Consider the following 44,938-nt stretch of genomic DNA (forward strand, 5'->3'; position numbering starts at 1 on the left):
AGCGCCTTCGAGAGAACGATAATGACCATGATGTGCGACTTCCCCGACGGCAACATAAGGCCGAAGGGAAGCGAACAGGAACCGGAAAGAGATCGTCCGCAGTGTCTTGAAAACAACGGTGCGGCAAGGGGATTCACCCACGGTGTTCGTCTGGGGCAACTGTACTCAGCAATTGCCACACGGACGCCGGGGCGGCGGGACACCGATGCCCGCGGCAGGCGGCTGCCGCGGGCATCTGGAGGGGACCACCGGTGGTCCTGGATCACGCGGGAGTGCCGCCCGCGTAGTCGCTGTTGAAGGTGGTCTCGATGGTGGTGGCCACGGGCTCGGCCACCCCGGTGCCGGTGAGGATGAGGCCCAGTTCCCGGTTGTTGTTCAGCGAGTTGCTGCTGATGTTCATCGAACCCGCCTCCACCTCCTGGGTGGACAGGCCGTAGTCGGCGACCATCGCCTTGGCGTGGATGTAGAACCCGTTGGGGTCGGAGTAGCCGACGACCTTGCCGCCCGCCGCCTTGATCGCGGACACCTGGCTGGAGTAACTGGACGGGCTCTCCAGCACCACCCGCACTGCCACGCCCGCCCTCGCCCGCGCCACGACGGCGTTGACCACCGTGCTGTCGCTGAGCTCCAGCTCCTCCAGGTCGAGCTTGGCGGTGGCGCCGTTGATCAGGGACAGCAGGCGGGTGCGGGAATCGGTCGGGGACCAGAGCAGGTGGTCGCCGTCGGTCGGGGTGATCGAGGTGCCGGCGTAGTCGGCACCGAAGACCTTCTCGATCGAGGCGACGTCGCGGCTGTCGTCGTCGAAGACGCCGTAGTCACGACTGGTCGTGTAGTACTGGGAGGTGAGGTTGCCGGTCATGATCAGCGACTTGACGTCGTCCACCGTGATGGTCTTCTGGTGGGTGTAGACGAAGGCGGTCGGCGACCATACGACTCCCACACCCGCAGCCTTGAGGGCGTCGTACGCCGACCTGTTGGCCGTCTGGTGCTGGCGGTCCAGGATGACCCGCACGGTGACGCCCTTGTGCTTCAGGGCTATGAGGTCGTTGACGGCGGTGGTGTCCTCCAGCTCGTACATGGTCATGTCGAGCGAGGTGGTGGCCGAGTTGATGAAGTCGTAGAGGGCGGGCTGGCTGCCGCTCTGCGAGAAGGCGAACGCGGAGTAGTCGGCCGCGTTCGCCGGGACAGCGGTGGTGAGTACGGCGGCGCCGGCCGCAAGGGCGACACCTGCGCGGCCGAGGACCTTCCACAGCATGCGTGACTCCTAGTCGAGTTGACACCCGGGGAGAGGTTGCTGAGCGCGTGCATGACACCACGCGCGTAGAAGGCTGAGAAGGACGGTGCGGTGAACTTGCCGTGACCGGCAGGAAGTTCGGCGGGCCAGGACGACGAGGCGCTGGTCGCGGGCGGAGTGGACCTCCGCGCGGAATGGCAAAAGCTTCGTATGCGGCCCGCCCCGCGGCTCGCCCCCGGTCGGGCGGGCCCGGTTCGGAGGGGGTGCTCCGAAACAGGTGCGGAGGCACCCGCTCGCCGACGACCCGCCGTACCGGCGCGGCGGCATTTCCGCCTCACGGTCATGACCGCCGGCGCACCGTTTCATGAGGAAGTCCCTGCAGGGAGCAGAACCGGAAGGCATGATTCCGTGACATCAGTCACATGGACTCGAAGGACCAACCATGCCGGATAGTAGGTTTCCCCTTGGGGACATATGGGATTTGTCCGGCTTGGCGTAGGTGCATATCGAGGCGGCCTGGACGGTATTCCCCCCGCTCGGCATTTTGGTCCGTTTCTTCGGCTTCAAGGGCCATCTGACGGGGCGACAGAATTCGGCATGGGCGGCAGCCGCCGCACCAGCACGCCCGCACTCTCTTCGCAAGGGCCGCTCGAATCTACGAAGCAAGGTAGTACGCGGGCCCTTTGCACTCTCTGTGAAGTCTTCCCAAGAATGACGACCCGCAGGACGTCTCCGCAGGTCAGGAGCGGAGTCTGCGCCGAGTCAGCCGCCAAGGGCGCTCGGCGCGACTACCGAGTGAGGTCACGCATGGGAAAGCATCGTAAGAAGGCGCATTACCGGCGGACAGTCGTGGTGGCTGTCGCCATGGGCGCCGTGGGCGTTCCGTCCGTCGCCATGGCCTGTTCCGAATGGCCGACCGACGGAACACATCAGGTCACCGCTGTCCAGAAGATCACCGCCCCCAGTCCGTGGAACGACGCCGCCTGGAATCGCCGCTGGAACGGCGACTGGGACCGCCACTGGAACCGCCACAAGGCCGTCCGGCCCGCTTCCCCGGTCCCGACCGTTTCCGCGAGCACTCTGCAGCCCGCCGCGCCGAAGCCCAGCACCGCCGCGCCGTCGCACACTGCGAAGCCCGCACCCCCCAAGCCCGCGGTCACCGCTCCGCAGCCCAGGGTCACGCCTGCCAAGCCCAGGACCACGGTGTCCTCCGGCGCCCCGAAGGCCACCGCCTCCGCGACCCCCGCGGCACCGAGCACCCCGAAGGCCACCGCCACCGCGTCCGGGACCACCGCCCGCATCGTGCAGCTCGTCAACGCCGAGCGCGCCAGGGTCGGCTGCCCGGCCCTGACCCTGAACGCGGCGCTGACCAAATCCGCGCAGGCACACAGCGAGGACATGGCGGCCCACCAGAACATGTCGCACACCGGATCCGACGGCTCCTCCCCCGGCGACCGGATCACGCGCGCCGGCTACAGCTGGAGCACGTACGGCGAGAACGTCGCCTACGGCTACGCCACTCCCGAGCAGGTGATGGCGGCCTGGATGGCCAGCCCCGGCCACCGGGCCAACATCCTCAACTGCTCGTTCAAGGAGATCGGCGTGGGTCTGGCCCAGCCCAACAGTTTCTGGACCCAGGACTTCGGCGCCCGCTAGCGGGTCGCCACCTGCCTGCGCGGCGGGAGACCAGGTCAAGAGGAGGTCAAGAGGCTTTCGGAGTGGAATGTCCCGGGCCGGTGCGTGCGCCGGCCCGGGCCGGCGCGCTCCCACTCCCCCCGGGTGCCCGGCCCGCTCGTCCGTCCGGGGGTCAGGACAGAGGGAGCACCCATGTGGGGTCCGTTACGAAGACGGCTCGCGGTCTTGGGCCTGGGAACCGTGATGCTGGCGGCGCTCACCGGTCTGAGCGCCGCCGGTCCCGCGCAGGCGGCGGGTACACCGCCCTGTACTGCGCTCCCGTGTGATGGCGCCGACCCGTCGGCGGTGACCTCGTGGGCCTCCGCGCCGCGGGTGGTGAACCAGACCACCCTCCCCTCCGGCGCACAGGTCAAGCTGATGGCGGGCAAGCCCTCCTGGGACTCCGGCACCGAGTACGCCTGGGTGGAGGGCAAGTTCGGCAGCAGCCCCGGCAAGTTCTGGATGTCGTACCACTACAACGTGTTCGAGAGCGCCTTCGCCTACCGCGTCGCCGAGCACCCCCGGGCGTACCGGTCCACCGCCGGAACCACCGGCATGTTCGTGAAGGCGCCGCACAACGCGGGCGAGTTCGCTGCCGGTTGCCTCTCGGACGGGATCAAGACCGCCTGCGTGGGCGGGACTTCGGAGAAGGTGACCCGGGTCGACGACGTCTCGCCGTGCGATCCGGTGTGCAAGGTCGTCGACCCGGCCGCGCAGGACCTGTCGAAGTGGGCGTACGTCTCGCGTCCGGACTACCGCAAGGTGACCCTGCCGTCGGGCGCGTGGGTGCAGCAGGTGACGGCCCAGCCGCGGTGGGACCGGTCGCCGCAGTTCAACTGGGCCGAGGCCGGGAACCTTTCCGCGGGTGGCAAGGTCTGGCTGGAGCAGTGGCAGGGCGCCGGTCGCTGGGGTGACGTGTACACCCGCATCACCGACCCGAGGGCGACCCGGACCACCGACGGTTCCACCCTCGGCTTCGCGGTGAGCAACGTCCGTGCCTGTGTCACGGACGGCACGAACACCCGGTGCACGCAGGAGGGCGACACGACCGAGCCCACGCAGGCCCCGTGCGCCACCCTCCCGTGCAAGGGCGTCGACCCGGCGACGGTGACCGAGTGGATGCCGAACGGTGGGCCCCTGGTGATCGAGGACGCGAACATCTACCAGGGCGGCCGGTTGCAGATCTACCAGGGCCGTCCGGCCTGGGACCCGACGCACGTCTACTACTGGGGCAAGGCCGAACTCCCGCCGCGCGCGGGCGTCAGCGCCCAGCTGATGACCCACGAGGCCGAGGGCCCGGACAGCCGCCCGCAGCGCCCGGTACCCATCCCCGGCACCGCACTGACGGCGTCCGGCACCACGCCCATGGTCGGGTTCGACCCGCTCGCGCCGGGCGACACGCGGATCGCCGGTTTGGTGAACGACGCCAAGACGTGGGCGTTCGCGACCCAGCAGGGCGACAACACGTACCAGACGGACATCGAGGGCACCCCGGCTCCCTGCGCCGCCCAGCCCTGCACGGGCCTCACCCCGGCCTCGGTGACCGCCTGGCGGGTGGGCCCCGCCGTCTGGAAGACCGCGAAGCTGGCTTCCGGCGCCCAGGTCTCGCTGTACGGCGGCCTGCCGAAGTGGTCGGTGAGCGATTTCTACGCCTGGGCCGAGACGACCGGCGGCGCGACGGTCTGGCTGGAGGACAAGGCACCGGGCGGTGAGTACCGCAAGGTCGCCGACGGGCGGGTCCTGGCCGCGACCACGGGCGAGTCCGTCCGGGCGTGCATCACGGACGGCACCCAGACGGTGTGCACCACGCCGTAGACCGCGTCCCGGCGGCCGAAACCCACCCTTCGGCCGCCGGCTCGGGTGGCGTCCCCTGTCCTGCGACACCCCCAGTACCCCGGGCACTCTGCCTAGTACCCCAGGCACTCTGCGCCGGTCCCCGTGTAGCGCTCGCCCGCGCGACCTGATGCCGCTCCCACGCGGTAAGGCCCTCGGCGAAGGGCCGGCAGGGCCGTCCCGAGGACCGCGCCGTCGCCGCTGAAGCTCGGAGCCGGGCTCGGGGCGGCGGGCGCAGCCCTGTCCGCCCCCGTCCGGTGTTTCCGGAAACGTGCCCTCCCGCAGCAACGGGATCTCCACGGTGAAGACGGCACCGCCCTCCGGACAGTTGGCAACTCCGGTCTACGCCAAGGACGTCGGCTCCTACCGGGACTGATCATCAATCACGAGGTCGGGCACTTCCTCGGGCACGGCCACGAGGGGCCCCGGTGCGGGCAGCCCGACGCCGGTGATGATGCAGCAGATCCATCAAGGGGATGCACGGCTGCACGCCGAACGTCCGGCCGTTCACCGTGAACGGACAGGCCATCACCGGACCGCCCGTCCGCCGACACCCGGTCGGCCTCCCTCACGGCCCGTCAAAGACGTATGCCCGCAAAGGCGTGAGGCCGACAAAGGGCAACGAGTCCGGCACGGAGTTGGACAGACGTCTCAAACACTCACAACTGACCGCGCGGATGGTGATGACCGCGCACGAGCAATACCTTCTGCCGGGCGAACAGGCACCGACCACCGGTCCGTCATTGGAACCTGTACGGCCGCACAACGGGACCCCACCAACTGGCGAACGGGATCCGTCGCTGTGTCTCAGCGCTGCGGAGGTTCCCCTAAGTCAGTGATAACATCCCGGCGTCTGCGACCTTGGTCCACTCGGCTCAGGCGCTGCATTGAAGTCGACCCCTTCTCCACGCAACGGCGGCCGAGTCGTCCCGAGCGGTTGCGTCACGGATTTCGGAAAGTACATCCGTCAACTGCTGCAGGCTACACGCCAGGAAAGGTTTCCATGATTCGAGACGCACTTGTGTGGTGCCTGGTTGCCGCGGCGGCGATCGCCATTGTCGCGACCCTGGTGCTCGGTCGTCGCAACAAGGCCATAGCGGCGAAGAAGCGCCAGGTCGAGGCCACCCTCACGCAGAAGTTGAGCGAGGCCGACAGTCAACTCCTCGTCTTACGAGCAGAGTTGCAGCAGCACAGGGCCGAGCACGCAAAGACCATCCAGGAGGCCGAAGAAGCGGCGGAGGACAGCACCAAGGCCGTTCTCAAGGGATCCGCACGCTTTCTGCAGAGCCTCGCCGCGGAACAGTTGGCACTCCTCGAGGAGATTCAGCGGAAGTACGGTGGTCACTCCGTTCTGGGTGATCTGCTGGAAGTCAGTCACGCCAACGCGCAAATGGCGCGCAAGGCGCAGGGAATTGCCGTCATGTGCGGCGCGCCGCTGGGCCGCCGAAACAAACCCGCAAGCGTCTACGATGTGGTGCGCAGCGCTCAGGGACAGATTCGCAACTTCCGTCGCGTCGAAATCATGCAGCAGACCGGTTTTGCGTTGAAGGCTTCCGCGGTTTCTCCCGTCGCTCTCGCCGTCGCCGAACTCCTGGACAACGCCGCCAGTTTCTCTCAGCAGGGTTCGCCCATCGAGGTGACCTTCCAGCGGGTGCAGAAGAACCTGTGCATCGTCATCGACGACGCAGGCGTCGGCATGAACGACGAGGAACGGCTCAGGGCGTCCGCTCTGCTCTCGGGCGACTACCGCCCTCGGCTGTCACACCTGGGGAACCAGCCCAAGTTCGGTTTCCCCGTCATCGGCCTGCTCGCCCAGCAGTACGGATTCCGGGTGGACGTCACCGGTGTCTCCCGCTACGGCGGCGTTCGAGCGGTCGTCCTGCTGCCCGACGACCTCTGGACCGAGGAGGAGGCGGCACCGGCCGACGCCTCCCCGGTCAGCAGCATCCGCGGCACCACGGGTCGGCCGGAGTCCGTCTCGCGCACCGCGCACGGCCTGCCGAGGCGAGGAGCACGCCAGGTCCCCATCGCCAGCGTCCCCGACCGGAACACCACGGCACCGCCCGCCGCGGCGTCGGAGGAAAACGGCCGCGCCGCCGGCCGGAGTCTGGGAGCCTTCCAGCGCGGCACGCTCTCCGGCCGGAACCTCGCCTCCGCGCCGTCCGAAGGGTCCGATGACGCATGACCACAGACCTGTCGTGGATGCTTGAGGACATCGTGGTCAACGTGCCGAAGGCACGGCACGCCGTCCTGCTGTCCGCGGACGGCCTTCCCCGCGGAGCGACCGACGGCATGGCCACGAAGGACGTGCGGACCATCTCCGCCGCGATGGCGGGCATGCAGTCACTCAGCCGGGCGACCTCGCACTTCGCCGGGCCGGGGGAAGACAGGCAGTGGAATCAGACGATCATCGAGTTCTCCCACGGCTGGATCTTCCTGATCGGAGCCGGGCAGGGAGCGTACCTGGCGGCTGCCGCGGCTCCCGACGTCGACATGCAGCAGATCTCCTTCCGCATGCACCGGCTCGTCGCCAGGCTCGGCAACAACCTCACCTCGCCCCCCAGGGTGAACACGGAGTCCCCGCAAGGGCGGCCTGACGGGCCCCAGGGCCAGGACGAGGTGCGGGGCGGCACCGGGATCCCGATCGTCGACCTCGACGGCGTGGTCGGCGAGGTGCGTGGCGCCCGGCACGCCGTGCTGCTGGGCTCCGACGGTCTGCCCCGGGGTGCCACCGCCGGAATGAGCCAGGACCTCGCGGACACGATCTCTGCGGCGATGACGGGGATTCACGCGTACAGCCGCGCCACCTCCCAGTTCGCCGGCGTGCGGCAGGACGCGGAGTGGAGGCAGACGGTCATCGAGTTCCAGCACGGGTGGATCTTTCTGATCTCGGCGGGCCACGGTGCCTTCCTGGCCGCGGCCGCCGAACACGACGCCGACATCGAGGAGTTCACCACCCGGCTGCATCAGGTGGTACCCCGGCTGAGCGCATATGTGGCATCACGTGGGCAGGTGAGCAACGCGTGAACGACGAGCCGGAGGAGGGTCTTGAGCTGACCTCCGCATTAGTCCCTCTCTTCGTGATCACGAACGGGCACGCCCTGCCCCCGGACAATGCCTACGAGCGCACCACCCTTGTGTCCGCGCAAGAGGGTGCCTCCACTTCGGCCCGCATGCTTTCCCCCGAGGCACGCCAGGTTCTGGAACTGGTGATGGACGGCTTTCTGTCCGTCGCCGAAGTGGCCGCCCACACGCACCTCCCGCTGGGGGTCGTCCGGATTCTCCTGGCGCAGATGGAGGACAGCGGTCTGGTCATCGCGAGGAAGCCCGTTCCCCGCGCCGAGCGTGTCGATCGAGAACTCCTCAACGCCGTACTCGATGGCCTCAAAGCCCGATTCGGAGCGTGATTCGTGTACCTGGATTCAGGTGTCCTCACCGCGGTGAAGATCCTTGTGGTGGGGCACTTCGGGGTCGGGAAGACCACCTGCATCGGCAGCATCTCCGAGATCGAGCCCCTGCGGACCGAAGAGGAGATCACCGAAGCCAGTGAGGGATTCGACGACCTGTCGGGAACTCCCAACAAGACCACCACGACGGTCGCCATGGACTTCGGCCGCCTGACCATCAGCGACGAGGTGGTGCTGTACCTCTTCGGCACGCCCGGTCAGGAGCGCTTCAAGGAGATGTGGGAGGAGCTGTCCCGGGGCGCGCTGGGCGCCCTGGTCCTCGTCGACCCCGAGCGGCTGTCGGAGTCCTTCGCGATCCTGGACCTGGTCGAGCGGTTCGGCCTGACGTACGCCATCGGCGTCAACCACTTCGACGACACGACCAACTACCCGCTCGCGGAGATCCGCGAGGCGCTGAACCTGTCCGCGCAGACACCCGTCGTCGCCTGCGACGTACGTGACCAGCAGTCGGCGGCGCAGGCTCTCATCACGCTCGTGCACCACCTGTTGTCCCTTCTCGACTAGGAGCCACCCCCACATGCAGCAGCGTCCCGGCGTACAAGGGCCACCGCCCGGCTGCCCCGCGCACGGCAACTTCCCCCTCTACGGCCCCCAGTTCGGCTCCGATCCCGACGCCCACTACGAACAGCTGCGCGCCCTGGGCCCGAGTGCACCGGTCGACATCGCCCCCGAGGTGCAGGTCGAACTGGTCACCAGCTATGACGCCGCCCTGTACATCCTGCAGAATCCGGCCTCGTTCGTCAGGGACTCGCGGCGCTGGAACGCGCTGAACGAAGGACGCGTCCCCGAGGACAGCCCGGCCCTGCCCATGATGGGATACCGGCCCAACGCGCTGTTCAGCGACGGCGCGGCACACGCCCGACTGCGCCAGGCGGTCACGGACTCCCTGGCCACCGTCAACGAACTTCAGCTGGTGCGGCAGACCCAGCAGTCCGCCGACTACCTGATCAGCCGGTTCAGCTCCGAACGGCTCGGTCAGGCCGAGTTGATGGCGGACTACGCCCAGCCGCTGCCGCTCCTGGTCTTCAACGACCTGTTCGGCTGCCCGGCCGAGATCGGCGACCGTGTCATCGTCGGAATCAGCGGCATCTTCGACGGCACCCCCGGCGCCGACCAGGTGCTGGGCGAAGCGCTCGCCGAGTTGATCGACCTGAAACGGCGTCGGCCGGGAGCGGACCTGACGACCCGTCTGATGGAGCACTCCGCGCAACTGAACGACGAGGAGGTGCTGCACCAGCTCGTCACTCTGCTCTCCGGCGGCACCGCACCACTGTCGGCGACCATCGGCACCGGCAGCGCCCTCATACTGAGCGAGGACTGGCAGACCGGCCTGCCGGTCGAGGACGCCGTCACCCAGGTCCTGTGGAACTACGCGCCGATCGCCAACTACGCCGCCCACTACCCCGCCCACGATGTGGAGTTGGCAGGCCGGGTGGTCAGGGCGAACGACCCGGTCCTGATCTCCTTCGCCGCGGCCAACACCGATCCCAGGCTGGCCGAACACCGCGAGCAGCTCAGCGCCAAGGCCCATCTGGCCTTCGGGGCCGGTCCGCACGCCTGTCCCGCCAAGGACCCGGCGTTCCTCATCGCGGTGACCGCCGTCGAGTCGCTCCTCAACCGGCTGCCGGACATCGAAGTCCGCGTGCCGTTCAAGGACCTGAGCTGGATTCCGGCTCCGTGGAGCCGTTCCCTGGTGGCGCTCCCGGTCCGGTTCACTCCCCGGGCTGTGGCACCGGCGCCCACAAAGACACAGACGCCCCAGGCAACCGCGTCCTCGCCCCGCCCGGCCGTCACGCCCGCGCCGAGGCCCGCCGCACCGGCCGCCCCGTCCAGGCCCAAGGCGGGCCTGTTCAGCCGATTCCTGGCATGGACCAGAGGAGAGTGACGTAGGCAACTCTCGGCTCAATGAGTCATCTTGTATGCATCAGTCACCGTAGGGGTATGCATGGCGGCTGACGCAGAGATCAAGAAGGAGCCAGCCGCCGTGGAGATTGCGATAACTCCGCCCCCCGACAGACGTTTCGCCGTCTCGCTCTTCTCGCGTCTGCGGACGGCAAAGGGCCAGGCCAACCCCTTTCCGATCTACGCCGAGCTTCGGTCGGGGGGCGGGGTCGTCGCAGCTCCCTGGGGAGGTCACATCGTCACGGACTTCGATCTGTGCGACCGGGTGCTGCGCAGTCGGGACTGGCTGGAACCCGACGCGCGCTGGCGGGAGCAGCAGGGAGACGGCACGCGCTGGACAGCGCCCTCCGCCCGCGAGATGAGCAGGACGTTACCCGGACTCAACCCCCCGGAACACACCTGGGTGCGCCGAACGGCGGGTATGTTCGACCGCGCCGAGTTGCAGCAACTGCGTGGGACGATCACCCGTATCACGAGCAGCCTCCTCGATTCCCTCGCCGAGCAACTGCGCGAGGGCGAGGCGGACTTCAACGCCTTGGTGAGCGAGGAGCTGCCCATCGCCACCATCGGGCACTGGCTCGGGCTGCCCACCGCCGACTTCCCCCGTCTGCGCGAGCTGACCCACGACCAGGTCTTCACGCAGGAACTGCTGCCCTCCGCCAGCCAACTGGCGAAGTCCGACGCGGCCACGGCGGAACTGCGCGTCTACTTCACGGACTTGGTGCGTCACCGACGCGCCCGTCCGGGCGAGGATCCGGTGTCGCGCTGGATCACGGCGTGGGACGCCATGGAAAGCGATCGTGACAAGGCGGATGAAGCCGTCTACTTCCTGGCGTTGTTCGTCCTGCTGGCGGCCTTGGAGACCACGTCCACACTGCTGTCGACCATGACGCTGCTGCTCCTGGAACACCCCAGGCAATGGCGCCGGCTCACCGTCCACCACGATCTGGTGCCGTCCGCCGTCGAGGAGTCGCTGCGCTACGACCCGCCCACGCACGTGATCAGCCGTGTCTCCTCCAGAGACTGCCTGCTGGGCGGTGTCGAGATCCACAAGGACGAAATGGTCCATCTCATGGTGGGGGCGGCCCACCGCGATCCGGCCAAGCACGAGGATCCCGAGTTGTTCAACGTGCACCGCAAGCCGGCGCACCTCGCCTTCAGCGGAGGCGTTCACTACTGCCTCGGCGCGCCCCTGGCCCGCCTGGAGGCTCAGACCCTTCTGCACCACCTGGTCAGGCGCTTCCCCCGCCTGACCCTCGTGCGCCGCCCGTCGTGGGCGCCGCGTGTCGCCTTCAGACGACTGCTGACCTTGGACGTCGCTCACACATGACCGAAATGATCAACACCCTCGGCACCTTCCCCCACAAGACGGTGTGCGTCGACCAGGACGGGCCGGTCCTGCGGGTCCGGCTGAACCCGCAGGCACAGGACAGCACGCTGACCGCCACGGTCCTGGACGATCTCATCTCCCTTCTCGACAGCCTCCATGAGCGGGCCGACATCCGGGTTCTGGTCCTGTCGGCGCTCGGCGACGACTTCTGCCTCGGCGCCGATCGCGACGAGTACCGGGCGGCCCTGTCGGACGACCCGTCCGGCGCCGCCCTGCGCCGCATCGCGGACCGGGCGTACCGCGTGTGCGACGCCCTGGAGAAGACGCATGCGGTCACCATTGCCAGGCTCCACGGCAAGGTCATCGGGGCCGGCCTCGCGCTGGCCTCGTTCTGCGACCTGCGTGCGGGGGCGGACACCTGCCGGTTCCGCATGCCGGAGGTGGGCCTCGGTCTGGCTCCCGCGTGGGGTGGTGCCATGGGCCGTCTGGTCGCCGAGGCCGGAGCCGCCAGAATCCGCGAGCTGATGCTCACCTGCGACACCTTCGACGCGTCCACCGCCCACCGGCTCGGCCTGCTGCACAAGGTCGCGCCCGTCGACGAACTGGACAGCACCGTCGACGCCTGGGTCAAGCCACTCGTCCGGCGCTCGCCCGAAGCCCTCACGCTGACCAAACGCATGCTGGCCGGCTATGCGCGGGCCGGCCGCACCGCGGACATCGCGCTGCTCGATGCCCATCTCCTCACCGCGCAGCTCAACCAGCCCGGGCCCCGCCGGGTTGCCCAGCAAGCATGGCCATCGGTGCCGCCCGGTCAGTGATCCCGGCCGCCGCGCCCGGCGGAGTGATTCCTGCGTGGCACTCGTGGGCGCGGGTCAGCGCGCCGCCCGGGGGCCACGGATTCCTGTGGCTACCGTCCAAGGACGCCGGCAGACGCCGGTACGGGGACCGGCCCCGCCCGGGCAGCGACAAGGGAGTGAGTATCCATGGCCGTGTGTGAGGTCTGCGGCAACGACTACGAGATGTCCTTCGAAGTACATGCCGCGGGAGCGGTCCACACCTTCGACAGCATCGAGTGCGCCGCCCAGTTGATGGCGCCGAGGTGCGACAACTGCGAATGCCGCATCCTCGGCCACGGCCTCCAGGCGGACGGGCAGTTCTTCTGCTGTGCGCACTGCGCCCGGCAGCGGGGCAAGGGAGAGCTCGTGGACCACGCCTGACCCGAAGCAGACCACTTCCGCCACCGCGAACTGCCCCCGCCCGGCACCGGCCTCACCGGCGTCCGGGCGGGCCCAGCGGTGGGCCAAGCCTCCGGCCGTCGAGCAGGCCTCAGCCGTCGAACCCTCAGGCCGTCGAGGCATCACCCGGCGGAGGAATCAACCATCCGCTGAAGAAGATCCCGCAGGTCACGTCGCTGGTCCACGTCCAGGCCGGCCAGCGGGTCGGTCGCGAAACGGAGGCGCCCGCGCAGGTCCTGTGCGGCCGCCCGGCCGGCCTCAGTGGCGGCGATGCGCTTGATCCGCCGGTCGGTCGGGTCCGGAACACGCTCGACCAGGCCACGGCTCTGCAGCCGGTCCACCATCCCGGTCAGATTGGAAGGATCCGCGCCCAGGCGCTCGGCGATCCTCCGCATCGGAAGCGCCTCGTCCAGCGCGAGCAACACCTTGACCTGCTGCGGTGTGAGGCCGTGGTGCGCAGAGGCGGTCTCGTACTCGCGGCTGTAGAGCGCGGTGATCTTCGCGAAGAGAGCGACCACATCGGCGGTGAGCTGGTCCGGGGTGTTCATGCGCGCAGTCTAAACCAACTGCCTGCGCACCACCATGGTTGACAATTATGGTGGTCCTCCATAACTATTTTGACGAACACCCGGCCGAGCACCGCCCGGGTCCCCACCGTGCCCACTCCCCCTCGGAAAGGCAGTCATGTCCTCCAAAGTCGCCCTGATCACCGGCACCTCCTCCGGTATCGGCCTGGAAACCGCCGTCGCAGCCGCCCGCGCCGGGTGGACCACCGTCGCCACCCTGCGCGACCCGGACCGGGCCGGTGCACTGCGCGCCGCCGCCGACCGGGCCGGGGTCCCGCTGGACGTGCGCCGACTCGACGTCACCGACCCGGCGTCCGTGACCGCCGCGATCGAGGGCGTGGTCGCCGACCACGGCCGGCTCGACGCACTGATCAACAACGCAGGCGCGGGCCATGTCGGCACGATCGAGAACGAGACGGTGGAGGACGTACGCCGGGTGATGGAGGTCAACTTCTTCGGCGTCGTACAGACCACCAAGGCGGCCATGCCACACCTGCGGGCCGCGGGCGGACGGCTGATCACCGTCACCTCGGTCGGCGGCGTCATCGGCCAGCCCTTCAACGAGGCCTACTGCGCGGCCAAGTTCGCGGTCGAGGGCTTCATGGAGAGCCTCGCCCCGGTCGCCGCCAGGCTGGGAGTGACTGTGTCCGTGGTCGAGCCCGGCGCCGTGGCCACGGATTTCGTCGACAACATCGGCCTCGACGTGACGAAGGTGATCGCGGCCGCGGGCGACTACGCCGAGCCGCTCCAGGGCTATGTCGAGCGGACCCTTGGTCAGTTCGCCAACTCCGCACAGACCCCTGAGCAGGCCGCGGCCACCGTCGTCGAGGCACTCACCACGGAGCGGCCGCCGTTCCGGCTGCAGACCTCCGAGTGGGCGCGCGACTTCACCGGCACCAAGCTCGCCGACCACGACGGCTCGGCCGTCCTCGCACTCACGGGCGGGTACCTCGGCTGACCTGCGCCCCGGCAACGCGCGGGATCAGCCGCACCGGAACCTTCGATCGAGGTGACACGGATCACGGGGGTATGCGAGTTAACGTTAACTAACCTGTCCTTGCGAGCCCTGCCGCCCACCCGGCGGGGCACCAGGCTCGCCACACCGGCAACGGGGGCGAGCGAAGGGACGAAAGGGCTGGTCACCGGCATGGATGTGACGTACCAAGGCACGGTCTACCCGTGGCACTGCGACCACATGGGGCACATGAACGTCATGTGGTACGTCGGAAAGTTCGACGAGGCCACCTGGCACCTCTTCTCACGCATCGGCCTCACCCCCGGCTACCTGAGGAGCCACGACCGCGGCATGGTCGCCGTGGATCAGCGCATCTCGTACCGGCAGGAGGTGCTGGCCGGGGACGTGGTGGTGATCCGTTCCGCGCTGCTCGAGGCGCGGAGCAAAGTGATCCGCTTCTGCCACCGGATGGAGAACGCCGAGACAGGGGACACGGTGGCGGTCACCGTGTTGACCGGCGTCCACCTCGACAGGAAGACGCGACGCTCCTGCCCCCTGCCCGAGGAACAACTCGCCCGCGCCACGGCCATGGTCACCGACTACGATCCCGGTCTCTGACCGACCGCAGAGTCCGGCAGGTAGCTCGCGAGGCCGCGCAGGATGATCTCCAGACCGATGTCGAACCTCTCGTCGGAGGAGTCCGTCACCATCAGTCCCGCCAGGGCCCGCAGGTGGGGAAAGTCCTCTGCGGGCAGGGACGCGAAGTAGTTCTGCATTTCGTCGGCCATCTCGTGCCAGTCGGGGCGGGCCAGGGAGGAACCGTCACCGCCGTGCCGGGCGGCCCGGTCCTGCCACATGCCCTCCTCCAGGACGAACCCGTCGATGTAGGTGGAGATGAGGTCACCGGCCTCCGCCGCGATGCGGTCGGGCAGCCCGGCGGTACGGAAGACGGCGAGCAACGCCTCGACGTGCGGCAGCAGTTCGGCCGTGAAGGGGACATGGGCCATGGAGATCCTGGCCATGTCCCGGTGGGACAACAGGCGTTGCCTTCCGGTACGGGCGTAGTCCCGCACCTGCTCCCGCCACCGCCCCGGGTCGGGTTCGGGCATCTCGAAGCCGTCGAAGAGCCGGGTGTACATCAACTCCAGGAGGTCGTCCTTGGAACTGACGTGGGCGTAAAGGGCGGAGACCGCGACCCCCAGTTCGGCCGCCACTTGGCGCATCGAAAGCCCGTCGAGCCCCTGGCGGTCCAGGACGGTGAAGGCGGCCTCGACAACCCGTTCACGTGACAGTGGCGCTCGGGCCGGGGCGACATGCGTGCGAGCGGAGCGCTCGCGCTCCCAGGGGGACGGCGGAGGGGTTGCGGAGGTGCCGGCGGCCGCGTCGGTCATGAGGGCAGTCTAGGCGCCGGGAGAACAGTGTTCTCCTCCAGTGGGCGGCATCCGCACGCTTCGGAACACGATATATCTTGTCCGCTCCCCCGAGATTGCGCTATATCGTAATGAACGCCGTTCTCCTGGTGAGCACTGTTCTGCTACGGTGAACAGTGTTCTCCGGCGCGTCCGGCCGGTCGTCTCCCCGGAGCCGTACCGAGCCGGGCAGTCACATCCATCCGTCCCACCGCGCCCGCGGGCCTCACCGCGGCGCGGCGCTCTTGCGAGGAGTCCGATGTCCACCACCGGTGTCGCGCCCGCCGAGGCGCCCACTGACTCGCCAGCGCCCTACCGGTGGCGCTGGGCTGCGCTCTTCGTGATCCTCGCGGCCGAGGTGATGGATCTCCTCGACGCCGTCGTCACGAACATCGCCGGCCCCTCCATGCGGGCCGACCTCGGTGGTGGCGCCTCCACTCTGCAGTGGCTCGCCGCCGCGTACACCCTCTCGATGGCCGTCGGGCTCGTCGCCGGAGGGCGGCTCGGGGACATTCACGGGCGCCGCCGGATGTTCCTGGTGGGCGCCGCCGGCTTCACCCTGGGTTCGCTGCTGTGCGCGGTGTCCGTCTCGCCCGGGATACTGATCGCCGCACGCGTCGTGCAGGGGCTGTTCGGCGCGGTGATGCTGCCGCAGGGCCTCGGCATGATCAAGGAGATGTTCCCGCCGAAGGAGTCGCAGAAGGCCTTCGGCATGTTCGGCCCGGTCATGGGACTGTCGGCGGTGTGCGGTCCGATCCTGGCGGGCTGGCTCGTGGACGCCGACTACTTCGGCACCGGCTGGCGGATGATCTTCCTGATCAACCTGCCGCTGGGTGCCGCGGCCTTCCTCGGTGCCCTGCGCTACCTGCCGAGGGGGCGTTCCGGCGACAAGCCGCGCCTGGACGTCCCCGGCATGCTCCTGGTCTCGCTGGCCGCGCTGCTCATCATCTTCCCGCTGGTTCAGGGCCGTGAGTACGACTGGCCCGTGTGGACGTTCCTGATGATGGCCGCCTCGGTGGTCGTCCTCGTCGCCTTCGGCACGTACGAGTCGCGCCGCAGCAAGGCCGGCCGGGACCCGCTGGTCGTCCCCAGCCTGTTCCGCAAGCGTGGGTTCAGCGGCGGCATGACCCTCGGGCTGGTCTTCTTCTCGACCATGCAGGGGTTCATGCTGGTCTTCAACCTCTACACCCAGATCGGCCTCGGCTATTCGCCGCTCAAGGCGGGCCTGGTGATGGTGCCCTGGTCGGGCGGGATGATCGTCGGTTTCGGTGTCGCTCAGGGTGTCGCCCGGTTCGGACGGGCCGTACTGCAGGCGGGCGCACTGGTCATGGCCGTCGGCGTGTTCGGCGTGTGGCTGACCCTGGAGATGGTGGGCAGTGGCGTCGGCCCCTGGCAGCTCCTGCCCGCCCTGCTCGTCACCGGCATCGGGATGGGCCTGCTCATGGCGCCGTTCTTCGACATCGTGCTCGCCAGTGTCGAGCAGCACGAGACGGGCTCGGCGTCCGGCACGATGACCGCGATGCAGCAGCTCGGCGGCGCCTTCGGTGTGGCCATCCTCGGCACCTTGTTCTTCGGTCTGCTGAGCGGCGCGATCGCCACCGCCGTCGACCACCACTCGGACGGCCTGCGGGGGCAGCTGGCCGCCGCGCACGTCGCGCCCGCCGCTCAGGAGCGCCTCGTGGCGGACCTGCGTACGTGCGCCTCGGACCGCGCCGTCGCCAAGGATCCTGCCGCGACCCCGGCGTCCTGCGCGCGCCTGGAGAAGGACTCTCGCTCCGCCGTGACCTCACCTCAGGCCGGTGCCCGGATACCCGCTGCGCTGAAGGCCACCGCGTCGTCGGCCTTCCAGAGCGGTTTCGGCTCCGTCATGAAGACGGTGCTGTGGATCGTCGACGGCATGCTCGCCCTGACATTCCTGCTCGCGTTCCTCCTGCCGCGCCACGCGCGCCCCGAGGGATCCGCCGGGCACTGAGCCCCGGACACGCCGGCATCGGCGGACGGGACGGCCGGGCAGCGCTGAGAAGCGGCTGCCCGGCCGTCCCGTTGGTCCGCGCCGCGGAACAACGACGTCTTCGCCGTGTCCGTCAACGCCTTGGACTTCCGCGCCGGCTTCCGGCCGGCCCGGCGGCGCTGCGGGAGCCGCGGGTGGCGACTCCCGCACCGACCCCGAAACGTAACCCACAGTCGGCTTACAGACATTCCAACCAGTCGGTATCGTGCGCGGCCGTAAGTTCTCCCCCGTTCACCCGCACCAATCCGAGCCGTAGCGGAAGGCCAGGCAATGACATACGCCGACGAGAACCGGTACCCGCCGTCAGCAGCGGGGTGGCCGGTGCCCCACACCGCCCCCCAGTCGTACGGACACGACGCCCCTCGGTACGAGTCGTACGGCCGAGCCGCGTGGGACGAGTCGTACGGCCAAGCCGCCTGGGACGAGTCGTACGGCCAAGCCGCCTGGGACGAGTCGTACGGCCAAGTCCCTTGGAACGGGGGCGATTCGTACGCGTGGGAGACTGACCGGCGCAGTACCGACCTCGCCGCCCTCCGCTCGGCCTACCGCCTGCTCCGCCGGATCTCCACGCTCGCCGCGCTCGGCTCCTTCGTGGTGTATGTCGTGCTGTCCTGCTATGCACCGGGCCTCATGGGGACCAAGGTCGCCGGAGAGCTGAGCCTCGGAATGGCCCTGGGCGTCCTCCAGCTCGTGGTCACCTTCGCGGCGGTCTTCTGGTACGGACGCAGTGCACAACGATCGGTGGATCCGTTGGCCCGCACCGTCAGGGAGCGGGCGGTTACCACCGGCCGGAACGCGGGAGTGGCGAGATGAACGGCTTCAGCTCCGGGACCCAGGCAACGGTCCTGATCCTGTTCACCACGCTGGTCACCGTCACGCTGCTGATGTGCGTGATGGCGGGGCCGGACCGCGACGACCTGACGAACTTCTACACCGGCTACCTCTCGCTCACCCCGCTCAAGAACGGCCTGGCGATCGCGGGCGACTACATCTCCGCAGCCACGGTGCTGAGCACCACCGGCATCATCGCGCTCGCCGGATACGACGGCTACGTCCTCGCGGTCAGCACCGCCCTGTCTCTGGTGCTGTTGATGTTCCTGCTGGCCGAGCCCCTGCGCAACGCCGGCGAATTCACCATGGGCGACGTCCTGGCCCGCAACATGCCCGGACGGGCCGTGCGTATCGCAGCCTGCGTGGTGACGCTTTCGGCGACCCTGCCCTTCCTGGTCGTCCAGCTCTCCGGGGCCGGGTCGCTGCTCACCTTCATCCTGAACATCCCGCACGTGACGGGTGCCAGGACGGCGTGCATCGTCATCGTCGGCAGCCTGATGATCATTTATGCGGCGATCGGCGGTATGAGAGGCACCGCCCTCATTCAGATGATCAAGATCGTGCTCCTGATCGGCACCAGCGTCGTGGTCGCCGCCCTCGTGCTGAACCGCTTCGACTGGAGCCCCGGCGACATCCTCAGGGCTGCCCAGAACGGCAGCGGCGCGGGCCCCGCTTACCTCCAGCAGGGCCTGCAACTGGGCACCTCGGCCAGTGCGCGGCTGGACTTCGTCGGTCTCCAGATCACCGTGGTCCTGGGCGTGGCCTGCTTGCCCCACATCACGATGCGTCTGTACTCCGCGCAGGACGCGCCGGCCGTGCGTCGCTCCATGTCGTGGGCGGTCGGCACGGTCACCACGTTCTGCCTGCTCGTGATCATCATGGGTACGGGCGCGGCGGCGCTGGTGGGTTCGCGGTACATCACCGCGGCCGACCCCCACGGCAGAACATCGGTGCTCATGCTGTCGCAGGTGCTCGGCGGAGCGCCCACCTCGGTCGGCGCGACGATTCTCTACTCGGCCGTGGCGGGCACGGTGTTCATCACCCTGCTGTCGTCGGTCGCGGGCATGACCCTGGCCGCGGCCTCGTCGCTCGCCCACGACCTCTTCGCCCATGCTGCGCGGCGGGGGCAGGCCGAGCCGCGTACGGAGATGACGGTGGCGGCGTGGACGAGCGTGGCCGTGGGAACCGTTGCGATCGGGCTCTCCACCCTGGTCGAGAACTGGGACGTCGGCGTGCTCACCACTCTGGCCATCTGCATAGGGGCATCGGCGGTGGCACCCGCGCTCACCTACTCCCTGTTCTGGCGAGGCTTCACGCGCACCGGCCTGCTCGCTTCCCTCTACGGCGGCGCGGCCTGTGCGCTGCTGCTCATGGTCTTCTCCAAGGCCGTTTCGGGCACGCCGTCCGCCGTCTTCCCGGATGCGGACTTCCACCTGTTCCCCATGCAGTCCACCGGACTGGTCTCCGTCCCGTTCGGTTACCTGGCGGGCTGGCTGGGCAGCCGCCTGGACCACCGGCGCCGTGCCGCCGACAGCCGCGAGAACCGGCGGCTGTACGAGGAGAGCGAGGCCCGGCTGCTCGCCGCAGCCGAATGACCACGGCGGCGGTCGGCTGCACAAGCGGTCTCGGTGCCGCCGCTGTAGTCCGCCAGGGATGACGGCAGCCGCGGCGGCGCTCATGCCGGGCTTCGTGGACACGCCCCCAAGTCGCGTGCCGCCAGGGCCCAGCTGAGTTCCACCGCGGTGTCCGGTGCGTCAAGGCTGGTGCCGGTCAGCTCCTCGAAACGGCGCAGCCGGTAGCGGACGGTGTTCACATGGACGTGTGCGCTGCGGGCGACTTCGCGGATGCGCCGTCCCCCCTCCAGGTATCCCCGCACCGACTCCTCGATGAGCGCACCGAACTCCCCCTCCGCCTCCAGTGGGCGCAGATACCGGTCGAGCAGCAACTCGGCGATTTCCGGTTCGGCGACGACCGCCACCCGCCAGGACAGGTCGCTGAGGTCGTACACGCCGCGCAGACCGTATGCGCGGGCGGCTTCCAGCAGCCTGCCGGCCGCACGGAAGGAGCGGTGCACCGCGGCCAGGTCTGTCGACGGGCCGAGCCCTGCCGTCATCTCCAGCTCACCGATCTCCGGTCTTGCCTCGACGACTCCGGCGACAGCCTCGTCCAGCACGGTGAGCACGGTGAGCACCGCGCCTCGCCCGCTCCTGCGCATGTGGGACTCCAGGGAGCGTTCCAACGCGTCCGGACCGACGTTTCCATTCGGGACGGCTCTGAAGGCGCGGTACGGCCGCGACGGGTCCAGACCGTAGATCGCCGCACCGCTGTGGATCTCCGCCGCGCTCAGCGTCCCGTAGAGCAGTCCACGCAGGAAGTCGGCGCGGCGGCGAGCACCGAACAGGGCGGAGTCGACCTCCGCCTGCCGGTGGACGGCGGCGATCTGCAGACTCGCGACGTCCGCGAGTTCCCACAGGCACTTGGTGCGGTCGACGATGAAGCCGGGGTCCAGCCCGCGTTCGGTCGCCTCGGCGATGAACAGATCCCGTATCGCGCTCAGCGCCCGGCGGAAGGCGCGGAGCCCGTCGCTGAGGGGCACCCCTCGGGCGACCCGGTCCCGGGCCACATCGGCTTCGCCGAAGTCCTCCGGCGCGGGCACCGTCCCCTCTCGCACCACCGCGAGAGCCCGCTGGAAGTGCCGGTGCCAGATCTCGTCCAGGAGTTCCCGCGGGACCGCACGGTAGGAGGGGATGTGGTCCGCCAGCTCCGTGTGCAACCGCCCGCCCACATGCCGCTGCTGAGCGGCCATCGCGGCGATGACCCGTTCGAGGGGCGCCGCGGTCGGCTGTCCGGGCATCGATGTCACCTCCGACCCTTGGGCACCGGCCGTTGTGCACCTGAACAATACGCCGCCCTCCGGCCTTGGCCGGGCAGCCGTCGACAACCCCCCGCCCCCGAAAGCACAGTGGCACGGCGGCACGAGGAGCGCATCGGCGCACACCTGGCAAGGCGCCGATCGACCCTGCTCCAACCCGCCCTCGAGCTACCGACCCACCCCGACGAACAGTGCGGAGACCGCCATGACCGACGAGCACCATCACCGACCCCACCACGCCGCCCCCGACCCCGGCCCTCGCCTCGCGCCACTGTCCGAGGACCACTGGGACCCGTCCACCCGGGAACTCCTGGCCCCGATCCCGCGGGACGCCGACGGCCACCTCCCCAACGTCTTCACCACCTTGGTGCGGCACCCCGGCCTGTTCCGGCACTTCCTGCCGTTCGGCAGCCATCTGCTGCGCGACGGCCGTCTGCCGGACCGGACCCGGGAACTGCTCATCCTGCGCACCGCGTACAACACCCGCGCCGGTTACGAATGGGGGCGGCACGTACCGCTGGCCAGGGCCGCCGGGGTCACCGACGAGGAGATCCGGCGGGTCGGCTCGGGCCCGGACACCCACGGGTGGACGCCGGCCGACGCCCGTCTGCTGCGTGCCGCCGACGAACTGCACCGGGACGCACGCCTGTCCGCCGCCACCTGGTCCGCGCTCGCCGCCGACCACGACGAGGCACAGCTGATCGAAATCACCATGCTCGTCGGTCAGTACCACATGGTCGCGTTCTTCCTGAACTCCGCCGGTACCCGGCTCGAGCCCGGCTACGACACGGAAATCCTGCCCGCGCCCACCGGTGCCGGCACGGACGCTGCGGAAGGGACACGAGGCAATGCCTGAGCCCCGGCACACCACGACCCGCCCCGTCGGCCTCCTGACCGGCCGGAACGTACTGGTCATCGGCGCGGGCACCCGCCCCAGCGACGATCCGAAGGCCCCGGTGGGCAACGGGCGGGCGGTGGCCGTGCTCGCCGCCCGCGAGGGAGCCTCCGTGGCCTGCGCCGACGTCTCCCCCTCGGCCGCGGCGGCCACCGCCGCCCTGGTCGGTGAGGAGGGCGCCCGTGGCCTGTCCGTGGTCGGCGACGCCACGGATCCCGGCCAGTCCTCGGCCATGGTCGCAGAGTCCCTCCGCGAACTCGGCGCGCTCGACGCGATGGTGGTCAACGTCGGCATCGGCCTCGGCGCGGGCCTGGCGGACACCTCACCCCAGCAGTGGGAACGCGTGCTCTCGCTCAACCTGAGCGCCCCCTTCTTCGCGGCCAAGTACGCACTGCCCGCGATCGCCGACGGAGGATCGATCGTCTTCGTCGGTTCCGTTGCAGGGCTGCGCGCCGCCACCAACTCGCCCGCGTACGACAGCTCCAAGGCAGGCCTGTTCGGCCTCACCCGCCATGTCGCCAAGGAAGGTGCGTCGCGCGGGATCCGCGCCAATCTGGTGGTCCCCGGCCTGATCGACACCCCGATGGGACGCGAGGCCTCGGCCCGACGGGCGTCGCGTTCCGCCTCGTTCACCCGCATACCGCTCGGACGCCAGGGCACCGCCTGGGAGGTGGCGGAAGCCGTCACCTTCCTGCTCTCCGACCGCGCCTCCTACATCACCGGGCAGAGCCTGGTGGTGGACGGAGGGTTGAACGCCGTCTGAGCGCGCGGGCGCCTGTCCGCTCCGCGAGGTGAGGGCGGTCCCCTGGGTCAGGGATCGACCGGGACCGCCCCCGCCGGCTCACCTCGTCAGCGGGCCGAACTCCTTGCGGGTGTCCACCGGCTTGCCGAACAGCTGCCACCGCACGCCCTTGAAGCGCACCAGTTGCATCGTCTCGAGCGGGAAGGCATCGCCGGGACCCGTGGACATGGTGACCCCGGGCAGCAACAGGCCCACCTTCACGTCCTTCAGGTTGCGCACCGCGTCCCGCAGCCCTTCCCTGGTCGGGCACTTCATCGCGTCCAGGGCCTTGTGCAGGCTCGAGGCGACGGCCCAGCCATAGGCGTTGAACTGGTTGGCCGGGTCGGCGTCCGGGGCGTACTTGCGCATGGCGTTCATGTAGGTCTTCATCTCGGGGTCATTCGCCCACTGCGGGTCGGCGGGGTCCTTGAAGTAGGTCGCCGAGACCACGCCCTGCACGTTCTTGAACCCGACGGGCTTGAGCACGGCGGCGGACGAGGCCACGTTGTTCACGATGTGCAGCGGGTTCCACTTGGTGTTGTTGGCGTCGGCTGCGAGGGCCTGGCTGGCGAACTTGGGGGTGGTGACGTCCAGCAGCACGTCTGCCTTGGAGCGGGACAGGCTCGCCATCTGTGCCGAGACGGAAGGGTCGGTGACCTCGTAGCTCTCTTCGGCGACCACCTTGACACCGCTGCCGGCGACGGCCTTCTTGAACCCGCCGAGCAGGTCCTTGCCGAAGTCGTCGTTCTGGTAGAGGACCGCGACCCTGGCCGTGCGCCGCTCGTCCTTGAGGTACTTGGCGTACACCCGGGCCTCGGCCACATAGTTGGGCTGCCACCCGATGGTCCAGGGATGCTGGTCGTCCGTGCCCCAGACGGAGGCACCCGTGGCGACGAAGGGCTGCGGCACCTTCTGCTGGTTGAGGTAGTCCCACACGGCTGCCGTGGACGGGGTGCCCAGGGTCTGGAACACGGCGAAGACCTTGTCCTGCTCGACGAGTCTGCGGGCCTCCTCGACCGCCTTGGGCGGCTGGTATCCGTCGTCGCGGACGACGAACTGCACCTGGCGGCCGTCTATGCCGCCCTTGTCGTTGACGTACTTGAAGTAGGTGGCCACGCCCTTGCTGATCGTGCCGTACGCGGAGGCAGGTCCCGACAGCGGGTAGATCCCGCCCAGCTTGATGGTCTTGTCGGTGATGCCGGTGGTCTGCTGGCCCTTGCACGCGCCACTGGCGGCGGTGTCCTGGTCGTCCTGCCCTCGCCGGCTGCTGCAGGCGGTCGCGGTGAGCAGGACGGCGGTAGCGGCCGCTGCCGCCCGCAGAGCGGTCGTCTTGCGCATGTGATTCATTCCTTTTCCGTGCGGGGCGATGCGCCCACGGGTTCGGCGTCGACAACTGCGGGGTCCGCGGGGGTGAGGGTCGCGGAGGATTCGGGTTCGGCCCCGGACTTCGGCTCCGTATCGCGCCCGGATTCGGCCTCTGGCGGATGGTCGAGGGCTGCAGTGGTGCGGGGCAGGCGGCGGGCGACAGCACCCAGGACACGGCCCGGCAGACCGGCCAGCCCTGTCGGGGCCACGAACATCACCGTGATGATCAGCAGGCCGAACACCACTCCCGGTGCGGCCTCACTGACGTCCTGGGACACGCTCGGCACGTACATCACGAACGCCGCGCCCAGCAGTGGTCCGTACAGCGAGCCGAGTCCCCCGACCACCAGGCCGGCCAGCAGGGTGATGGACAGCACGAAGGTGAAGGAGTCGGGCGAGACGAAGCCGATCACCCAGGTGTACAGGCACCCGGCGACACCCGCGAACATGGCGCTCCACGCGAAGGCGAGGGTCTTGTGCAGCGACAGCCGCACGCCCATGACCTCGGCGGCGCTCTCGTTGTCCCGCACGGCGAGCAGTGCCCGGCCGGCCCGGGACCGCAGCAGGTTGCGGGCGAGCAGGAGCGCCACCGCGGTGACGGCGAGGACGACGAAGTACATCCACTGGTCCTCGGCCAGCCCGCTCCACGCGGGTGGCTGCAGCTTGTCCACGGTCAGGCCCATGGAGCCGCCGGTCACCGGTTCGAGCCGCTTGAGCAGGGGCGGCAGGAACACCGCGAACGACAGGGTGACCAGGGCCAGGTACAGGCCGCGCAGCCGCAGGGCGGGCACTCCGAACCCGAGGCCCAGCAGGAAGCATCCGGCGGCCGCGACCGGCAGCGTGGCCAGGTGGCCGGTGTCGTAACGGTCGAGCATGACCGCCGCCGTGTAGGCCCCCGCCGCGAAGAACGCGCCGTGCCCCAGCGAGATCTGCCCGCCGAAGCCGACCAGCAGGTTCAGCCCGGCCAGCGCCACGGCGTACAGGAGCACCATGGTCAGCTGGAAGACCTGGAAGGGGGCGAAGTAGAAGGGTGCGCCGACGGCGACCGCCGCAGCGAGCAGCACGGTGAGTGCGGCCCGCAGCCGCCGGGCCCGGTCGGTGCCGAGTGCCGCTGTGACGGTGTTCACGCGCGCTCCACCGCCGCCCGTCCGAACAGGCCCTGGGGCCGCACCAGCAGCACCACCAGAATGATCACCAGGGGGACGCCCACCTTCAGATCGGCACCGATCACGCCCACGTACGCACCGGTCAGCGTCTCGGCGACACCCACGACCAGACCGCCGACAACCGCGCCCACCGGGCTGTCGAAGCCGCCGAGGGTGGCCGCGGCGAAGGCGTAGATCAGCACCCCGCCCATCATGTTGGGCTCAAGGAACAGCACCGGGGCGACGAGCACGCCCGAGACCGCGCCGACGGTCGCCGCCAGCCCCCAGCCGAGCATCCGGACCCCGCCCACCCGGATGCCCGACAGCCGGGCGGAGGAGGGGTTGCAGGCGACCGCCCGCATCACCAGGCCGAGGGAGGTGTGCTGGAACAGCAGATACAGCAGGCCCATCACGACGGCCACCACGCCGAGGATCCCGAGCGTCGACCAGTCCACACTCACCCCGGCCAGGTCCAGCCCGCCGTCGGGGAACGGCTGCGGGAAGTCCTTCACGGTGAACGACCAGATCAGGCCGGCCATCGCGTTGACGAAGATGAACAGGCCGACCGTGACGATGACCACCGTCAGCTCGGGCGCGCCCTGAACGGGGCGGATGACGATCCGCTCGACCAGCATGCCACCGGCGAAGGACACCGCGAGGGTGACCGGCAGCGCCAGCCAGAACGGCATCCCGGACGCCACCAGCTGCCAGGCGACGTATGTCGAGAGCATCGCCAGCTCGCCCTGCGCGAAGTTGACGATCCCCGTGAACCGGTGGATCAGCACGAGGGCCAGCGCGAGACTGGCGTACACCGCGCCGGAGCCGAGTCCTTCCACCACTTGCTGGAGAAGATCGGTCACGGCGCTCACCCGGCCTTCCGGGAGAGGACGGGGACACCGAGGTACACCTCGGCGACCTGCCCGTCCTCGCGGATCTGTTGAGCCGGTCCGGACAGCACCAGGCGGCCGGCCTCCAGTACGTGCGCCCGGTGCGCGATGTCCAACGCGAGCTGGGCGTTCTGCTCGACGACGACCACGGTGGTGTGTTCCTCCTCGTTGACGGCACGGACGATCTCGAACAGCTCGCGGGTGACCAGCGGTGCGAGCCCGAGGGAAGGCTCGTCCAGGAGCAGCAGCGACGGCCGCAGCATCAGCGCCCTGCCGATGGCGAGCATCTGCTGCTCGCCACCGCTGAGGCTGCCGGCGGCCTGACGCGAGCGCTGGCGCAGTTTGGGGAAGTGGCCGTAGACGCGTTCCAGGTCGGCCGCCACCGCCACACGCTCGGTGCGGCCCCGCCACCGGGGGCGGGTGCGCAGGTGGGCGCCGATGCGCAGGTTCTCCTCGACGGTCAGCTCGTTGAAGGTGCCCCGGCCCTCGGGCACATGCGCCACGCCGAGCCTGGCGGCCTGCTCGGGCGAGCGGCCCAGCAGCTGCGTACCGTCGAAGGTGACCGAGCCGCGGCCGCGGACCATGCCGCACAGCGCCCGCAGCGTCGTGGTCTTGCCCGCGCCGTTGGGTCCGAGGATCGCGCACACCTCGCCGCGGGCGACGGAGAAGTCGAGGCCCTGCAGCACGCGGGCCTGGCCGTATCCGGCGTGCAGGCCGGTGACCTTCAGGAAGTCCGGCTCCGCACTCGGCCGGGCCTCGGTACGGTCGGTGGTGGGCTCGCTCATGCGGCCACCCCCAGGTACGCCTCGACGACCGCCGGGTCTCGCTGGATCTCCTCCGGTGACCCCTCGGCGATCTTGCGGCCGAAGTCGAGGCAGACCACCTTGTCGCACAGGCCCATCACGAACCCCATGTGGTGTTCGACCACCACGAGCGTGAGGTCGAACTCCTGGCGCACCGACCCGACCAGATCCGCGAATTGGCCGACCTCGCCGTGGCTGAGCCCGTTGACGGGTTCGTCGAGCAACAGCAGCCGGGGCCGTACCGCAAGCGCCCGGGCGAGTTCGACGCGTTTGAGCGTGCCGAACGGCAGCCCGGAGGCGGGGTGGTCGGCCACGTCCGCCAGGCCGAGCCGCCGTAGCAAGTCGTCCGCCCGGTCACGTAGTTCCCTCTCCTCCCGCCGGACGTGGGGCAGCCGGAGCGCCGCGGCGAGATGTCCGGTGCGCCCCCGGCTGTGGGCGCCGACCATGACGTTCTCCCGGACCGTGAGCCGCGGGAACAGGCCCAGGTTCTGGAAGGTGCGGGCGATGCCGCGCCCGGCAACGGCGTGCGGAGCGAGGGCCAGCAGGTCCTCGCCTTCGAACCGCACGTCTCCCCCATGGGGAGTGCAGCGCCTGGTGAGGCAGTTGAACAAGGTGGTCTTGCCGGCTCCGTTCGGCCCGATGAGCCCCACGGCGGTGCCCGGCTCGACGGTGAACGCGACACCGTCCAGTGCCGTGATCCCGCCGAAGCGCACGGTGATACCGTCGACCGCGAGCATGAGTGACGCCCCTTCCGACGTGCTGGGGGGTGGGCGAGCGTCACAGTAAGTGGGGGCGTTGCAGGCGCACATTGGGTGTGAGCACCCAACTTCTCGGTCGCCGGACTGTGCGCCGCGCACAGGTGCCGGGAGCTGTCTCACGCCGAGCCTGTTGACGGAGCACGACGCGGGCGGCGACGATCGGCGCCATGCCTCGCGGTCCTGCCCTGGGCACTCCCCAGCTCTCCGAACCGCTCCGCCGGGAGCGGCGGCGGATCCTGCACGCCGTCCACGACCGGGTCGAGGAAGTGGCGGAGACCGCCGTCGACGTGATGCGCGCGGAGATCCCGTCGTACGCACTGCAGGACGAACGGTTCTTCGACGAGGTACGGGAGCAGGTGCTCGAGCACTACCGGATGCAGCTGGCGGCGCTGGCCGGCGACCGCGACATCGCTCCCGAGGACCTGGTCTTCAGCCGCGCGGCGGCCATGCGCCGTGCACGTGCGGGGTTCGCCCTGGAGGACTGGATCAGTGCGTTCCGGGTCGGCCGGCAGGTGATGTGGGACGCGCTGCTGGACTGCGCGGGCACGTCCGCCGAAGCCCAGCAGGCCGCACTGTCCCTCGTCACCCCGTTGATGCGGTACGTCGACTACGCCAGCACCCACGCAGCGCAGGCATACGTCGAGTACCAGCAGCACGTGGTGGCGGACGCGGACCGGGAGCGCCGGGATCTCCTGGACCAGCTCCTGGCGGGCGTGGCACCGACGCGCGGTCCGCTGTTCGCCGCGACGCAGGCGTATGGCATCGGACCGCGCTCGCCGATGATGGCGGTCGTTGCGGTGTGCGTCGGCGACACGCGCACGGGGGACCACACCTCGGCCGAGAACGGATATGCCACCAGCGCGTCGATCAGCGTCGCCGGGCCCTGGGCCGGCCGGACCCTGGTCGTCGTGCGCCACGGCGAGGTGGTGGCCGTGCCCGTGCTCCGGGCCGGCATGAACGCGGAGGACGTCTGCGCCCACTTCGAGGCCGTGCAGCGGCGACTCGCGCGGGGCGGAACCATGCTCTCCATGGGGATCAGTACGGTCGCGCACGGCGCATGTGAACTGCCGCGCGCCTACCAGGAGGCGCGGGCCGCCCTCGACCTGGTGCCGAGCGGGGGCGGGGTGGCGGCGCTGCCGCGGCTGTCCCCCTTCGACTACCTTGCGCTGCGCGCCGACGACCTCGCCCGCCAACTGGTCGATCCCCGGGTGCGTGTGCTGCTGGAGGAGGACCGCAGACGCGGCGACACACTGGCCGCCACCATACGGGCCTTCGCGGAGGCGGACCTCAATCTGCGTCTGGCCGCCGAGCGGCTGCGGGTGCACCACAACACGGCGCACTACCGGTTGCGCCGGATCGAGGAACGCACCGGCCGCAATCCGCGCCGGATCGCCGACCTCCTGGAACTACTGGTCGCCCTCGCCATCCGCGACGGGGCCGGGGAAGGTGGGGATTGCCAGTGAGCGGCATCGTGGAGTCTGCCGGGACCGGGGCGGCACGTCAGCTGCCGGGCGGGCAGGGGGACATGGATCTGCCGGAGGGGCACGGGGGGCAGAACCGAACGGTCCGGCGTGCGCTGCTGGACGCCGCGCTGGAGGTGTTCACCGAGCGCGGATACACCGACGCCGGTCTCACCGAGATCGCGGCGCGCGCCGGCATCCCGCTGGGCAGCCTCTTCCAGCACTACGGCGGAAAGCGAGGGCTTTACCTCGCCCTCTGGGAGGAGTTCCGGGAGGAGCAGGAGCGCCGGACCGCGGCCACGCTGGCCTCCGAGCGCAGCCGTGGTGTGGAGGACCCCGTCGCCCTCTTCGTGGCGGGAGCCAGGGCGTACCTGGAGGGTGCCTGGGACAACCGCAGGCTCGGCAGGCTCCTCGTGGAGGACGACGGTCCCGCGGGCTTCGACGCGCTGCGCCGCCAGTGGGACCGCGCATGGGTACGGCGCAACGCCCGGCTGCTGGAGGTGGACGAGCGGCGACGCGCCGGGCGGGTGCGGGTGAGCGTGCTGACCACCGTCATCGGAGGGGCGGCGCGCGAGCTGGGCGACTGCGGGGACGAGACGGAGGCCCGGGAGATCGTGGACGAGGTGTGCGGCATCCTGATCCATCTGTCGGCACCACCCGGCTGAGACGCCCGGCGCATGGCTGCGGCGACGGCGGCCCGGGTGTACGAGTCGCAGGAAAGGGGGTGCGCGGCCGCCGCTGCTGGGATGCGCGCATGCCCGCGGTCTTGACAGTTCGATCCCCTGCCTGAAGGCTACCGACCAGTCGGTATGAAGGGGTGGGTCGTGACCGAGCTGAGCATCACCACCGATGCGGGCGTGTTCGACGCGATCGTGGCGGGTCCGCCCGAGGGTCGCCCGGTGCTCATGCTGCACGGCTTCCCGCAGACGGGGCTGGTGTGGCAACGGCAGATCGCGGCTCTGGCCGCTCGCGGCTACCGGGTGGTGGCACCCGACCAGCGTGGGTACTCCCCCGGCGCCCGCCCTGAGCGACCCGAGGACTATCGCATCGGCCTTCTCGTCGAGGACGTGGTCGCGATCACCGAGGAACTGGGCTGGGCGGCGTTCGACCTGGTCGGCCATGACTGGGGAGGCGCGGTGGCCTGGTGGACCGCGCACGCCCACCCCGGCCGCGTACGCACCCTGACGGTTGTCTCGACCCCGCATCCCGGCGCTCTGGCCACCGCACTGCGCACCGACGAGGATCAGCGCAAACGCTCGCACTACATGATCGACTGGCGCGAGACACCCGCGACCGAGGAGCGCATGCTCGCCCACGACGCCCAGGAGCTTCGCGTCGTCTACGCGGGGAAGGTCCCGCAAGACAGTGCCGAGGCCTACGTACGGCACCTGTCCCAGCCGGGCGCTCTCACCGCGGCGCTGAACTGGTACCGGGCCGGCCGCCCCGACGGCGCGATCGGCGCCGTCGACGTGCCGACGCTGTACGTCTGGAGCACGGAGGACAGCGCGTTCGGCCCGGCGGCCGCACAGGAGACCGGGCGGTGGGTCAACGGACCGTACCGGTTCGAAACCCTCCAGGGGGTCAGCCACTGGGTTCCCGAAGAGGCGCCCGGCATGCTGAGCCGCCTGCTGCTCGAACACCTGCGAGCGCACGGCGAGTACCACACAGCAGCGAATACCCCGTTCGTCGACTCTCCGGAGAAGTGACTTCATGAAGGCAGCCCGCGCGGCCTGGCGCCGACTCGAACCCGTACACGCCATGATCTACTTCGCCCCCGAGGGAACGCGCCGGTACGCGGACCTCGGACTGAGCCGACGCGCCGGGTACTTCGCCTCCCGCAGTGCCGCGTTCGGCCGGGCATCCGCCGAGCTGGTCATCTCGACCTTCTACAACTTCAACCCCGCTTTCGTACGGCAGGCGGTCGTCGGGGCCTGGGATGCCACGACGCCGCAGCAGGTGCTGGACGCGCGGTACGCCGCGGCGGGCGAGGCCCTGCGGCGGGCGGGAATCCACGAGCTGCCCGCTTTGGACGAGGTCCTGGCGCTGGCTCGCAGGGCCGCAGAGGCGGCCTGCGAACACCCGCAAGGTCGCCCGCTGTTCGCCGCGCATGCCGCACTGCCTTGGCCGGAGGAGCCGGTCTTGCAGCTGTGGCACGCCCAGACGCTGCTCCGGGAGTTCCGTGGAGACGGCCATGTCGCGTGCCTGCTGAGCGAAGGCGTCGGGGGCCTGGAGGCCCTGGTTCTGGACGCCGCCAGGGGTGAGGTTCCTGTCGACTTCCTCAAGGCGAGCCGCGCATGGCCCGAGGAGGAGTGGGCCGGCACGAAGGAGCGTCTGCGCAAGCGAGGTCTGCTCGAGGGCGACTGCCTCAGCTCGGAGGGCGTACTCCTGCGCCGGCACATCGAGGACCGCACCGACCGCCTGGCCCTTGCGGCCTACGCCGCCCTGGGCGACGCCGACTGCGAGCGGCTGGCCGAACTGGCCGACCCCTTCGGCCGCGCCGTCGTCGAAGCCGGCCTTCTCAAGCTCGGCTGACCGGGGGGATGCCGGCCTCGTGTGCGGAGCGCAGCGCGGCCGGCACCTCACGTCCGATACGCACCGCTTCGCCCGGGTTCATGGGTCCGCGTGCGAGACGGTCGGCCAGCGAGCCGCCGGTGACGAGTTCCATGACGATCCAGGGACAGCTTCCCCGACCGCCGTCGACCACATGATGGATGGTCACCACATTGGGATGATCGACACGGGCCAGCGCACGGGCTTCCCGCAGGACTCGCTCCCGCAGCATCCCGGCGGCCTCGGAGTCGTACTCGGCGAGATCAGGATCGGGCGGCCGGACCTCCTTGACGGCCACGCTCCGGTGCAGCACGAGGTCTCTCGCGCGCCAGACCAGCCCCATGCCGCCACCGCCGAGCCGTTCCTCCAGCTCGAACCGCCCGTCGACAACCCGTCTTCCGCTGTTGTCGCTGCCCGCTCCGCTCATCCGCGCGAACTCAGTTGCCACCGCCGGCTGCAGTGGGATGGCCCCTGCCAGGCGAGGCGCTGGAACCCCTCGCCGATCGCTGCGGCGCGCGAGCGACACGTGCGGCCGACCATGGACCGCGTTGGACCTTCAACGGATGTACAAGCCTTCCAGCAGAGCGGTCAGATACCGGCGGGCGGTTTCGACGCGGGCTGCGGGGGCGCCATGAACATTCGCGGCATAGGCGATTCCACACATCAACGGCACCAGGTCCTCGGGCGTCAAGTCGGGCCGCACAACCTCGGCGTCGCGGGCGCGCCTGAGCAACTCTCTGCCGACCGACGAGAGGGTCCTCTTCAGTTCGGTCGTGCGTGGCAGGGCATCCGTGGGCGCGGCGGTGACCGTGGACAGGGCGGCGTCGGTGACCTGCGCCTCGATGGTGCGGGTCAGGAAGTCGGCGAGGGCGCGCCCGGGGTCGTCGTCGGCCAGCGCCTGCTCGCCGTGAGCGGCGAGTGCCTCCAGGCTGGGGGTGGCGACGGCCTCCAGGAGCGCCTCAGCGGTGGGAAAGTGGCGATAGACGGTGCCAACGCCCATCCGGGCACGGCGGGCGATGTCGTTGAGCTGCAGTGGCGTGCCCTCGTCCACGAGATCGCGCGCCACGGCGACGATCCGTTCCCAGTTCCGGGCGGCGTCCTTGCGCAGGGGGGCGGGCGGCATGCGAGCAGTGTAACTGGATCATTCATCCGGATCGATGTGGAGCCCGTTCCGGATGAGCCACCCGTTTTCCTTCTCGGGCAAGCACGCGCTGGGGGTGCGCAGTTGGCGCGAAGATCTCGTCACGGGGTCGTGAGTGGCGCGAGGCGCTCACTGAGGTGGCGCACGGCTTCGGCGATGCGGGGATCCGTTGCCGAACGGAAGGGAGCGACCGGATGCGCCTGGGGTCCGATGACGAGGCCGGTCCGGCCGGCCAGTGAGCCGTCGGTCGCGGCGAAGATCGAGGACTTGGCCGCCAGGGACGCCGGGCCCGAGGTCGAGCGTTCGAACTTGCGCCGGACCAGCGGCCAGAGCAGCCGCAGCCCCGGCGAGACGATCTTCGGATCGCGCATGGCGCCGTTGGTCATGTCGGTGGCGGCGCCGCCGGGGTCTGCCGCGAAGACCGAGACGCCCGTGCCGTCGAGCCGCCCGGCCAGCTCCAGCGTGTAGGCCAGGTTGGCGAGCTTGGCGCGGCCGTACCAGTGGAATGCGTAGTAGCCCCCCGGCGGCTCGACGGCGTCGAAGACGCGCTTTGCGACACCGATCGCACCCGAGGTGACGTTCACGATCCGGCTCGGCACACCGGCCTGCAGCGCCGGCAGCAGCAGTTCGGTCAGCAGGTAGGGCGAGAGGTGGTTGACGGCGAACGTCGCCTCTATCCCGTCGACCGAGTCCTGGCGGTCCGGGAACATCGCTCCGACGTTGTTGACCAGCACGGCCGGCGGACCGTCTGCGGCGATCCGGTCGGCGAGGGCGCGGACCGCGTCGAGCGAGGCGAGATCGGCGGCCAGGAACCGGGCGGGGTGCAGCGGTGCCGCGGCGTTGATCCGTTCGACCGCACGGGCGCCGCGCTCGGCGTTGCGCCCGACCACGGTGACCGCAAGGCCCGCCTCGGCCAGTCCCGAGGCGGTCTCCAACCCGATTCCCGCTGTCCCTGCCGTGACGACTGCTGTCTGCTTCATGGCACAACCCGTTCTACATATCTGGATAGATTATCCGGTTGTCGCCACCATAACAGATGCGGATGACCTATCCGGTTCCTGTGGGGCAATGCGACACGACAGCGGCCGCGGCACCGAGGTTGATCTTCGCGACGAGGTCTCGCCGGGGGCCGGATTGCCCGGGCCGACCCACAGACCGGCCGAGGAACTCCGACAAGTCCTGGCAGTACGTATGTGACAAGTCCTGGCAGTACGTACGGACGGACGGGTCGGCATGCGCCGCGCGACCACGGGTACCCGCCCGGAATCACGCGGAGGTTCATCATGTTCGAGGCAGGCGACATCCGTGAATGGCGTGGTCACGACGTGGTCGATCCCGGTGGCCACAAGATCGGCGTTCTGGAATCGGTCTACGTCGACACCGCGACCGACGAGCCCTTCTACGCCACTGTGACCGTTGGCATGCCCACCCGCCGCCGTCTGGTCTTCGTTCCCCTCACGGACGCGACTGTCGGTCCGGGGTACCTGAAGGTCGTCTACGGCAGGGACATCGTCAAGAAGGCCCCCGCGATCGACACGGACGGAGAGTTGCCGGCCACGGAAGAGCCGGCGGTCTTTGCGCACTACTCGCTCGACTACGCCCCGGGCGCCGGCGGCGAGCGCCGCCTCGCCCGCCGCTGAACCACCGAAGCCGCCGGGAGGGCCGATGAGTCTGTTTCTGCTCCTGATCCTCGTGGCCGTGGTGCTGGGCATCATCGGGTTCGCCGCTCACGGGCTGTTCTATCTGTTGATCATCGGCGCCGTCGTGCTGCTTGCCGACCTCGTCTACGCGGCGATCCGTCTCCGCCGCCGGGGAGGAAAACACCGCTTCGCCCGCTGATCGTCCAAGGCACCGGTCCCTGACACCGGGGCCACGGCGATGCCCGCCGCAGCGGCGCCGTCGAACACGTCTCCACCCTTGCGATGCTCGGCGATCGGGACGTACCCGACGTGGACTTCCGGCGTTCCCGGACCGGGTCCCGGCAGCCGCGCCGGGGCCGTGGTGGCGTGCCCGTACGGCGACGGCCGCGAGCAGCGCGAGTACGACGGCGGCGAACCACGTCGTCGCGTCGGTCAGGCTCATGGAGCGGCCGGCGATGCCCAGGCCGACGGGCAGCAGAGCCAGGCCGAGGTAGGAGGCGAGGAACAGGCCGGCGAGGGCTTCGCCGCGCTGGGCCGGAGCGGCCGTGATGGCCACGTGTGCGACGGCGGACTTGAACAGCACGCCGGCGCCGGCTCCGGCGATGACCCCGGCGACCAGGGAAACGGGCAGGCTGGTCAAGCGCATACCGACCGCGAGGACGGCCATGCCCACGGCCTGGGCGAGCAGCCCGAGGTACCACCGCGTCCGGGCGCCGAGTCGGCCGGTACTCGTCTGGGCCGCCGCGGCGGCACCGAACACGGCGAACACGACCAGTCCGGCCAACGCGCGGGACGGGTGGTGCAGGGTTTCACCGACGAAGCCGGGAACCACGGAGGTGAACAGGCCGAACACCGCCAGGCACGTGAAACCGGCCGCGGCAGCGGCGAGGTATCCGCGGTCGCCGTCAGCGGCCCTGACCCTCTGGGGCCGATAGCCGGGCCTGACCGCGGGCTTGTGGACGGTCTCGGGGGTCAGCGCAACGGCGGCCACGCCGGTCAGCAACAGAACGACGAAGACCGCGTACGGCAGACGCAGCGGCGCGCCGAAGTACTGGGCGAGTATTCCTGCGGCGAGGGCCTTGCGCGACGGCACCGCCGACCTCGCCGTGGCCGCCCTGGACACCCCGCTGCAGCGCGGCCTGACGACCCGGCTGCTGGCGCGCGAGGAGATGGTCCTGGTGACCGCCCCGACGACGGACGTCCTGCCGCCCGAGGGACTGGTGACCCTGCCGAGGCCGCCGCGCTGCCACTGGTGGACTTCTCCCCCGGCTGGGCGGTCCGGCACGAGGTCGACAGGGCCTTCCGCGCGGCGTCCCTCGAACGCAGGACCACCTTCGAGGTGAACGACCTGCTGGCGGCCACCGACCTGGTCCGGCACGGGCTCGGCGTGTGCATCATGCCCCCGTCGCTCGCCGCCCGGTTCCCCGAACTCCCGGTACGCCCCTTCGCCGCGCACGCACCGGCGTGGACGGTCCTGGTCGTCCGCCCACGCGGGGAACCGTCCCCTGCCGTAACCGCGCTCCTGCGCCACATCGGACAGGGGTGACGCGACCGGTCCGGGAGGGCGGCGCCATGCCCCTGCTCGCGCGGTGCCGGGGCTCAACCAGCCTCTCTTGGCCTGCTCCCCCGCCGGTGACGGCAGCCGTGGGTGCGGGGGATAAAGGGAGTGCGCCTGTTCGAGCCGGTGAGGTACGTTCCTGCCTGTTCGAAGGGGGACCCGAAGTGGCGAAGCTGAACCAGATCATCGCTGTCGAAAAGGGTGTCAAGAGCAAGTCGCTCCAGGACATCACCGCGGCGCACCACAAGGTGCAGAAGCCGGCACTGCTGGCCGGTATCTCGCGTACGTACCAGCCGAAGGACGAGGAGGGCGAGCAACTGCCGCCCGAGTCCACGCGGGTGCAGGTGCAGGCCGAGGACGTGCTGCGGGAGATGTCCGCGTCGCTCACCCGGCTCTTCGACGTGACCGCCACCAAGGACTGGGCGAACTGCACGGCCCGCGCGGACGTCACGGTCGACGGCCGGACGATCCTCACCGACGTCCCGGTCAGCTATCTCCTCTTCCTGGAGAAGCAGCTCACCGACCTGCACACGTTCGTCAGGAAGCTCCCTACCCTCGACGCCGCGGAGTCCTGGTCTCATGACCCTTCCACGGACTGGTGGAAGACGGACCAGGTTCGCACGATCCGCACCAAGAAGGTTCCACGCAACCATGTCAAGGCGGAGGCGACCGACAAGCACCCGGCGCAGGTCGAGGTGTACTACGAGGACGTGCCCATCGGGTACTGGACGACCGTGAAGTTCTCCGGAGCGCTCCCGGCGCGGCGGGTGAACGAGCTGGTGGAGCGGGTCGAGAAGCTCCAGCAGGCGGTGAAGTTCGCCCGCGAGGAGGCCAACGGTGCCGAGGTCACCGACCAACGAGTCGGCGACGCGGTGTTCGGCTACCTGCTCGGCTGAGCCGATCGCGGGTAGCATCCACGATCGCCCCCGCGTGCGAGCGCGGGGGTGCGCGACAGGCGCGGGCCGGATTGAGGACCGGTGCGCGTGATGAGCGCAAGCTGACACTGAAGTTCAGCCTGAAGAAGCGGTGACAGTGAAGGTTCGAGTCCTTCCCCCGGCACAGCGCCTGCAACGGGCCGGGGTAGCCCAACATGGCAGAGGCAGCCGCGGTCAATCTCAGACTCTCGCTCCAGTCTCAGCATCGCCGCCGATCGCCGGATCGACCGAGGCCGGACGAACGCCGTCGGATGCGAGTTCGACTCTCGCCTGCACCTCTCACATGGTGCGGTAGTTCAAAGGAAGAACACGACGGCATGATGACTGATCCGTCCTCTTAAACGCCGCCGGCGTGCGCAATTGGGTGGCATCCCCAGGGGCCCGGGAGCTGGATACGACTCCCGGGCCCCGCCACGTTCCTGTCGATCCGCCACAGGGCATGCGAGGAGTTGACTGCGCCGCGTAAATTCTCGGTCGCCTGGCGCGATACCCCTGTCGTCTCTCTTGTTGCGTGGCATGTCCGGTGCAAGCATCCCGGATTGCGAGCACGCGCTCCATCGGCGTGAACGTCCTTCTCCCCCCACACGCCGGGTGAACCCCGGCTGCCCGAAAGGATGTTCCGTGTCCCGGTCCAGACGCAGGCGCGGCCGGACAGCCGCGCTCACCGCAATCCTCGCCGCTCTTCCGGCCTCTGCTTGTCGTCCTCGGGCTGAAAGGGGTCCCCTCATGTCGCGCACCGTCTTCCGCAGATCCGTCGCGACCGCCACCACCGCCCTGCTCTCCTTGGGCGGTCTCCTCCTCGCCTCGCATCCGGCGCTCGCCGACGTCTCCAACGGCGGCTTCGAGTCGGGCAGCCTGACCGGCTGGACAACCACCGGTACGACTACGGTGGTCAACTCCGGTGCCCACAGTGGCACCTACGCCGCCCGCGTCGGCGGCACCTCACCCACCAACGGCGACTCCTCGATCGCCCAGACCTTCACCGCGCCCACCGGCGCCAACCAGTTGTCCTTCTGGTACAGCGTCACCTGCCCGGACACGCTCACCTACGACTGGGCGACGGCCACCCTCGCCGACACCACGGCCGGCACGACAACGACCGTTCTGGCCAAGACGTGCACCAAGGGCCAGGGCTGGAAGCAGGTCTCCTCTGCGGTGACCGCAGGGCACAGCTACACCCTCAAGCTCGTCAGCCACGACGACGACTACGCGGGCGACGCCACCTACACGCTCTACGACGACGCCGCCTTCACCACGGCCGCTCCGCCGCCCGGTTTGACGCAGGTCAGCACGGACCCGTTCACCAACACCTCCAGCCAGCACGCCACCGAGCTGGAACCCGACACCTTCGCCTGGGGCAACGCGATCGTCGCCTCCTCCCAGGTCGGCCGGTTCACCGACGGCGGCGCCTCCGACATCGGCTGGAACACCTCCACCGACGGCGGCACCACCTGGCAGCACGGCATGCTCCCCGGCATCACCACCCACCAGGGGGGCGGCAGCTGGGCCCGCGTGTCCGACCCGGCCGTCGCCTACGACGCCAAGCACAGCACCTGGATGGTCGCCGGACTGGTCATCGACTCCAACGCCAACGGTGCGGGCGTGACAGTCAGCCGCTCCACGAACGGCACGAGCTGGCAGAACCCCGTCATAGCGGTCGGCAACGACGGCCAGGGCTACGACAAGGAATGGGTCGTCTGCGACAACAGCACCTCCAGCCCGTACTACGGCACCTGCTACGTCGAGGTCGACATCACCTCGTCCGGCAACCGTGTGGTCATGAGCCGCTCCACCGACGGCGGCGCCACCTGGTCGGCTCCGGTGTCGCCCTCCGGCAACCCGACCGGGCTGGGCGGCCAGCCCCTCGTCCAGCCGAACGGCACGGTCGTGGTCGCCTACTCCTCGAACGGCAGCGCCGTCCGCGCCTTCAACTCCACCAACGGCGGCTCCAGCTGGAGCTCGAGCACCCTGATCGCGAACGTCAGCAGCCACGGCGTGGCCGGCAACCTGCGCGACGGTGAGGGCCTGCCGTCCGCCGAGATCGACGGATCCGGCAAGATCTACGTCGCCTGGCAGGACTGCCGGTTCCGCTCCGGCTGCCCCGCCAACGACATCGTCTACGCCACTTCGACCAACGGCACCAGCTGGTCGTCCGTGACCCGGGTGCCGATCGACCCCACCACCAGCGGCGTCGACCACTTCATCCCCGGCATCGGCATCGACCCGACCACCTCCGGCAGCACGGCGAAGATCGGGCTCTACTACTACTTCTACCCGAACGCCGACTGCACCGCCTCCACCTGCCGGCTGGAGGTCGGCTACGTCTCCTCCGCCAGCGGCGGCAGCACCTGGAGCGCACCGACCACGGTCGCCGGCCCGATGTCCCTGTCCCAGATCGCCGACTCCACCCAGGGCAGCATGGTCGGCGACTACATCTCCACCTCCGTGGTCAGCGGCAAGGCGGTCTCCGTCTTCGCCGTCGGCAAGACACCGATCAACGGGCAAGCCTTCGACGAGGCCCTCTACACCGCCGGCCCGCTCACCGTCACCGGCGGCAGCACACCCGCCACGACCCACGGCGCGGCGAGCGTCACCGCACCACCCAAGTCCACTGGATCCGGGCCCCTGCCGACTCGGCGCTGATCTCCCCTCTGTCCGCTCCGAGGTGCGTTCCGGTGTCCGCCGGAACGCACCTCGGCCGCGACGCGCCTCTGCCACCGGGAAGTGGCGACCGAGGCCGTCGTGCGTCCGATTCGCCCACCACCGAGGGGGTTCCGCCGGTCCGGTTCCATCCGCATCGGCGGGACCGCACGGTCGTCGTCTCGTTCGACTCGGGCATCCGCTGAGACCCTCCGCTCCCCACGGGAACCGATCTGCGGTCGAGTACGTCGCAGTGCCGTCCGGTCGCATGAGGGAGTGGTCATGATGATCGAGGACTGCAGAATGATCGAGGACTGCAGACGTGGGCGAGGGTCCTGGTCTCGGCTCGCGGCCGTCCTGGTCGCCGTCTCGTGCCTCTTGACTGCCTGCGGTGGCAGCGGCGGCGGCTCGCACGCGGACTCGACGCCACCGTCCCCTTCGGCCGATCCGGTCACCCGGAGGCCCTCGGAAAGCAGTCCAGGCACACCGGGCGGCCGGGCCTCACCATCCGCCACGGCCCCGGCGAAGACGCCGTCACCGCCCCCGGAGGCAACTCCGACCTCTCCTGGGACGGCCGCCGCTTCCCCCGGCTGCGTCACCGGCTCCGCCACCGTCACCCACAGCCCTGGCGACGCCTCCGTCCGCAGCCTGTGCGTGCGATCCGGCACGACGGTGACCGTGATCCTTCAGGCCCGTGCCCAGGGTCCCTGGCCGAAGCCGCACAGCAGCAATCCGATGCTGGCGCTCGTGACCTCGACCGCCACCGACGGCAAAGGTGTCACCCGCGTCACCGTACGCGCCGCGCGCACCGGATCGGTGACCGTCACCTGGGGTCCGGAAGGCGCACCGTTCTTCACTCTCCGGCTGAGCGTGGCGGCGTATCGGGTGCAGTGACCAGAAAGCCCGGCCGGCCGGTGTGCTCCCGGCGCGGGGAGCACACCGGCCGTCGCATGACGGAAGTCCGCCGCGATCAGTCCTTACGGCCCTTGAGGCGCCGTACGTCAAAGGACCGGATGCCGCGTCCGTGCGTGGCGGCGTACAGCTTGCCGTCGGGGCCGAGGCGGAGTTGCACGACGGCCGTGGTGGGCAGGTTGTTCCCGAGGACCAGCCACTTCGTGGCACCGGCGGGGCGGTAGAAGGTGGCCAGGTCGGTACCGAGGGCGAGGCCGCCGTTCGGGAGGAGCTTGACCGTGTCGGCGGGAACGTCCGGCAGGTTGGCGGAGATGTCCGTCCAGTGCGCGCCGCCGTCCTTGGACTCGAAGACGTGGCCGACGCCCGCGCCGGGGCCCTCGGTGAAGCGGCGGGAGAAGCCGTTGATCGCCACGTAGACGTGCTGGGCGTTGGCCGGGTCGATCTCGAAGCCGGAGATGTAGCGGTTCGGGACGGGGCCGTCGACCGGAAGGCCGAGCTGGTGCCAGCCGGTGCCGTCGGCGTTGCCGACCGCTATGCCCCGGGTGAAGCCCTGGTTGTTGCAGGGCCCGCACCAGCCGACGTACACCGTGCCGCCCGAGGACGCCACGGCCGTGGCCACATGGCCCTCGCCGAGGTCGTAGGCGTTCGTCCACTCCTTGCCGGAGCGGATGGCGAAGCCCTTGGTGTTCACCCACACGTGCCGGCCGCCGGCGATCCAGGTGTTGGTGTCCTTGACGTCGGCGGTGATCGGGGCGATGAAGCGGGCGCCGGCACCACCCTGGTCCTTGTCCGGCGGGGCGACCTCGTACTCGGTGGCCTTGGACGGGTCCGTGGTCCACGAGCCGTCGTTGACACCGCAGTTCTGCGTGACCCACATGTCCAGGTAGACGTACTCCTCGGCGATGTTGCAGCCGTTGGCGGGGTCCGTGATGGTGTCGCCGCCGTCACCGCCGAAGTCGGAGCCCATGACCTTGTCCCGGCCGCGCAGGATCGACTGGCCGTTGTCCTGCAGGCCGCCGGTCACCGAGACTCCGCCGTAGGTGAGGTCCTTGCCGACGCCGACGGAGTAGTACTGGAGGACGTCGAGGGTGCCGTCGTTGAGGGACCGCCAGTCCTTGGCGTGGCCGCCGGAGTCGACCGCGCCGTTCAGCGGGCGGCGGTAGATGCCGCCGTCGTTGCCGACGTACGCCCAGCTCTTGCCCTTGTAACTGCCGATCGCGACCGCGTGCTGGTCGGAGTGGGTGGTGGGTGAGCAGTCGCCGGTCTGCTTGGCCGGGTCGATGCTCCAGCAAGGGAAGGGGAAGTTCCAGTACGGGCCCGGGGTGGTCCAGGTCGAGCCGGCGTTCTTGGTCTCGAAGACCTCTTCCAGGCCGAGGTAGACGTGGTCGGCGTTGGCCGGGTCGACCTGGAGGAACTGGTTGTACCAGGACTGGATGCCCGGCATGTAGCCCGCACTCTGAAGCGCGGATCCGGACGCCTTCAGCTTGGTGTAGTCCGCGATCCGAGTCCACGGCCCGAACGGCGAACCGTTCTTGGAAACGTACACGCCCTTCAGGCCGCTGTCCGGGTTCGCGGTCGTCTGCGCCGGCGACTGGTCGATGGCGTACAGGCGCGAGCCGTCGGCCGCCGCGGCGAACGTCATGTTGCCGACGTCGTCACTGCTGGTGGGCAGGTCACCGAGCCCGCTGACCGGCTTCCAGCTGCCGTCGTCCTGCTTGGCGTACAGGCCGTTGCGGCTGTCGCCGCCGCGCCAGCCGACTGCGAGGAGGACCTTGTTCGGGTCCCTGGGGTCGACGGCGATGTCGTTGGCGATGTTCTTGTACGGCGCGCTCGAATCGTCCGCCTTCGAACCACCCGGCAGATAGTCCGGGTTGGGGGCGAACTCGTGCTTCCACGGGCCGGACAAGGTGGTCGTGGAGTGCGACCACACGCCGGTGCTGGTCGCCGCCCAGACCTTGGTGCCGGCGAAGCGGAGAGCGTGGACGACAGTGGACTCCAGCTCAGCGCCGCCCACGCGGTCGCCGGGCTGGAACTGCCCGTGGCGCGGGTCCTTCAGGACGTACACGCCCGTCCCCACGAAGGACGTTGCCCCGGTGTTGGACTCGCCGGTGGCGTACCAGAGCCGCTTCTGGCCGTCGAGGGCGAGGGTGCCCGTCGACAGGGACGGGAGCTTGTCGGCAATCGGCTTCCAGTGTCCGCCGCCCGTTGTCGAGCGGAAGACACCACCGTTGGCACCGCCCGCGTACACGTTCCCCTGGTCGTCGGCGGCGATCCCGGTGATCCGGCCGGTCACCTTGCCCGAGCCACCACTGGAGTTGGAGTTCACATCGCGATAGCGGGGATCGTCGGAGTTGTACGCCTTGTTCGTGACGTGGCCCCAGCTGCCGCCCGTGTGCCGCATCGACTGCAGCTGCTGCCAGGCCGCCCCGTAGGCACCGGGAGCAACCACGCCGGGCGCGGTGCGCGCCTCGGTGAACTGGGCTGTCGCCTCGGCGGAGTTCTCCGCCTCATCGGCGCCGTCGTCGTCGCCCTCGGTCGCGGCGAGAGCGGACATTCCGTGGCCGGCGCGGACCGCCTTTATGTGTTGACGGCCCATCGCGGCCTGATGGCGCGCCTGCCAGGGCCGGGTTCTGGTGTCGGTCGACGCCGCGAACGACTGGGTGCTCACCAGTCCGAACGCGGCCGCTGCAACGGTGCAGGCTATGAACCGTCGCTGATGCCTCGCGGGCAACATGCCCTCTCCTCCCTGCACCGGGCATATGGGGGTGTCCCGGCGCAGAGGGGATCTTGGCGTGTCCACAACAGCCCCACAAAGGGCTTACAGGAAAAATGGCACGCTGTTTACCTTGCAGCTCACATGAGCCCGAACTCCCGCTGCCCACACCTGTTCGGGCCCACGCATCGTCCCCGGGGACGGCGGGCAGGATCAGCCCTGCTCACCGGACCGTCCGAGGCGGCCGGGCTGCTGCCTTGGGGCCCGTCACGCGCGGTGTGACCGCGGCCGAAGCGACGGGTCCGTGGTCCGTGCCACTGGACAACAGCCCGCTGTAGGCGTCCGTCGAGTCCTGCGGAGCATGGGCATTGGTCTCGACGAACAGCGGCCGCACGGCGAAGGGGCCGTCGGCGCCGAGGCCCTCGTAGTCGCCGAGGAAGTGGCCCCCGGCGTAAGGGGCCTGGAGCCAGTCGAAGACGCCGGAGATGCGACGCTCGGTGGCGTGCTGCTCGGCGCCGCGCGGAAAGGTGAGCAGCCAGGTGGCGGTGGGGAGGGTCGTGGTGTTCCCGGCGGTGAGGTGGCGCAGGTCGTAGCAGGTGATCGCGACCGTGCCGCGGGCGTTGCAGGTCGCCGCCGGCGCGCAGGGACTTGGTCGCATCACCCGGGGCGTTGGGGTCCGCCTCGGGCGCGGCCGTGTCCTTGGCGATGGTGACCGGCTTGCTCCACGTGCGGCCCTGGTCGGTCGACTCGACCATGCGAAGTGCAGGTCGGTGGGCGTGAGGGTGCCTGTCGCGTAGTCGATGCCGTACGTCTGCCGGTCGAAGACGTCGTAGAGGGTGTCGGTGCGCGGGTCGACGACGATGACATTGCCGATGGTCTGCGAATGCGGGACGACCGAGGTGTCCACGAACGGACGGGCCGCGGCCCAGTGCCGGCCGGCGTCGCGGGTGATGGAGATGTAGGCGGGTCCGTCGTAGACCTTGGCGGAGTCGTCCTCGTCGATGCGGTCCAGACCTGATAGGCGACGCCGCGATGGACGGGGTCGGCGGTGACGGAGTTCTTGTCGTCGCCGAACTGGGCCTGCCTGTCGTCGATCAGGGGGGTCGGGTGCGTCTAGGTGCGCCCGCCGTCGTACGACGTCGAGGCGGCTACGCCGTTGCGCGCGTCGGCGGCGTCGAACACGAACCCGCCGGCGTAGACCGTGCCGTCGGGACCGGTAGATGGTTCGTCTTGGGCTGTGCTGGCGCAGGTACGGTCCCGGTGTCGCCGGGACGCGAGTCGCCCGGTGAGCCTGGATGAATGAGTCCAATGTCCGTGCTGGCCGCGACCATCGGACTCATTCATCTAGTGCCCCGGCAGGCAACGTTCGCCCGTCAAGGAGTGACGTCCGGTGCGTGCTCTCGGCGTGCCGGCCGGAAGTCCTCGTACTGGACGTA

At 69.8% G+C, this 44,938-nt stretch carries 40 protein-coding genes and 3 pseudogenes; 28 read left to right on the forward strand and 15 right to left on the reverse strand.

Features of this window, described 5'->3' with window-relative positions; all coding sequences use genetic code 11:
• Nucleotides 1–262 precede the first annotated feature (262 nt).
• Nucleotides 263–1,255 (reverse strand): phospholipase D-like domain-containing protein, encoded by a 993-nt coding sequence (locus tag AB0A61_RS25580; RefSeq protein WP_361296533.1) that lies wholly within the window; start codon nt 1,253–1,255, stop codon nt 263–265.
• Between the two features lie 786 nt (nt 1,256–2,041).
• Here AB0A61_RS25580 and AB0A61_RS25585 point away from each other — a divergent pair.
• The 11 genes and pseudogenes from AB0A61_RS25585 (at nt 2,042) to AB0A61_RS25635 (ending at nt 12,657) form a co-directional block, all read left to right on the forward strand.
• A complete protein-coding gene (locus tag AB0A61_RS25585; protein WP_361296536.1) occupies nt 2,042–2,890 on the forward strand; it encodes a CAP domain-containing protein in 849 nt (282 codons plus the stop codon).
• 204 nt (nt 2,891–3,094) lie between these two features.
• Nucleotides 3,095–4,723, forward strand: a complete 1,629-nt coding sequence (locus AB0A61_RS25590) for a hypothetical protein (RefSeq protein WP_361296539.1) — start codon at nt 3,095–3,097, stop codon at nt 4,721–4,723.
• A 346-nt stretch (nt 4,724–5,069) separates the two neighbouring features.
• Nucleotides 5,070–5,286 (forward strand): annotated as a pseudogene (locus AB0A61_RS25595) (DUF3152 domain-containing protein); the annotation flags it as partial.
• Nucleotides 5,287–5,744: 458 nt separating this feature from the next.
• Entirely contained in the window at nt 5,745–6,926 is a 1,182-nt protein-coding gene (locus AB0A61_RS25600; RefSeq protein WP_361296541.1) for an ATP-binding protein, read from the forward strand.
• Nucleotides 6,923–7,768: a roadblock/LC7 domain-containing protein gene (locus tag AB0A61_RS25605; RefSeq protein WP_361296544.1), complete on the forward strand. Its 846-nt coding sequence runs from the start codon at nt 6,923–6,925 to the stop codon at nt 7,766–7,768. Before AB0A61_RS25600 ends, AB0A61_RS25605 begins: the two co-directional genes overlap by 4 nt.
• Nucleotides 7,765–8,148 carry a DUF742 domain-containing protein gene (locus AB0A61_RS25610; RefSeq protein ID WP_361296547.1) on the forward strand — a complete coding sequence of 128 codons (384 nt, stop codon included), beginning with the start codon at nt 7,765–7,767 and terminating at the stop codon, nt 8,146–8,148. Before AB0A61_RS25605 ends, AB0A61_RS25610 begins: the two co-directional genes overlap by 4 nt.
• A gap of 3 nt (nt 8,149–8,151) precedes the next feature.
• Nucleotides 8,152–8,712, forward strand: a complete 561-nt coding sequence (locus AB0A61_RS25615; RefSeq protein ID WP_361296551.1) for an ATP/GTP-binding protein — start codon at nt 8,152–8,154, stop codon at nt 8,710–8,712.
• A gap of 13 nt (nt 8,713–8,725) precedes the next feature.
• Nucleotides 8,726–10,093: a cytochrome P450 gene (locus AB0A61_RS25620; protein ID WP_361296554.1), complete on the forward strand. Its 1,368-nt coding sequence runs from the start codon at nt 8,726–8,728 to the stop codon at nt 10,091–10,093.
• A 99-nt stretch (nt 10,094–10,192) separates the two neighbouring features.
• On the forward strand, nt 10,193–11,440 hold the full coding sequence (locus AB0A61_RS25625; RefSeq protein WP_361296557.1) for a cytochrome P450: 1,248 nt from the start codon (nt 10,193–10,195) through the stop codon (nt 11,438–11,440).
• Nucleotides 11,437–12,258 carry an enoyl-CoA hydratase/isomerase family protein gene (locus tag AB0A61_RS25630; protein WP_361296560.1) on the forward strand — a complete coding sequence of 274 codons (822 nt, stop codon included), beginning with the start codon at nt 11,437–11,439 and terminating at the stop codon, nt 12,256–12,258. The genes AB0A61_RS25625 and AB0A61_RS25630 overlap by 4 nt, the downstream gene beginning before the upstream one ends.
• A 165-nt stretch (nt 12,259–12,423) precedes the next feature.
• Nucleotides 12,424–12,657 (forward strand): hypothetical protein, encoded by a 234-nt coding sequence (locus AB0A61_RS25635; protein WP_361296563.1) that lies wholly within the window; start codon nt 12,424–12,426, stop codon nt 12,655–12,657.
• Nucleotides 12,658–12,797: 140 nt separating this feature from the next.
• On the opposite strand, the gene AB0A61_RS25640 is transcribed toward AB0A61_RS25635, so the two are convergent.
• On the reverse strand, nt 12,798–13,223 hold the full coding sequence (locus AB0A61_RS25640; protein WP_361296566.1) for a MarR family transcriptional regulator: 426 nt from the start codon (nt 13,221–13,223) through the stop codon (nt 12,798–12,800).
• 136 nt (nt 13,224–13,359) lie between these two features.
• On the opposite strand from AB0A61_RS25640, the gene AB0A61_RS25645 reads away from it, so the two are divergent.
• A complete protein-coding gene (locus AB0A61_RS25645; protein WP_361296569.1) occupies nt 13,360–14,199 on the forward strand; it encodes an SDR family oxidoreductase in 840 nt (279 codons plus the stop codon).
• 189 nt (nt 14,200–14,388) lie between these two features.
• Entirely contained in the window at nt 14,389–14,814 is a 426-nt protein-coding gene (locus AB0A61_RS25650) for a thioesterase family protein (RefSeq protein ID WP_361296572.1), read from the forward strand.
• Here the strand turns inward: AB0A61_RS25650 and AB0A61_RS25655 are convergent.
• Nucleotides 14,796–15,587 (reverse strand): TetR/AcrR family transcriptional regulator, encoded by a 792-nt coding sequence (locus AB0A61_RS25655; protein WP_361296575.1) that lies wholly within the window; start codon nt 15,585–15,587, stop codon nt 14,796–14,798. The genes AB0A61_RS25650 and AB0A61_RS25655 overlap by 19 nt on opposite strands.
• Before the next feature lie 277 nt (nt 15,588–15,864).
• On the opposite strand from AB0A61_RS25655, the gene AB0A61_RS25660 reads away from it, so the two are divergent.
• From AB0A61_RS25660 to AB0A61_RS25670, 3 genes are all read left to right on the forward strand, one after another.
• Complete coding sequence (locus AB0A61_RS25660) at nt 15,865–17,577, forward strand: MFS transporter (RefSeq protein WP_361296578.1); 1,713 nt, start codon at nt 15,865–15,867, stop codon at nt 17,575–17,577.
• A gap of 360 nt (nt 17,578–17,937) precedes the next feature.
• Complete coding sequence (locus AB0A61_RS25665) at nt 17,938–18,429, forward strand: DUF485 domain-containing protein (RefSeq protein ID WP_361296581.1); 492 nt, start codon at nt 17,938–17,940, stop codon at nt 18,427–18,429.
• Nucleotides 18,426–20,042 carry a cation acetate symporter gene (locus AB0A61_RS25670; protein ID WP_361296584.1) on the forward strand — a complete coding sequence of 539 codons (1,617 nt, stop codon included), beginning with the start codon at nt 18,426–18,428 and terminating at the stop codon, nt 20,040–20,042. Before AB0A61_RS25665 ends, AB0A61_RS25670 begins: the two co-directional genes overlap by 4 nt.
• An 80-nt stretch (nt 20,043–20,122) precedes the next feature.
• Here the strand turns inward: AB0A61_RS25670 and AB0A61_RS25675 are convergent, their stop codons facing one another.
• Nucleotides 20,123–21,301 (reverse strand): helix-turn-helix domain-containing protein, encoded by a 1,179-nt coding sequence (locus tag AB0A61_RS25675; RefSeq protein WP_361296587.1) that lies wholly within the window; start codon nt 21,299–21,301, stop codon nt 20,123–20,125.
• A 223-nt stretch (nt 21,302–21,524) separates the two neighbouring features.
• Here AB0A61_RS25675 and AB0A61_RS25680 point away from each other — a divergent pair, with 223 nt between their 5' ends.
• Complete coding sequence (locus AB0A61_RS25680; protein ID WP_361296590.1) at nt 21,525–22,175, forward strand: carboxymuconolactone decarboxylase family protein; 651 nt, start codon at nt 21,525–21,527, stop codon at nt 22,173–22,175.
• The gene (locus AB0A61_RS25685) at nt 22,168–22,977 is read left to right on the forward strand and encodes an SDR family oxidoreductase (protein WP_361296593.1); all 810 of its coding nucleotides are present in this window, start codon (nt 22,168–22,170) and stop codon (nt 22,975–22,977) included. Before AB0A61_RS25680 ends, AB0A61_RS25685 begins: the two co-directional genes overlap by 8 nt.
• A gap of 78 nt (nt 22,978–23,055) precedes the next feature.
• Here AB0A61_RS25685 and AB0A61_RS25690 read toward each other — a convergent pair whose 3' ends face one another.
• The 5 genes from AB0A61_RS25690 to AB0A61_RS25710 are packed head-to-tail and all read right to left on the reverse strand — an operon-like array spanning nt 23,056 to nt 27,932.
• Entirely contained in the window at nt 23,056–24,333 is a 1,278-nt protein-coding gene (locus AB0A61_RS25690; RefSeq protein ID WP_361296596.1) for an ABC transporter substrate-binding protein, read from the reverse strand.
• A gap of 5 nt (nt 24,334–24,338) precedes the next feature.
• Nucleotides 24,339–25,487 carry a branched-chain amino acid ABC transporter permease gene (locus AB0A61_RS25695; protein WP_361296599.1) on the reverse strand — a complete coding sequence of 383 codons (1,149 nt, stop codon included), beginning with the start codon at nt 25,485–25,487 and terminating at the stop codon, nt 24,339–24,341.
• Entirely contained in the window at nt 25,484–26,365 is an 882-nt protein-coding gene (locus AB0A61_RS25700) for a branched-chain amino acid ABC transporter permease (RefSeq protein ID WP_361296602.1), read from the reverse strand. The genes AB0A61_RS25695 and AB0A61_RS25700 overlap by 4 nt, the downstream gene beginning before the upstream one ends.
• Before the next feature lie 5 nt (nt 26,366–26,370).
• On the reverse strand, nt 26,371–27,177 hold the full coding sequence (locus AB0A61_RS25705; RefSeq protein ID WP_361296605.1) for an ABC transporter ATP-binding protein: 807 nt from the start codon (nt 27,175–27,177) through the stop codon (nt 26,371–26,373).
• Nucleotides 27,174–27,932, reverse strand: coding sequence for an ABC transporter ATP-binding protein (locus tag AB0A61_RS25710; protein WP_361296608.1), 759 nt, complete (start codon nt 27,930–27,932; stop codon nt 27,174–27,176). The genes AB0A61_RS25705 and AB0A61_RS25710 overlap by 4 nt, the downstream gene beginning before the upstream one ends.
• A 188-nt stretch (nt 27,933–28,120) precedes the next feature.
• On the opposite strand from AB0A61_RS25710, the gene AB0A61_RS25715 reads away from it, so the two are divergent.
• The 4 genes from AB0A61_RS25715 to AB0A61_RS25730 all read left to right on the forward strand — a co-directional run bounded on the left by AB0A61_RS25715 (nt 28,121) and on the right by AB0A61_RS25730 (nt 31,945).
• On the forward strand, nt 28,121–29,416 hold the full coding sequence (locus AB0A61_RS25715; protein ID WP_361296610.1) for a helix-turn-helix domain-containing protein: 1,296 nt from the start codon (nt 28,121–28,123) through the stop codon (nt 29,414–29,416).
• Nucleotides 29,413–30,078: a TetR/AcrR family transcriptional regulator gene (locus tag AB0A61_RS25720; protein WP_361296613.1), complete on the forward strand. Its 666-nt coding sequence runs from the start codon at nt 29,413–29,415 to the stop codon at nt 30,076–30,078. The genes AB0A61_RS25715 and AB0A61_RS25720 overlap by 4 nt, the downstream gene beginning before the upstream one ends.
• Nucleotides 30,079–30,237: 159 nt before the next feature.
• Entirely contained in the window at nt 30,238–31,119 is an 882-nt protein-coding gene (locus tag AB0A61_RS25725) for an alpha/beta hydrolase (RefSeq protein ID WP_361296616.1), read from the forward strand.
• Nucleotides 31,120–31,123: 4 nt separating this feature from the next.
• A complete protein-coding gene (locus AB0A61_RS25730; RefSeq protein WP_361296619.1) occupies nt 31,124–31,945 on the forward strand; it encodes a hypothetical protein in 822 nt (273 codons plus the stop codon).
• A gap of 7 nt (nt 31,946–31,952) precedes the next feature.
• Here AB0A61_RS25730 and AB0A61_RS25735 read toward each other — a convergent pair.
• The 3 genes and pseudogenes from AB0A61_RS25735 to AB0A61_RS25745 form a co-directional block, all read right to left on the reverse strand.
• Nucleotides 31,953–32,390 (reverse strand): annotated as a pseudogene (locus AB0A61_RS25735) (serine/threonine-protein kinase); the annotation flags it as partial.
• Nucleotides 32,391–32,519: 129 nt separating this feature from the next.
• Nucleotides 32,520–33,086 carry a helix-turn-helix domain-containing protein gene (locus tag AB0A61_RS25740; RefSeq protein WP_361296622.1) on the reverse strand — a complete coding sequence of 189 codons (567 nt, stop codon included), beginning with the start codon at nt 33,084–33,086 and terminating at the stop codon, nt 32,520–32,522.
• Nucleotides 33,087–33,205: 119 nt separating this feature from the next.
• Entirely contained in the window at nt 33,206–34,084 is an 879-nt protein-coding gene (locus AB0A61_RS25745) for an SDR family NAD(P)-dependent oxidoreductase (RefSeq protein WP_361296625.1), read from the reverse strand.
• A 303-nt stretch (nt 34,085–34,387) separates the two neighbouring features.
• On the opposite strand from AB0A61_RS25745, the gene AB0A61_RS25750 reads away from it, so the two are divergent.
• Both AB0A61_RS25750 and AB0A61_RS25755 read left to right on the forward strand, forming a co-directional pair.
• Nucleotides 34,388–34,744, forward strand: coding sequence for a PRC-barrel domain-containing protein (locus tag AB0A61_RS25750; RefSeq protein WP_361296628.1), 357 nt, complete (start codon nt 34,388–34,390; stop codon nt 34,742–34,744).
• Nucleotides 34,745–34,769: 25 nt separating this feature from the next.
• Entirely contained in the window at nt 34,770–34,943 is a 174-nt protein-coding gene (locus AB0A61_RS25755) for a hypothetical protein (protein WP_361296631.1), read from the forward strand.
• 63 nt (nt 34,944–35,006) lie between these two features.
• Here the strand turns inward: AB0A61_RS25755 and AB0A61_RS25760 are convergent.
• Nucleotides 35,007–36,029 (reverse strand): annotated as a pseudogene (locus AB0A61_RS25760) (hypothetical protein); the annotation flags it as partial.
• On the opposite strand from AB0A61_RS25760, the gene AB0A61_RS25765 reads away from it, so the two are divergent.
• The 4 genes from AB0A61_RS25765 (at nt 35,997) to AB0A61_RS25780 (ending at nt 40,771) form a co-directional block, all read left to right on the forward strand.
• Nucleotides 35,997–36,290, forward strand: coding sequence for a LysR substrate-binding domain-containing protein (locus tag AB0A61_RS25765; RefSeq protein ID WP_361296634.1), 294 nt, complete (start codon nt 35,997–35,999; stop codon nt 36,288–36,290). The pseudogene AB0A61_RS25760 and the gene AB0A61_RS25765 overlap by 33 nt on opposite strands.
• A gap of 176 nt (nt 36,291–36,466) precedes the next feature.
• Complete coding sequence (locus AB0A61_RS25770) at nt 36,467–37,198, forward strand: hypothetical protein (protein ID WP_361296637.1); 732 nt, start codon at nt 36,467–36,469, stop codon at nt 37,196–37,198.
• A 765-nt stretch (nt 37,199–37,963) separates the two neighbouring features.
• Nucleotides 37,964–39,880 carry a hypothetical protein gene (locus tag AB0A61_RS25775; protein ID WP_361296640.1) on the forward strand — a complete coding sequence of 639 codons (1,917 nt, stop codon included), beginning with the start codon at nt 37,964–37,966 and terminating at the stop codon, nt 39,878–39,880.
• Between the two features lie 732 nt (nt 39,881–40,612).
• Nucleotides 40,613–40,771 (forward strand): hypothetical protein, encoded by a 159-nt coding sequence (locus tag AB0A61_RS25780; protein WP_361296643.1) that lies wholly within the window; start codon nt 40,613–40,615, stop codon nt 40,769–40,771.
• A 76-nt stretch (nt 40,772–40,847) separates the two neighbouring features.
• Here AB0A61_RS25780 and AB0A61_RS25785 read toward each other — a convergent pair whose 3' ends face one another.
• Both AB0A61_RS25785 and AB0A61_RS25790 read right to left on the reverse strand, forming a co-directional pair.
• Nucleotides 40,848–43,523 (reverse strand): glycosyl hydrolase, encoded by a 2,676-nt coding sequence (locus tag AB0A61_RS25785; RefSeq protein ID WP_361296646.1) that lies wholly within the window; start codon nt 43,521–43,523, stop codon nt 40,848–40,850.
• 202 nt (nt 43,524–43,725) lie between these two features.
• Nucleotides 43,726–44,409 (reverse strand): hypothetical protein, encoded by a 684-nt coding sequence (locus AB0A61_RS25790; protein WP_361296649.1) that lies wholly within the window; start codon nt 44,407–44,409, stop codon nt 43,726–43,728.
• Nucleotides 44,410–44,938 lie beyond the last annotated feature (529 nt).

It is taken from the genome of Streptomyces sp. NPDC046197 (genome assembly GCF_040646295.1).
Taxonomy (GTDB): Bacteria; Actinomycetota; Actinomycetes; order Streptomycetales; family Streptomycetaceae; genus Streptomyces.

Excerpts from the sequence above, each read along its gene's own strand:
- AB0A61_RS25675 (WP_361296587.1), bottom strand. The coding sequence starts at position 21,301 with ATGCCCGGACAGCCGACCGCGGCGCCCCTCGAACGGGTCATCGCCGCG.
- AB0A61_RS25745 (WP_361296625.1), bottom strand. The coding sequence starts at position 34,084 with ATGAAGCAGACAGCAGTCGTCACGGCAGGGACAGCGGGAATCGGGTTG.
- AB0A61_RS25605 (WP_361296544.1), top strand. The coding sequence starts at position 6,923 with ATGACCACAGACCTGTCGTGGATGCTTGAGGACATCGTGGTCAACGTG.
- AB0A61_RS25635 (WP_361296563.1), top strand. The coding sequence starts at position 12,424 with ATGGCCGTGTGTGAGGTCTGCGGCAACGACTACGAGATGTCCTTCGAA.
- AB0A61_RS25600 (WP_361296541.1), top strand. The coding sequence starts at position 5,745 with ATGATTCGAGACGCACTTGTGTGGTGCCTGGTTGCCGCGGCGGCGATC.
- AB0A61_RS25630 (WP_361296560.1), top strand. The coding sequence starts at position 11,437 with ATGACCGAAATGATCAACACCCTCGGCACCTTCCCCCACAAGACGGTG.
- AB0A61_RS25585 (WP_361296536.1), top strand. The coding sequence starts at position 2,042 with ATGGGAAAGCATCGTAAGAAGGCGCATTACCGGCGGACAGTCGTGGTG.
- AB0A61_RS25730 (WP_361296619.1), top strand. The coding sequence starts at position 31,124 with ATGAAGGCAGCCCGCGCGGCCTGGCGCCGACTCGAACCCGTACACGCC.
- AB0A61_RS25705 (WP_361296605.1), bottom strand. The coding sequence starts at position 27,177 with ATGAGCGAGCCCACCACCGACCGTACCGAGGCCCGGCCGAGTGCGGAG.
- AB0A61_RS25650 (WP_361296572.1), top strand. The coding sequence starts at position 14,389 with ATGGATGTGACGTACCAAGGCACGGTCTACCCGTGGCACTGCGACCAC.
- AB0A61_RS25685 (WP_361296593.1), top strand. The coding sequence starts at position 22,168 with ATGCCTGAGCCCCGGCACACCACGACCCGCCCCGTCGGCCTCCTGACC.
- AB0A61_RS25780 (WP_361296643.1), top strand. The coding sequence starts at position 40,613 with ATGCTGGCGCTCGTGACCTCGACCGCCACCGACGGCAAAGGTGTCACC.
- AB0A61_RS25715 (WP_361296610.1), top strand. The coding sequence starts at position 28,121 with ATGCCTCGCGGTCCTGCCCTGGGCACTCCCCAGCTCTCCGAACCGCTC.
- AB0A61_RS25640 (WP_361296566.1), bottom strand. The coding sequence starts at position 13,223 with ATGAACACCCCGGACCAGCTCACCGCCGATGTGGTCGCTCTCTTCGCG.
- AB0A61_RS25580 (WP_361296533.1), bottom strand. The coding sequence starts at position 1,255 with ATGCTGTGGAAGGTCCTCGGCCGCGCAGGTGTCGCCCTTGCGGCCGGC.
- AB0A61_RS25690 (WP_361296596.1), bottom strand. The coding sequence starts at position 24,333 with ATGCGCAAGACGACCGCTCTGCGGGCGGCAGCGGCCGCTACCGCCGTC.
- AB0A61_RS25775 (WP_361296640.1), top strand. The coding sequence starts at position 37,964 with ATGTCGCGCACCGTCTTCCGCAGATCCGTCGCGACCGCCACCACCGCC.
- AB0A61_RS25755 (WP_361296631.1), top strand. The coding sequence starts at position 34,770 with ATGAGTCTGTTTCTGCTCCTGATCCTCGTGGCCGTGGTGCTGGGCATC.
- AB0A61_RS25670 (WP_361296584.1), top strand. The coding sequence starts at position 18,426 with ATGAACGGCTTCAGCTCCGGGACCCAGGCAACGGTCCTGATCCTGTTC.
- AB0A61_RS25740 (WP_361296622.1), bottom strand. The coding sequence starts at position 33,086 with ATGCCGCCCGCCCCCCTGCGCAAGGACGCCGCCCGGAACTGGGAACGG.
- AB0A61_RS25680 (WP_361296590.1), top strand. The coding sequence starts at position 21,525 with ATGACCGACGAGCACCATCACCGACCCCACCACGCCGCCCCCGACCCC.
- AB0A61_RS25655 (WP_361296575.1), bottom strand. The coding sequence starts at position 15,587 with ATGACCGACGCGGCCGCCGGCACCTCCGCAACCCCTCCGCCGTCCCCC.
- AB0A61_RS25750 (WP_361296628.1), top strand. The coding sequence starts at position 34,388 with ATGTTCGAGGCAGGCGACATCCGTGAATGGCGTGGTCACGACGTGGTC.
- AB0A61_RS25710 (WP_361296608.1), bottom strand. The coding sequence starts at position 27,932 with ATGCTCGCGGTCGACGGTATCACCGTGCGCTTCGGCGGGATCACGGCA.
- AB0A61_RS25660 (WP_361296578.1), top strand. The coding sequence starts at position 15,865 with ATGTCCACCACCGGTGTCGCGCCCGCCGAGGCGCCCACTGACTCGCCA.
- AB0A61_RS25785 (WP_361296646.1), bottom strand. The coding sequence starts at position 43,523 with ATGTTGCCCGCGAGGCATCAGCGACGGTTCATAGCCTGCACCGTTGCA.
- AB0A61_RS25620 (WP_361296554.1), top strand. The coding sequence starts at position 8,726 with ATGCAGCAGCGTCCCGGCGTACAAGGGCCACCGCCCGGCTGCCCCGCG.
- AB0A61_RS25645 (WP_361296569.1), top strand. The coding sequence starts at position 13,360 with ATGTCCTCCAAAGTCGCCCTGATCACCGGCACCTCCTCCGGTATCGGC.